Genomic DNA, 54,986 nt, shown 5'->3' with positions numbered 1-54,986 from the left:
GCGGCCCCGACCGGCGCGGCAGACGCGGCCGATGCCCCGGCATCCGCACCGGCCCAAGCCCCGGCCGGCGCCGCGGCCCCGACCGGCGCGGCAGACGCGGCCGATGCCCCGGCATCCGCACCGGCCCAAGCCCCGGCCGGCGCCGCGGCCCCGACCGGCGCGGCAGATGCGGCCGATGCCCCGGCATCCGCACCGGCCCACGCCCCGGCCGGCGCCGCGGAGACGGCGGATGCGGCAGACGCCCCGGCGTCCGCGACGCCGTCGGACACAGAAGTACCTACTACAGGAAGTGACACAGTTACCGTCCTGAAAGATCGCGAAGATGCGCGGCCGGTCCACGCACGGCCGCGCGAATGAAGGCTGGATCAGCAGGACGGACGACAGACGCAGCCCGCGTAGCGGACCAGGTCCAGATGGACCCTCCGCCAGAAACGCGTGCCGCTTTCAGTCACGTTTCGGAGTGAATCACGGCGGTACGGGCAGGTCAACGGTTGGCCGTAGCCTCACTCGCAGGCTTGGACACCGGCGCCGTGACGTCCCCGCCGCGCGCCGCGTCCGCGCACGCGTACAGCTCCGCGGGGCGCACGCCGGAGAGCGCCGCCACGAGATGCCCGTCCGGCCGCACCACCAGCACCGTGTGCGCCGCCGCCCCCGGGTACCCCTCGGTGACCAGCAGTTCGGCCCGTACCGGCAGCGCGGCGACCGCGGCCGCCAGCCGCGGCATCAGCCCGGCCCCCAGCCAGTGCCGCCGCTCCCACACCCCCGTGCCGGGCGCGACGAGTACGACCAGCAGGTCGCGCCCGAGCCGGTCCATGAGCCGGGCCGGGGAGCCGTCCGGCGCGGTCACCGGCACATCGGCGGCGGTCGCGCCGACGGCCGTGCCGACGGTCACGGAACCCGGCGGCGCGGTGGGGGGCGCCAGGGGCGTCCGGGCGTGCACCGGCGGCGCTCCCAGCGGGCCGCGCCCCAAGTGCCCGTCGGTGAGCAGCGCGTCGCGCCCCCGCCCGGAGCCCGGCACCACCGCGCGCCGTACCACCCGCCAGCCGCCGGAGCCCCGCAGCCCGGGCAGCGCCTGGTCGGCGGCGCGCAGCCGGCGGCCGACGGCGGTCCGCCGCTCCGTCTGGTAGCTGTCGAGCAGCACCTCCGACGCACCGTGGTGCAGGGCGACCCCCAGCTTCCAGGAGAGGTTGTCGACGTCCCGCAGCCCCTCCTCCACGCCCTGCGTGCCGAGCGCCCCGAGCAGGTGCGCGGCGTCGCCCGCGAGGAAGGCGCGGCCGGTCCGCCAGCGCCTCGCGAGCCGGTGGTGCACGGCGTGCACGCCGGTGTCCAGGAGCTCGTACGCCGGTATGTCCCCGCACCACCCCTCCAGCGAGTCCCGCACCCGGGAGATCAGGGCGTCCGGGGTGACCAGGTCGCGGCCGGGCGGCAGCAGCCAGTCCAGCCGCCACACCCCGGCGGGCAGCGGCCGGGCCGTGACCTCGCCGCCGTGCGGCGGCGAGCGGTGCAGCACGCCCTCCCCGGGCCAGGGCAGCTCGCAGCGCAGCGCGGCCACCGCGTGCCGCTCCACGGCCGTACGCCCCGGGAAGCGCACCCCCAGCAGCTTGCGGACGACGGAGCGGGCGCCGTCGCATCCGACGAGGTAACTCCCGCGCCACCAGGTGCCGTTGTCGCCTCGGGTGCGCACGGTGATGCCGTCGGCGTCCTGTTCGAGGCTGTCGACGCGGCTGCCCTGGACGAGCTGGACCAGCGGCTGCCCGGCGAGGGCCACGCGCAGGGACCGCGTCAGCACGTGCTGCGGGATGTGCAGCGGCGAGGGGCCGGCGGGCTCCGCCGCCGTCTCGCCGCCGTCGGCGTCCGCCTCGCCGGTCGTGTCGCCCGCGGCGGGCTCCGCGCCCTCCTCCCCGAAGGACAGCCGGTACACCACCCCTCGGCGGCGCAGCGTGCGCCATCCGCTCCACAGGGCGCCGCCCTCCAGCGGGCACCCAAGCCGGGCCAGCAGGGCGACGGTGTCCGGCCGCAGCAGGACCGTACGGGCGGCGCGCCGCTCCTCGGCCCCCGTGCCCTCGTCGAGGACGACGACCGGCACTTCGTGGCGCGCGAGCCCCAGGGCGAGGGCGAGACCGACCGGGCCGGCCCCGACGACGATCACCGGTTCCACGGAGCGGCCCCCTCGGCGCTGCGGGGCGCGCGGGCGGCGCCGCCGGATGCGCGGACCGGATGGGCCGGACGGGTCGGATGAGCCGTACGGGCCGCGGGGGAGCTGGCAGTTGAAGTCGGGGGCGCGATCACAGAACGTATGCAACCCACTGCGAGTGCTTGCGTCAAGTGACACCAGACTACTCGGCGGCGCACCGGAACGAGTGCGCCCCGTCGGCCGCGCGCGGCAGCCGACGGGGCGTCATCGAAACGTGTGTCAGGGGGCCTTGGGGCCCTCCGGGCCCGCCCCGGCGTCGCCCGGTCCGGGCGCGGCGCTGTGGCCGGGGTCGACCATGACGGTCGCGGCGGTGCCCTTGAGCGCGGGCGGGGTGCCCTTGCGGCTGCGCCGGCTGCGCCGCTCGACCCAGGTGGCGAGTGAGGAGAGGGCGAGGCAGAGCAGGATGTAGATGGAACCGAAGACGATCACCATCGGAATGAAGGCGTACACGCCGTTCACCGGCGGGGTCTGCTGGGCGAACGACTTGCCGACGAAGAGCAGCTCTTCGTAGAGGATGACGAAGCCGAGCGAGGTGTCCTTGAGGGTCACCACGAGCTGGCTGATGATCGACGGCAGCATCGAGCGGACCGCCTGGGGGACCAGGACGGTGGTCATCACCTGCGTCTTGCGCAGCCCGATGGCGTACGCGGCCTCGCTCTGGCCCTTGGGCACGGCGTTGATGCCGGACCGGAAGATCTCCGCCTGCACCGAGCCGTTGTAGAGCGTCAGGCCGATGACCAGCGCCCACATCGGTTCGGTGGTGAATACCGCCGCGAACAGCAGGAAGATCATGATCAGCAGCGGCATCGCGCGGAAGAACTCCACGACCACCGTCGCCGCCCACCGGACCGGCTTGTGGTCGGAGAGCCGCCCGGTCGCCAGCACCGCGCCGAGCACGACCGACAGGGCAGCGGCGATCGCGAAGGTCTTGAGCGTCGTCAGCAGGCCGTCGACGATGCGCTGCTGGGTGTCGGTGTACTCGTACGCCTCCCACAGCCCGGCCTGGAACTGCCCGGTGTCGTTGAACTTGTAGATGACGAAGGCGATCAGCCCGAGGATCGCGACCGTGGAGAGAAGGCCGTAGATCCGGTTGCGCACCCGGGATTTCGGCCCCGGTACGTCGTAGAGAACGCTGGAACTCATCGGGCCACCGCCAGCCGGTTCTCCAGCAGCCGGAAGAGGCCGCTGAGCGCGAAAGTGATGATCATGTAGCTGATCGCGATCCACACGAAGATCACGTAGATGTTGTAGCCGGCGGCCGAGTTCAGCGTCTGCTGCACCGAGCCCAGCTCGGTGACGTTGAAGCCGGAGGCGATCGCCGAGTTCTTGGTGAGGGCGATCAGCAGGCTGCCGATCGGCGGCAGCGCCGTGCGCCCCGCCTGCGGCAGCACGATCTGGCCGAGCGTCTGGCCGAAGGTCATCCCGATCGACCGGGCGGCCTCGGCCTGCCCCACCGGCACCGTGTTGATGCCGGAGCGGATGGCCTCGCAGATGAACGCGGAGGTGTAGAACCCCAGCGCCATCACGGCGAGCCAGAAGGAGTCCCACCCCTTGAGGCCCAGCGCGGGCAGGCCCAGGGTGACGACGAGGAAGAGGAGCACCAGCGGGGTGTTGCGCAGCAGCGTCACCCAGGCGGTGCCGAATACGCGCAGGGCGGGCACCGGAGAGACGCGGAACGCGGCCATGAGGGTGCCCAGCACCAGTGCGAGCAGTGAGCTGAGCACCGTCAGCTCGACGGTTCCGAAGAACCCTTCGCGAAACATCGCGAAGTTGTCCACCAAAACGTTCAAGTCAACTCTCCGGGGATCGCGTGGCGGACGCCCGCGGTCGCGGCGTCCGGTTCCCAGGAACCGGTGCCGCGTCCGCGGAACGAGCTGGCGTCAGCCGCCGCCGCTGGGCGGATCAGTAACGGTCGACCGAGGGGACGGCCGGGGCGGCGGCGCCGGAGAGGCCGAGCGTCGCGTCGTACGCCTTCTTCCAGTCGCCGTTGTCCTCATGCGCCTTGATCGCGTTGTTGACCGCGTCGCGCAGCGCCTTGTCGCCCTTCTTGAGGCCGACGCCGTAGGGCTCCTTGGAGAACGTCTTGCCGACGACCTTCAGGGCGCCCTTGTTCTGCGCGGCGTACCCCTTGAGGATCGAGTCGTCGGTCGTGACGGCGTCCACCGAGCCGTTGACGAGGTCCTGCACGCAGACCTGGTAGGTCTGCTGCGCCTTGACCTCCGCGACGCCGTACTTCGCCTCCTTGATCCGCTGGAGCGGGGTGGAGCCGGTCGCCGAGCAGACCTTCTTGCCCTTGAGGTCCTCCGGGCCCTTGATCTTGCTGTCGGACTTCACCAGCAGGTCCTGGCCGGCGATGTAGTACGGGCCGCCGAAGTCGATCTGCTTCTTGCGCTCGTCGTTGATCGTGTACGTGCCGACGTACAGGTCCACGCCGCCGCTGGCGATCTGGGTCTCGCGGGCCTCCGAGGGCACCGTCTTCCAGGTGATGTGGTCCTCGTCGAAGCCGAGGTCCGCGGCGATCATGCGGGCGATCTCGACGTCGAAGCCGGTCCGCTTCTTGGTGGTGGGGTTCTCGAAGCCGAGGCCGGGCTGGTCGGCCTTGGTGCCGATGGTGATCTTCTTGCCCTTGATCTTCGAGAAGACCGACGAATCCTTCACGTCCGCGGAGGTGTTCACCTTGTACGGCGGCAGGGCCGAGGCCGACTTGCCGCCGCCGGCCTTGTCGGAGTCGTCGTTGGGGCTGCCCGACTTGCCGCAGGCAGTCGCGGACAGCGCGAGCGCGACCACCGCGGCGGCCACGGATGCGGTCTTGCTGAGCTTCATGGTGAACATCCTTTACGTCGGAAGAAGTTGGCGTCGGGCGCGATCAGCGGGTGATCGGACGGCCGGCCGGTGGGCGGCCGAGGCGATCGGCGAGCGATCGGCTGCATCGATGCGGGTGCGGCGGGTGCGGCGGGTGCGGCGGGTGCGGCGTGCGCTGCTGTGCGGTCGTGCGGCGTGTGCGGTGCGCGAGAGGTGCGATCGGTGCGCGCGGGGCGTACGAGCCGGGGCGGGCCCGACGCGTGAGCGGGGCGTGAGCGGTGCCTGACCGGCGTGCGGCCGGGACACGTCGGCGCGCGGTCAGTGGTGCAGGATCTTCGACAGGAAGTCCTTCGCCCGGTCGCTGCGCGGGTTGCTGAAGAACTGGTCCGGCTGCGCCTCTTCGACGATGCGGCCGTCCGCCATGAAGACCACGCGATTCGCTGCGGAGCGCGCGAACCCCATCTCGTGCGTGACCACGATCATCGTCATGCCGTCCCGCGCGAGCTGCTGCATGACCTCCAGCACCTCATTGATCATCTCCGGGTCGAGCGCCGAGGTCGGCTCGTCGAAGAGCATCACCTTCGGGTCCATGGCGAGCGCCCGGGCGATCGCCACGCGCTGCTGCTGGCCGCCGGAGAGCTGGGCCGGGTACTTGTCCGCCTGCGCCCCCACGCCGACCCGGTCGAGCAGGGCGCGGGCCTTGTCCTCGGCGGCCTTCTTCTCGACCTTGCGGACCTTCGTCTGACCGAGCGTCACGTTCTCCAGCACGGTCTTGTGGGCGAAGAGGTTGAAGGACTGGAAGACCATGCCCACGTCCGCGCGGAGCCGGGCGAGCTCCTTGCCCTCCTGTGGCAGCGGCTTGCCGTCGATGCTGATCGCTCCGGAGTCGATGGTCTCCAGCCGGTTGATGGCCCGGCACAGGGTCGACTTGCCGGAACCGGACGGACCGATGACCACGACGACCTCGCCGCGCTCGATGGTCAGGTCGATGTCCTGGAGCACGTGCAGCGCGCCGAAGTGCTTGTTGACGTTCTCCAGCGCGACCAGGACGTCCGCCGCGGGTGCCGTGTCTTTGGTGCCCTTGGTCACCGGTACTTCGCTCATCGGCGTTCCTCGCTCCGTCCTCCGTGGTTGCAAGGACAGTAATGAGGGTCGTCGCACAGCGTCATTACATCTGAGCTGAAATTGAGCATAACGATCCGGCTGCAAAGCGACACTCCGCCGCAAGCCGGCGCACGGGCGTACCGGCTGCATAACAGAAGGCCACGGGGGCAACGGAACCCCTTGACGAGTACCGCTTCCATCAGCGTGGATTCGGTGTCGGCACATCGCGGAGCCGCCGGCGGGCCATGAACAGCCGGCGACGAACGGTGCGCGACGAAACACCGCGCGATGAACGAACAGGGGGCCGGGCGATGCGACTGCTGCTCGTGGAGGACGACGAGCGGGTTGCCGCGGCGCTCGCCGCCGTACTCGCCCGGCACGGCTTCGAGTGCGTGCACGCCCGCAGCGGTGAGGAAGCGCTGGCGGCCCTGCTGCCCGGCGCGGGCGCGCCCTTCGGCTGCGTGCTCCTCGACCTCGGCCTGCCGGACCAGGACGGTTTCGAGGTGTGCGGCAAGATCCGCAAACGCACCAGCACCCCCGTCATCATGGTCACCGCGCGAGCCGACACCAGGTCCAAGATCCACGGACTGAACCTCGGGGCCGACGACTACGTGGTCAAGCCGTACGACACCGGCGAACTGCTCGCCCGCATCCACGCCGTCGGCCGCCGCACCCCGCCCACCGGCGGCGCGGTCCGGCCGGGCCCCCGCGACGACGCCAAGCGCGCGCTGCGCATCGGGACGGTCACCATCGAGCTGCCCAACCGCCTGGTCAGGGTGGACGGCACGCCCGTACCCCTGACCCGCAAGGAATTCGACCTGCTCGCGCTGCTCGCCCAGCGCCCCGGCGTCGTCTTCCGCCGCGAACAGATCATCAGCGAGGTCTGGCGCACCAGCTGGGAGGGGACCGGGCGCACCCTGGAAGTGCACATCGCCTCCCTCCGCTCCAAACTGCGGATGCCCGCACTGATCGAGACGGTCCGCGGCGTCGGTTACAAGATCGTCGATCCGGTCGGCTGACGGCCGCGACGAGCCTGTGCGCACCCGACTCCTTCCCCTGCTCATCGTCCTGATGGCGGGGGTCCTGATCGCCCTCGGCCTGCCGCTCGCGGGCAGTCAGGCCGCCGCCGAGCAGCAGCGCGTCGTGGTCGACCGCATCGACGACACCGCGCGCTTCGCCTCCCTGGCCCAGTACGTCACCACCCGGCCGGCCCAGGGCGAGGAGGAGGAAGACGAGCGGCTCACCACCCTCACCGACGAACTCGCCCGGTACGAAAGCGTGTACGGCATTCATGCCGGTGTCTTCTACCGCGACGGTACGGCCATGGCCGCGGCCCCGGCCGGCTGGGCCGTACCGTCCAAGTCCGAGGGCGAGCGGGCATTCCAGGAAGCGCTCGCCGGCCGCCGCAGCCACGACCCCAGCCAGGTCTGGCCCTGGCAGCGGCACGCCCGCCTCTCCGTCGCCTCACCCGTCGTCCGGGACGGCGACGTCATCGCCGTCGTCGTCACGGACTCGCCGACCGGACAGCTCCGCTCCCGCGTCCTGCACGGCTGGCTGCTGCTCATCGCGGGCGAACTGGCGGCGATGCTGCTCGCCGTCGGGGCCGCGTTCCGGCTCACCAGCTGGGTGCTGCGGCCCGTACGGACCCTCGACGCGGCCGCGCACGGCATCGCCACCGGCCGGATGAAGTCCCGCGTCGCGCCTGGCGGGGGACCACCGGAACTGCGCCGCCTGGCCAGATCGTTCAACGAAATGGCCGACAACGTCGAGCATGTACTGGAACAGCAGCGTGCCTTCGTCGCCGACGCCTCGCACCAGTTGCGCAACCCGCTCGCCGCGCTGATGCTGCGCATCGAGCTCCTCGGCCTCGAACTCCCCGACGGCAACGAGGAGATCGCCTCCGTCAAGAGCGAGGGCAAACGGCTCGCCCAGGTCCTCGACGACCTCCTCGACCTGGCGCTGGCCGAACACGCTCCCGCCAACCTCCAGCTCACCGACATCGCGGAGCTCGCCGCCGGCCGCGTCGGCGCCTGGTCCCAGCTCGCCGCCCGCGAAGGCGTCGACCTCGCCTACCGGGGGTCCGCGGCCGCCACGGGCTGGGCCGACCCGATCGCCCTCTCCAGCGCCCTCGACGCGGTCCTGGACAACGCCCTGAAGTTCACGCCCGAGGGCGAACGGGTCCGCGTCGGCGTCCAGGCGGACGGCGGCAGCGTCACCCTCGTCGTCGCCGACGGCGGCCCCGGCCTCACCGACGAGGAGCTCGGCCGCGTCGGCGACCGCTTCTGGCGCAGCAACCGGCACCAGAACATCTCCGGCTCGGGGCTCGGGCTGTCCATATCCCGGGCCCTGCTCGCGGCGGGCGGCGCCGCCATCGCGTACGAGCCGAACGAGCCGAACGGCCTGCGGGTGACGATCACGGTGCCGCGCCACGGCGACGAATGAGCGCCGGTCACCGCCTCAGGGCTTGACCGAGAGGTAGTACCGGCGCGCCCCCTCGTGCAGCGGCAGCGGATCGGTGAACACGGCGGTCCGTAAATCGACCTTCTGCGCGGCGTGCACCTTCACGCCGATCCGGTCCCGGCTCCTGATCACCGTGCGCGTCACGCTCTCGGTGAGCGCCGTGTCCGTACGGTCCGTGGTGACCAGCAGGTTCGCGACCGCGATCGTCTTCACCGCGTGCTCCGCGTGCAGCTCCGGATAGGCGTCCACGGGCATCACGGCCGCCCGGTAGTAGCGCGCCTTCGCGCCGAGCCGGTGCAGCGGGCCGATCAGATCGCCGAGCTGCACGAGCCGGATCGGGTAGCGCAGCGCCAGGTTCTGCACCGCCGTGGTCGGCAGACCGCCGGACCAGAAGAACGCGTCGAGCTTCCCCTCCTCCAGCAGCCCCGGCATCTTGTCGATTCCGACCCGTACGGGCGTGATGTCCCGGTCGAAGTCCAGCCCCGCCGCCTCCATCAGCCGCCGGGTGATCAGCTGCACGCCGGAACCGTCCTCGCCGACCCCGACGCGCAGCTTCTTGAGGTCCCGCGCGGAGCCCACCGCCGAGCCCTTGGGCACGACGAGCTGTATGTAGTCGTCGTAGAGCCGGGCGGACGCGCGCAGCCGGTCGGCGTCCCGGCCGTGCCCGTCCAGATACGCGGAGACCGCGTCGGCCGTCGCGAACGTGAAGTTCGCCCGTCCCGCCGTGAGCTTGTTCAGATTGTCGATCGATCCCTGACTGCGCGTGAGCCGTACGTCCAGCGCGGGCGAGTCCTGGGCCAGGTCCTCCTTCAGCAGGTCCCCGTACCGTGCGTACACCCCCGACGGCACCCCCGTGGCCAGCACCACCTGCCCCTTGACCACCGGCGCGTCGTCGAACGGCAGCAGCCACCACCCCAGCAGCGCGAGCACGGCGGCGATCACGGCGGCGCCCGCCAGGGCGCGACGCCTGCCCAGGCGGGGAAGTGCGGTGACCATGGGCGGGATACTGCCAGTCACCCCCCTCCCTGGGGAGGGGCGTGGAGAGCATCGATCGGGTAACAGGTACGCAGGTCCGGGACCTACGGAGCGATCACCGTCCGTGACCGTACCGCCGGTCGGACGACCGGCTCCGGGGCCTTTACCCTGGACGGGTGAGCGGTGACGACGTGGTTGGCGGAGCAGTGGGCGGCTTGAAGACGTACGAGGTGCGCACCTACGGGTGCCAGATGAACGTCCACGATTCGGAGCGGCTGTCCGGCCTGCTGGAGGGCGCGGGCTATGTCCGCGCGCCCGAGGGGACCGCCGAGGGCGACGCCGACGTCGTCGTCTTCAACACCTGCGCGGTGCGGGAGAACGCCGACAACAAGTTGTACGGCAATCTCGGCAGGCTCGCTCCCATGAAGACGAAGCGGCCCGGCATGCAGATCGCCGTCGGCGGGTGCCTCGCGCAGAAGGACCGCGACACCATCGTCGAGCGGGCCCCCTGGGTCGACGTCGTCTTCGGCACGCACAACATCGGCAAGCTGCCGGTGCTCCTGGAGCGCGCCCGCGTCCAGGAGGAGGCACAGGTCGAGATCGCCGAGTCGCTGGAGGCGTTCCCCTCCACGCTGCCGACGCGGCGCGAGAGCGCGTACGCGGCCTGGGTGTCGATCTCCGTCGGCTGCAACAACACCTGCACCTTCTGCATCGTCCCGGCGCTGCGCGGCAAGGAGAAGGACCGCCGCCCCGGCGACATCCTCGCCGAGGTCGAGGCGCTGGTCGCCGAGGGCGTCAGCGAGATCACCCTGCTCGGCCAGAACGTCAACGCGTACGGCTCCGACATCGGCGACCGCGAGGCGTTCTCCAAGCTGCTGCGCGCCTGCGGCGCCGTCGAGGGCCTGGACCGGGTCCGTTTCACCTCGCCGCACCCGCGCGACTTCACCGACGACGTCATCGCCGCCATGGCCGAGACGCCGAACGTGATGCCGCAGCTGCACATGCCGCTCCAGTCCGGATCCGACACCGTCCTCAAGGCGATGCGCCGCTCGTACCGGCAGGACCGGTTCCTCGGCATCATCGAGAAGGTCCGCGCCGCCATGCCGGACGCCGCCCTCTCCACCGACATCATCGTGGGCTTCCCCGGCGAGACCGAGGAGGACTTCGAGCAGACCATGCACGTGGTGCGCGAGGCGCGCTTCGCCCAGGCCTTCACCTTCCAGTACTCCAAGCGCCCCGGCACCCCGGCCGCCGAGATGGCGGGGCAGATCCCCAAGGCCGTCGTGCAGGAGCGGTACGAGCGCCTGGTCGCCCTCCAGGAGGAGATCTCCTGGTCGGAGAATAAGAAGCAGGTCGGCCGCACCCTGGAGGTCATGGTCGCCGAGGGCGAGGGCCGCAAGGACGGCGCCACGAAGCGGCTGTCCGGCCGCGCCCCCGACAACCGCCTGGTGCACTTCGACGCGAACCTGCGGGGTGCCGTCGAGGGCGCGGCGCCCGAGGAGCCGGTGCGCCCCGGCGACGTGGTGACCGTCGAGATCACCTACGCCGCCCCGCACCACCTGCTCGCCGAAGGCCCCGCCAAGGCCGTCCGCCGCACCCGCGCGGGCGACGCCTGGCAGAAGCGCCAGGGCGCCCCGGCCGAGCCGCCCAAGGGCGTCATGCTGGGCCTGCCGGGCATCGGAGCGCCCGCCCCGAGCCCGGCGCCGGCCGCGGCGGGCTGCGGCTGCGACTGAGCGCGTCCGGACGGCCCGTACGGACGGCTCCGTACGGGCCTGTGCCGCGCGGGCTCGTACGGGCTTCGGGTGGACGGCAGCGGGCTGCGGACGGCGTGAACGGGGGAGCGGCGATGGCCACTTGGGGCCTGATCGTGGAGACGATGGACGGCCGGAGCGAGCGTGCGCGCTGGGTGGCCGGAGTGATGGGCAGCGTGGAAGGCACCCGCGAGGAGGCCATGGCGGCGCTGGAGACGCACGTACGGCGCCACCTGCCGACGCGTCCGCGCAACGCCCGGCGCACCCGGCTGTTCCGGGACGGTGACGGCCTGCTGATGGTCGTGGACACCTCCTGGCGGGACTTCTACAGCCGCTTCACCGTGGCCGAGATGATCTTCGACAGCGATGCCCCGCAGCCCCCGCCGCCGGAACCGCCGGAGCCGGCGGTATCGAAGACCGAAGAGCCGGAGAACAGCGCTCCGGACGTCGACCGGTACGCGGACGGCATACCGGTCAAACCGTCCTGGCTGGGCCGCGACGACCTGCCCTGAGACCGCGTGCGACGACGACGAGCACGTACGCGCGCGCGTGGCCGTACGGCGCCGCATCCCCTTGTTAGGGTGCGCCCATGCTCGTAGCCGCCGCTGTCTGCCCCTGTCCGCCGCTGCTCGTCCCGGAGGTCGCCGCCGGGGCCGCGCCCGAGCTGGCGGAGCTGCGGGACGCGTGTGTGGACGCCGTCGCCGTGCTTGCCGCCGCCCGTCCCGAACGGCTCGTCGTCATCGGCCCCGCGGAGCAGGCGGGACGCGGTCCGCACCCCCAGGGCGCGACCGGTTCGTTCCGCGGCTTCGGCGTGGACCTCGACGTACGGCTCGGGCCCGGCGAGGCGTCGGGGGAGCGGCGGTTGCCGCCCTCGCTGGCCGTCGGCGCCTGGCTGCTGGAGCGTACGGGCTGGGCCGCCGCGCCGGTGGAGGGGCTGGGCGTCGGCGAACCGCTGGCGGGCGACCGCTGCCGGGACGTGGGCCGCGAGACGGCCGCCTCGGCCGAGCGGGTCGCCTTCCTGGTGATGGGCGACGGCAGCGCCTGCCGCACCCTGAAGGCCCCCGGCTATCTCGACGAGCGCGCCCAGGGCTTCGACGCGGAAGTCGCGCGCGCCCTGGGCGCGGCCGACATCGACGCGCTGGCCGCGCTGGACGAGGAACTGGCCTACGAACTGAAGGCTTCCGGCCGGGCCCCCTGGCAAGTCCTCGCCGGCGCGGGTACGGGCGCGGGGCTCAGCGGAGCGCTGCTCTACGACGAGGCGCCGTACGGGGTGGGTTACTACGTCGCGGCCTGGTCGTAGCGCGGCCAGCGGAGGCGGAGGCGCGGCGTGGATGGTCGACCGTAGCGCTGAGGCGTAGCGCGGCGCCGGTGACGGGCGCAGGGCCGGGGCGTCGTAGCTCGACGCGGGCGGCGGTAGAAGCGCCGCGGCACAGCGCGACGCGGGCGCGGAGTCGTACCGCCCCGCGTCCGCGCCGCGGAGGGATCAGGAAGGCGCCGGGCCGCCGGAGCCCTTCCCGTCGCTCTCGTCCTTCCGGGCGAGGCGGTCGAGGGCTTCCTTGGCCTTGCCGGTTCCGGTCTCGATCTGGCTGCTGTACTTGCCCTTGGTCTTGGAGTCGACCGTCTGGGCCGCCTTCGCCAGACCCTGCTCGATCTTGCCCCCGTGCTGCTGCGCGAGGTCACCGGCCTTGTCCTTCACCGGTCCGAGCTTGGCCTTCAGATTGTCTAGCAGGCCCATGGGCCACCTTCCCTCTCGGAGGACTTAACTGCGGGCGCCCTCACCGGCCTCGCTGTCGGCCGCCGCCTGCGCGGACTGCTGCTTCGGAATCTCCACCGCCTCGGCCGGGGCCTTGGCGCCGCCCGACTCCTCGGGCCGCTCCGTGCCGCTGTCGGCGCTCGCCTCCGCGGCCTCGTCGGCAGCCGTGACCGCGTCCGCGGCTTCGGCGGGCTCCGCGGCTTCCGACTCCGCCGTCAGAGTGGCGGTGGCCGCCTCCTCGGTTGACGCCTCGGCCGACTTCCGGCGAAACCTTGAAAACACGCCCATATCTGCTCCATAACCTTACTCGTGTGGGCGAAATCCCGCGTGGCCCTGAGCGTCCCCTTACGACGTCACCGGGGCACCGGCCCGTAAACCGGCTGTCGGAACCTCGCAACAGGCAACGAACCCGACAGCACCGCGTCACGTCGCTCATTCGAGGAGTGCGTCCAAGGTTTGCGAGACTGACCCGGTGAACAGCGCAGTTTCCGCACCGCGGGTCATCGCAGTCGTCGGTCCCACCGCGGCGGGCAAGTCCGACTTGGGCGTAGCCATCGCCCGCCGGCTCGGCGGCGAGGTCGTCAACGCCGACTCCATGCAGCTCTACCGGGGCATGGACATCGGCACGGCCAAGCTGACGGTGGAGGAGCGCCAGGGGGTGGTCCACCGGCTCCTCGACATCTGGGACGTGAAGGAAGCGGCCAGCGTCGCCGAGTACCAGCGGCTGGCCCGCGCCGAGATCGACCGGCTGCTCGCCGAGGGCCGCACCCCGGTCCTCGTCGGCGGCTCCGGGCTCTACATCAAGGGTGCGATCGACGTGCTGGACTTCCCCGGCACCGACCCGTCGGTACGGGCTCGCCTGGAGGACGAACTGGAGCGGGACGGCTCCGGGGTGCTGCACGCCCGGCTGGCCGCCGCCGACCCCGCGGCCGCCCACGCCATCCTGCCCGGCAACGGACGGCGCATCGTGCGCGCCCTGGAGGTCATCGAGCTCACCGGCCGCCCCTTCACCGCGAACCTCCCCGGCCACGAGGCGGCGTACGAGACCCTCCAGATCGGCGTCGACGTGGAGCGGCCCGAGCTGGACGAGCGGATCGCCCTGCGCGTCGACCGCATGTGGGAGGCCGGGCTCGTGGACGAGGTGCGGGAGCTGGAGCGCGCCGGGCTGCGCGAGGGCCGCACCGCCTCCCGCGCCCTCGGCTACCAGCAGGTGCTCGCACACCTGGCGGGGGAGTGCACCGAGGAGGCGGCGCGCGTCGAGACCGTACGCGCCACCAAGCGCTTCGCGCGCCGCCAGGACTCGTGGTTCCGGCGTGATCCCCGGGTCCACTGGCTCAGCGGCGCGGCCGGTCGGCAGGCGGAACTGGAAGCGCACGCGTTGGCGTTGGTCGAACGGACGGTCACAGCCTGATCACGTGATGGCATCGGGACGCTCCGGGCGGCCTTGCGGCCTCCGTGAGCGTGCCATCATCGAGCTCCGATCGAGCTGTAACGAGCCGTGAAATCCGAGTTGGGAGGGCGTGTGGCGATGGAGGCCGGCCCTCGCGACAGACCGCAGCCGCAGCCGAGGAACGAGCCGGAACCGCTGACCCCGGACGGCCCCGGCGGTATCGCCGACGACGGGCCCGGAGCCGTGGCCGACGACGGCCCCGAGGAGGGGGCCGGCACCGCCCCGGAGGCGTTCCGCGACCTGCGCCCCCAGCGCCGGCTGCGGATCTGGCAGCTCGCGCCGATAGTCATGCTCGCGACCCTCGGCTCGCTGATGTTCGCCTTCCCGCTCGCCTTCGAGTTCGGCGACGGCGGCCGGGTGGTCGCCATGCTCGGGCTGCTCATCAGCTGCTGCGCGGCCGGCTGGGGCGTGATGGCGGCCCGCCGCGTCGGATACACCTGGCCGGGCCTGCCGCCCCGAGGCTCCGGACGCCGCCCCGACTGGCGGTACGTGGCGCTGTACGCGGCCGTCACCGTGGCACTGGTCTCGCTGGCCGTCTGGCGCGTCGCCCGACTGCGATAAAGGCCCCGGAGCCTTTACCATCGACGTGTGAGCACCACGCGGATCGCCTTCCTCAAGGGACACGGAACCGAGAACGACTTCGTGATCCTCCCCGACCCCGACGGACAGCTGGAACTGTCCCCGGCGGCCGTCGCCCGGCTGTGCGACCGGCGGGCCGGCATCGGCGCGGACGGCGTGCTCCGGGTCGTACGGTCCGCGGCGCACCCCGAGGCGCGGCCGATGGCGGACGCCGCCGAGTGGTTCATGGACTACCGCAACAGCGACGGCTCCGTCGCGGAGATGTGCGGCAACGGCGTCCGCGTCTTCGCGCGCTACCTCCAGCGCGCCGGCCTCGTCGAGGCCGGAGACCTCGCCATCGCCACGCGCGCGGGCGTGCGCCGGGTGCACATCGCCAAGGCCGACGCGGATGGCCCGGACGGCGCGTTCGGTGACGTCACCGTGGCGATGGGCGCCGCACGGCTCCCGGGGGGCGAGGTCACCGTGGCGGTCGGGGACCTCCGCTGGCCCGCCCGCAACGTGAACATGGGCAACCCGCACGCGATCTCCTTCATCGGCGATCTCGCCGAGGCGGGCGACCTGCTCAGCGCCCCCGTGGTCAGCCCGGCCGCCGCCTACCCGGACGGCGCCAACGTCGAGTTCGTCGTCGACCGCGGCCCGCGCCACGTCGCGATGCGCGTCCACGAGCGCGGCTCCGGCGAGACCCGCTCCTGCGGCACGGGCGCGTGCGCCGTCATGGTCGCCGCCGCCCGCCGCGACGGCGTCGACCCGGCCGTGACGGGCCTCCCCGTCACGTACACCGTGGACTTGCCGGGCGGCCGCCTGCTGATCGCCGAGAACCCGGACGGGACCGTCGAGATGACCGGCCCCGCCGTGATCGTCGCGGAGGGGTTCCTCGACCCGGCCTGGCTGGACTCGGCGCTCGCTTCCTGACGCCCTTTCTCCGCCCGTGCCGCACCGGATCGCGCCCGTGTGCGGGCGAACACCGCGGAGCGCTGCACTTGTTCGCTCGAATGGGTGATCCGTTTCACTCTGGGCGAGAGCCGGTGAGCGCTGCGTGATGGGGTCGGTAGCATCAATCACCGGCCCGGAGGCGCCAGCCGACCGCCGGTCGACGCTGCCGGAGGTGCGCATGGGCGCAGAGGCCACGAACCACGCCGCTCTGGGCCGCAGGCGCGGCCGCCCCCGCATCGATCTGAGACGGCTCGGGCGCGCGGCGCTCAGCGGACCCGGATCGCGCGACGGGCTGCCCGACGCCATCGACCACGTCGCGAAGGTGCACCGCGGCCACCACCCCGGCGCCGACCTCGACGTGCTGCGCCAGGCGTACGTGCTCGCCGAGACCTCGCACCGCGGCCAGACGCGCAAGAGCGGCGAGCCGTACATCACCCACCCGCTCGCCGTGACCCTCATCCTCGCCGAACTCGGCGCGGAGACCACCACCTTGACCGCCTCCCTGCTCCACGACACGGTCGAGGACACCGAGGTGACGCTCGATCAGGTGCGGGAGCAGTTCGGCGAGGAAGTGCGCTATCTGGTCGACGGCGTCACGAAACTGGAGAAGGTCGACTACGGCGCGGCGGCCGAGCCGGAGACGTTCCGCAAGATGCTCGTCGCCACCGGCAACGACGTCCGCGTGATGTCCATCAAGCTCGCCGACCGGCTGCACAACATGCGCACCCTCGGCGTGATGCGCCCCGAGAAGCAGGCCCGCATCGCCGGGGTCACCCGCGACGTCCTCATCCCGCTCGCCGAACGGCTCGGCGTGCAGGCGCTCAAGAGCGAGTTGGAGGACCTGGTCTTCGCGATCCTGCACCCCGAGGAGTACGCCCGCACCCGCGACCTGGTCACCGCCCACGCGGCCCGTGCCGACCCGCTGGAGGCCACCGCCGGCAGCCTGCGCACCGTGCTGCGCGAGGCGGGCATCGCGGCGGAAGTCGTCGTCCGGCCACGGCACTTCGTCTCCGTGCACCGCGTGCTGCTCGGTCGCGGCCAGCTGACCGGCGCCGACTTCGGGCGGGTGCTGGCCCTCGTGGCGGAGGACGCCGACTGCTACGCCGTGCTCGGCGAACTGCACACCTGCTTCACGCCGGTCATCTCGGAGTTCAAGGACTTCATCGCGGTACCGAAGTTCAACCTGTACCAGTCCCTGCACACCGCGGTCGCCGGACCCGGCGGCGAGGTCGCCGAAGTCCTCATCCGCACCCGCCAGATGCACCGGGTCGCCGAGGCCGGAGTGATCGCCCTCGGCAACCCCTACGCCGCCGCCGAAGGGCCCGCCCGCCCGGCGCCGGACGGCGAGCGCGAGGACCCCACCCGCCCCGGCTGGCTCTCCCGCCTCCTCGACTGGCAGCGCGCCACCCCCGACCCCGACACCTTCTGGACCTCGCTCCGCGCCGACCTCGCCCAGGACCGCGAGGTCACCGTCTTCCGCGCGGACGGCGGCACGCTCGGCCTGCCGGCCGGGGCCAGCTGCGTGGACGCCGCGTACGCGCAGCACGGCGAGGCCGCCCACGCCTGCATCGGCGCCCGCGTCAACGGCCGCCTGGCGACGCTCAGCACGGTCCTGCGCGACGGCGACACCCTGCACCTGCTGATGTCGCGGGACGCCGCCTCCGGGCCCTCCCCGGACTGGCTGCAGCACGCCCGTACGCCCGCCGCGCGGATCGCCATCGCGTGCTGGCTGGCCGCCCACCCGGCGCCGGACCCGGCCGCGCCGCGCGTGCCGTCCGTACGGCCCGGCGGCCGGCTGCCCAGGCCGGGCGCCGAGAGCGGGGACCGGCCCGCGGACGGGGAGCGGCGGCAGGCGGGCCACCCCGCCGCCGTCACCGCCGGGCGGGACGCGGCCGTGCGGCTCGCCGGGTGCTGCACGCCCGTACCGCCGGACGAGATCACCGGCTTCGCCGTCCGCGGCGGCGTCGTCACCGTGCACCGCGCCCACTGCCCGGCCGTCGGCCGCATGGCCGCCGCCGGGCGCGCCCCGGTCGGCGTGCGCTGGGCCGGAGCGCGGGACGAGGAGACCCACGGCTACCGCGTCACGCTCCTCGCCGAGTCCTTCAGCCGCCCGCATCTGCTCGCCGACCTCACCGAGGCCATCGCGGCGGCGGGCGCGGCCGTCGTCTCGGCCGCCGTCGAGGCGCCCCGCGAACAGCGGGTGCGCCATACCTACACGCTCCAACTGCCCGCCGCCGCGCAGCTCCCGGAGCTGATGCGGGCCATGCGCCGGGTGGCCGGGGTCTACGACGTGACGCGCGCGGTACGGCAGGTGGCGACGGCCCGCCCGTAGCGGCGGGGGTCCGTACGCGCCCGGCCCACGGCGGTGATGCGCTCGTACGGGTGGGATCGGGCCGCGCCGCCCACCGCCGCCGCCCGCGCGCTGGTACCGGTTGATCCATGCCGCACACCCCCGGGGGACACGCCCCGAAACCGCAGGGGGCACGCGCCCCGGCGCGCCGCACCGCCCGTACGCTCCTCACCGCGGCCGCCATGGCCGCCCTCGTCGCGGCCGCGACGCCGTCCTCCGAGACCCAGCGGGGGATCGGCGACCGGCTCTTCCCGGCGCTCGGCAACCCCGGTTACGACGTCGCCGCCTACGACATCGCCTTCGACTACCACGGCAACGACCGGCCGCTGGACGCCGTCACCACCATCGACGCCCGCGCCACCGACCGGCTGAGCACCGTCAACCTGGACTTCTCGCACGGCGCCGTGCGCTCCGTCGACGTCGACGGCAGCCCCGCCCGGTTCGCCTTCGTAGGCGAGGACCTCGTCGTGACCCCCGCCCAGCCGGTGCGGCCGGGCGAGCACCTGCGCATCACCGTCCGGCACACCAGCGACCCGCGCGGCGGCGCGGGCGGCGGCTGGGTCCGCACCCGCGACGGCCTGGCCATGGCCAACCAGGCCGACGTCGCCCACCAGGTCTTCCCCTGCGACGACCACCCCTCCGACAAGGCGCTCTTCACCTTCCACGTCACCGCGCCCAAGGCCCTCACGGTCGTCGCGAACGGGCTCCCGGCCGGCCGTACGAGCCGGGGCGCGGCCACCACCTGGACGTACACCTCGGCGCACCCCATCGCCACCGAGCTGACCCAGGTGTCCATCGGCCGGTCGGCCGTGCTGCACCGGACGGGGCCGCACGGGCTGCCCGTACGGGACGTGGTGCCCGCCGCCGACCGGGACCGGCTCGGGAAGCGGCTGGCGAGGACGACGGAGCAGCTCGCGTGGCTGGAGGGGAAAGTGGGGCGGTACCCCTTCGAGACGTACGGGCTGCTGATCGCCGACGCGACCACCGGCTTCGAGCTGGAGACGCAGACGCTGTCCCTCTTCGAACGGCGGCTGTTCACCGACGCCGCCTACCCCGCCTGGTACGTCGACTCGCTCATGGTCCACGAGCTGGCGCACCAGTGGTTCGGCGACAGCGTCAGCCCGCGCCGCTGGTCCGACGTCTGGCTCAACGAATCCCACGCCACCTGGTACGAGGCGCTCTACGCCCAGGAGAAGGCCAAGAAGCCGCTGACCGAGCGGATGCGCGCCGCGTACGCCAAGTCGGACGCCTGGCGCGCCGCGGGCGGCCCGCCCGCCGCCCCCAAGGCCGCAGACCCCGGCAAGAAGATCAGCATCTTCCGCCCGGTCGTCTACGACGGCAGCGCACTCGTCCTCTACGCGCTCCGCGAGGAGATCGGCGCGCCCGCCTTCGCCCGGCTGGAGCGGGCCTGGGTCGTGCTGCACCGCGACTCCGACGCCTCCACGGCCGACTTCACCGACCTCGCCTCCCAGGTCGCGGGGCGCGACCTCAGCGGATTCCTGCACCCCTGGCTGTACGGGCCGAAGACCCCGCCCATGCCCGGCCACCCGGACTGGAAGACCGCCCGTAAACCCGCGTGACGCCCCCGGCCCGGCATGGGACCATCGACGACGTCGACGAAGCGGCCGGTCCCGGGAATCCGCCGGGCCTCCCGCGCGTTGGACCAGTTGAGATTTCCCTACACGTAAAGGATCAAATGACCTCCTCTTCTTCCCTTCCGCAGGACCGGCAGGATCGGCAGGACGCGCACGACAGCCCGGACGAGCAGAGCCGGCAGAGCCTCCCGGAGAGCCTTCGGGCCGACGCCCTGATGGAAGAGGACGTCGCCTGGAGCCACGAGATCGACGGAGAGCGCGACGGCGACCAGTACGACCGCTCCGAGCGGGCCGCGCTGCGCCGCGTCGCCGGACTCTCCACCGAGCTGGAGGACGTCACCGAGGTCGAGTACCGGCAGCTGCGCCTGGAGCGCGTGGTGCTGGTCGGCGTCTGGACGTCGGGCACCGCACAGGACGCGGACAACTCCCTCGCGGAGCTGGCGGCCCTCGCCGAGACGGCGGGCGCGCTCGTGCTCGACGGCGTCGTACAGCGCCGCGACAAGCCGGACCCGGCCACGTACATCGGCTCGGGCAAGGCCCAGGAGCTGCGGGACATCGTGCTCGAAAGCGGGGCGGACACCGTCGTGTGCGACGGTGAGCTGAGCCCCGGCCAGCTCATCCACCTCGAAGACGTCGTCAAGGTCAAGGTGGTCGACCGCACCGCCCTGATCCTCGACATCTTCGCCCAGCACGCCAAGTCCCGAGAGGGCAAGGCGCAGGTCGCGCTGGCACAGATGCAGTACATGCTGCCCAGGCTGCGCGGCTGGGGCCAGTCGCTGTCCCGGCAGATGGGCGGCGGCGGCTCTTCGGGCTCCGGCGGCGGCATGGCCACCCGCGGCCCCGGTGAGACCAAGATCGAGACCGACCGGCGCCGCATCCGCGAGAAGATGGCGAAGATGCGCCGGGAGATCGCGGACATGAAGACCGGCCGCGACATCAAGCGGCAGGAGCGGCGGCGCCACAAGGTGCCGTCCGTCGCCATCGCCGGTTACACCAATGCGGGCAAGTCCTCGCTGCTCAACCGGCTGACCGGCGCGGGCGTCCTGGTGGAGAACGCGCTGTTCGCCACGTTGGACCCGACGGTGCGCCGGGCCGAGACGCCCAGCGGGCGGCTCTACACGCTGGCCGACACCGTCGGCTTCGTACGGCACCTGCCGCACCACCTCGTCGAGGCGTTCCGCTCCACGATGGAGGAGGTCGGCGACTCCGACCTCATCCTGCACGTGGTGGACGGCTCGCACCCCGCGCCGGACGAGCAGCTGGCCGCCGTGCGCGAGGTGATCCGCGACGTCGGCGCGGTGGACGTGCCCGAGATCGTGGTGATCAACAAGGCGGACGCGGCCGACCCGGTCGCCCTCCAGCGGCTGCTGCGCATCGAGAAGCACGCCATCGCGGTGTCGGCGCGCACGGGCGAGGGCATGGAGCGGCTGCTCGCGCTCATCGACGAGCAGCTGCCCCGGCCCGAGGTCGAGATCGAGGCGCTCGTGCCGTACACGCACGGGGCCCTGGTCGCGCGGGCGCACGCCGACGGCGAGGTCATCTCCGAGGAGCACACGGAGACGGGCACGCTGCTCAAGGCGCGGGTCCACGAGCAGCTGGCCGCCGAACTCCAGCCGTACGTGCCCGCTTCCGCGTAGCGGCGTCCGCTCGTACGCGCGAGGAGCCCGGTCCCAACACCGTTGGGACCGGGCTCCTTCGTCGTCGCGCAGCGTGCGCAACGGTCAGCGGTTCGCGAACTTCCTGCTGATCGCGTCGTAGATGCCCTTCGCCTCCGGGCCGAGGTGCGGACCCGCCAGCCAGGTGCTCGTGGCCGGGCCGATCGAGGTGTTGGAGACGAGCGCCAGCTTGCCGTCCGCGCCCTTCGCGAACCAGCCGCCGCCGGACGAGCCGCCCGTCATGGTGCAGCCGATGCGGTACATCGTCGGCTGCTGGGCCCGCAGGGCCAGCCGGCCCGGCTTGTCGAGGCAGTCGTACATCTTCTGGCCGTCGAACGGCGGCGCGGCCGGGTAGCCCCAGGCGCCCATGCTGGAGATCTCCGGCACCTTCGGGGCGTCGAAGTCCACCGGGAGCGCCGTGCCGACCGTCTCCTCCAGCGACTTGCCGCTGCCGTTCTCCTGCTTCACGTGCAGCACCGAGAAGTCGTACGGCGCGCCCGCGCCGCCGGACTCCGCGCCCTGCGAGATCCACTGCGAGGACGTCTGCGCCCAGTCGGCCCACCACACGCCGTACGGGGCGACGTCCTGCACCGGCGCGCCGTTCAGCTGCGAGGCCGGCAGGCCCTTGTTGTTGTACGCGGGGACGAAGGCGAGGTTGCGGTACCAGCCGCCCTTCTTGCCCGCGTGCACGCAGTGCCCCGCCGTCCACACCATGTTGGACTTGCCGGGGTGCGCCGGGTCCTTCACGACCGTCGCCGAGCAGACCATGTGGCCCTGGGGGCTGTCGAAGAAGACCTTGCCGACAGGGGCCGCGTTGCGGGTGTACGGCAGGCCGACGGGCTTGGCCTGAACCGGCTGGGGCTCGGCGTCGGTGACGCCCTGGTCGTCCGAGAAGTCCTTCGTGCCGAGCGTCTTGTCGCTCGTGTGCGCGTCCTTCATCGTCTCGGGCTTCCAGTGGCCCTTGATGATCGGGTTGACGAAGTCCCGCGCCTCACGCAGCCAGTCGTCCTTGCTCCAGTTCTTCCAGGCCCCGTTCTTCCACTTGTCCAGGTCCTTCAGGGACGTCGGCAGGTCCTTGGGCAGCTTGAAGCCGCCGTCGCCGGAGTCGTCTCCCTGGGCGGCCGACGCGGAGGCGCTGGCGCTGCCTGCCGCCTTGTCGTCGGACGGGCCGCAGGCGGTGGCGGTCAGCGCGAGTACGGCGGCCAGCGCTGCCGAGGCCAGCACTGGGCGGCGGATGGATGACATGGAGTGGGCTCCCCGTGTTGATCTGGTTGCTCTGTCGTGCTGCCGGTCTGGTCGGTCTTTGGTTCTGAGCGTGATGTGAACTTGTCATGCCTGCCGGCACGTCCGTCCCGGCATCGGGACAGAGGCCCCCACTATGCCGGTGCGGTGGGAGACGGCCGCGAGCGGGTCCACGGTTCCGCGCCGCCAAGGATCTTGCTCCGGGCCGTGATCCGTGGCCCGCGGCGTCGTTGGTACATACGGGGGACAGCCGACCGGCGTTCAACAGCAGGTTCAGCAGCAGGAGGACACAGAGTCGTGGCCTTGACCCAGCTCCCGGTGACGCAACCGTCCGCGGCTCAGACACCCGCGGCTCAGAAACTCGCGGCTCAGACACCCACGGCTCAGAAACTCGCGGCTCAGACACCCACGGCCAAGGAATCCGCCGTCCAAGAAGCAGCCCAGGAAGGCGCCCACGAATCCATCCTGCGGCGCCAGTCGGCACGGGAGTCCGCCGCGCGTACGTACGCCCGCTCGCTGCCCATCGTGCCGGTGCGCGCACGGGGCCTGACGATCGAGGGCGCGGACGGCCGCCGGTATCTCGACTGCCTCTCCGGCGCGGGATCGCTGGCCCTCGGCCACAACCACCCCGTGGTCCTGGAAGCCATCCGCGGCGTGCTCGACTCGGGGGCGCCCCTGCACGTACTGGACCTGGCCACCCCCGTGAAGGACGCCTTCACCAGCGAACTGTTCGCCACCCTGCCGCCCGGCCTGGCCGGCTCCGCGCGCATCCAGTTCTGCGGACCGGCCGGTACGGACGCGGTCGAGGCCGCGCTCAAGCTCGTACGGACCGCCACCGGGCGCGACGGACTGCTCGCCTTCTCCGGCGCGTACCACGGCATGACGGCCGGGGCGCTCGCCGTCTCCGGGGGAGCGCACAGCGCGCGAGTGACCCGGCTGCCCTATCCGCAGGACTACCGCTGCCCGTTCGGGACCGGCGGCGAGGAGGGCGCGCGACTGGCGGCGCGCTGGACCGAATCCCTCCTGGACGACCCCAAGAGCGGGGTACGCACCCCCGCCGGGATGATCGTCGAACCCGTGCAGGGCGAGGGCGGGGTGATCCCCGCCCCCGACAGCTGGCTGCGCCGGATGCGGGAGATCACCGCGGACCGGGACATCCCGCTCATCGCCGACGAGGTCCAGACGGGGGTCGGGCGCACCGGGGCCTTCTGGGCGGTCGAACACAGCGGCGTCGTACCCGACGTGATGGTCCTGTCCAAAGCCATCGGCGGCAGCCTTCCCCTCGCGGTCATCGTCTACCGCGAGGAGCTCGACGCCTGGCAGCCCGGCGCCCACGCCGGAACCTTCCGCGGCAACCAGCTCGCCATGGCGGCCGGCACGGCGACCCTGAAGTACGTGCGCGAGAACGGACTGGCCGAGCGCGCCGCCCTGCTCGGCGAGCGGATGACGGCCCGGCTGCGGCGGCTGGCCGAGGAGTACGAGCGGATCGGCGACGTCCGGGGCAGGGGGCTCATGATCGGCGTCGAATTCGTCGATCCGGGCGGGACCGCGACCCGGGGCGGGGCCGAGGACGGGGCGCGTCCCCACCCCGCCGATCCCGTGCTCGCCGCGGCGGTCCAGCGGGAGTGCCTGCGCCGCGGGCTCATCGTCGAACTCGGCGGCCGTCACTCCAGCGTGGTCCGCCTGCTGCCGCCGCTCACCATCAGCGACGAGCAGGCGGAGGCGGTTCTCGACCGGCTCGCCGACGCCGTCGCCGCCGCTCAACGCCCCGGGCGGAGCGTCCCGGCGCCGGGGGGCCCGCCCAGCGAGGACAGCGGACCTCTCCCGGGCTGACCGCCTCCCGGAACGCAGCTCTCCGGGATTCCGGGATGGCGCCTTCCGAAACCGGCCTTTCCCGGACCGACCGCTTCCGGGCCGTCGCGACACGACGGAGCGGCCGGCCGCAGCAGCACAACGGACCAGCAAGTCGCAGCAGCACCGCAGATCAGCAAGCCATAGCAGTACGACGCAGTCGCAAGACCTGACAGCACATCGTGACGACCAGACGTGACGACATGACGACATCGCGAGGCAGATCTCAGTGAACGCATCTCCCGGAAACGGTGCGTCCGCCGCCGTGGCCCCGTCGGTACCGCGACAGGGCCGCCGCTCCGAAGCGGCGGCCCCGGATCGCTGCCACACCGCATCGGCCGATCCGCTCGAACAACCCGACCCGTACGGCGCCGCCGACGCCGCCGCCGTAGAGAACCTCCTGCGCTGCTGGGTGCGTGAGAACGGCACCGCGTGCCCGGACCGCGACACGCTGGACCTGCCGCTCACCGCGAGCGGCACCGTGCTGCACGTACCCGTGCGGTACTGGTCGGCCACCGGCTGGCACCGCTTCGGACCGACCGTGCTCAAGGACAGCCCGGCGGGGGCCCCGGCCGTCGACGCGGTCACCGTCGCCGCGCTGCTCGGCCGCGAGGCCGCGCACCGCGCCGCGCTGGAGGGCCGCGCCCCCGCCACCGAGGGCGCCGAACTCGTCGGGCGCGTCGCCGACTCCACCCGCCGCACCGCGGAGTTCATCGCGGAGCGGCGCGCGGCCCCCGCCGACCCCGCGACGGGCGACCTCTTCCTCACCGCTGAGCAATCGCTTCTCCTCGGCCACCCCCTGCACCCGACCCCCAAGAGCCGCGAGGGCCTCTCCGACACCGAAGCCCGCCTCTACTCACCCGAACTGCGCGGCTCCTTCCCCCTGCACTGGCTGGCCGTCCACCGGTCCGTACTCGCCTCCGACTCCGCCTGGACCGAGCGCGGCCGGGCCGTCACCGCCGCCCGCCTCACCGCCCGGCTGGCCGGACCCGGACTCGCACTGCCCGCTGAGAGCGCCGCCCTGCCGCTCCACCCGTGGCAGGCCCGCGAGGTCCGCAACCGCCCCGCCGTCGCCGAACTCCTCGACGCGGGGCTGCTGCACGACCTCGGCCCGCTCGGCGACCCCTGGCACCCCACCTCGTCCGTGCGTACCGTGCACCGGCCCGGCGCCATCGCGATGCTGAAGCTCTCGCTCGGGCTGCGCATCACCAACTCCCGCCGGGAGAACCTCCGCAAGGAGCTGCGGCGCGGCGTCGAGGTCCACCGGCTGCTCCGCAGCGGCGTCGCGGCGCGGTGGCGGGCGGCCTGCCCCGCCGGGCCCGGCTTCGACATCGTCCGCGACCCCGCCTGGCTCGCGGTGGACTCGCCCGACGGCGAGCCGCTGCCCGGCCTCGACGCCGTGATCCGGCACAACCCCTTCGGGCCCGGCGACGACGTCGTGTGCGTGGCCGGACTCGCCTCGCCCCGGCCCTGGCCCGGCCTGCCGGACCCGTCGGCCATGCGCTCCCGGCTCGCGTTCATCGTCGCCCGGCTCGTCGCGCGCACCGGCAGACCAGCGGGCGCCGTCGCAGCCGAGTGGTTCCTGCGGTATCTGGAAACGGTCGTACGGCCGGTGCTCTGGCTCGACGGCGAGGCCGGGATCGCCCTGGAGGCGCACCAGCAGAACACCCTCGTGCTCCTCGACCGCGACGGCTGGCCGGCCGGCGGCCGCTACCGCGACAACCAGGGCTACTACTTCCGCGAGTCCCGCCGGGCGGAGCTGGAGCGCAGACTGCCCGGCATCGGAGGCCGGAGCGACACCTTCGTGGCCGACGACGTGGCCGACGAACGCTTCGCCTACTACCTCGGCATCAACAACGTCCTCGGCCTGATCGGCGCCTTCGGCGCACAGCGCCTTGCCGACGAGCAGATCCTGCTGGCCGGCTTCCGCCGCTTCCTGCGGGACGCGGCCGCCGGCCCCGCCGCCACCCGCTCGCCGCTGCCGGCCCTCCTCCTGGAGACCGCCGGCCTGCGCTGCAAGGCCAACCTGCTGACCCGGCTGCGCGGGCTCGACGAGCTGGTGGGCCCGGTCGACACTCAGTCCGTCTACGTCACCATCGCCAACCCCCTTGTCACATCCGCCACTTCAGCCGCACCGGTGGCCTCGGCCAAGCACCGCATCATTCCTGGCGGACCCGCGTCGCCCCCCTCACCCCCTGCCTCCTCCGTGTCCGCCGCCCCAACTGCCTCCTCTGACGCGTCCGGCTCCTCTACTCCGCCCGCCCCTTCTGATACGTCCACCACCTCCGCCACTTCTCCTACGTCGGCCAACCCCGCCACACCCAGCGCCCCCGTCCCGCCTGCCGCAGGCTGACCGCGAGCCCCTGAGCACCGGCCATGCCCTCCGACCCCTGCCCACCCCGAAAGGAGAGCGCCGCCGTGCAGCAGCCCATCGACTCAAGCACCGGCACCACTACCGACCCCGACGCCGACGACACCATCGACCTGAACCTGTCCGAGGAGCTCGCCGCGGCATTCATCGCCCCCGAGCGCCCCGACCCCGGCGAGCCCCCTCGGCCCCCGGGCCGCCCCGACCTGCTCGACGGGCTCGCCGCATGGGGGCCCGTCGGCACCGACGCGGGCCCCTTCCAGCTCGTCCCCGTACGCCTCGAACGCGATCTGCGCCTCCTGGCCGACTGGATGAACGATCCGGCCGTCGCCGCCTTCTGGGAGCTCGCGGGCCCCGCCGAGACCACCGCGGCCCACGTCCGCGCCCAACTCGACGGTGACGGGCGCAGCGTGCCCTGCCTCGGCGTGCTCGCCGGGGCGCCCATGAGCTACTGGGAGGTGTACCGCGCCGACCTCGACCCGGTCGCCCGCTACTACCCGGCCAGACCGCACGACACCGGCCTCCATCTGCTCATCGGCACGGTCGCCCAACGCGGCCGCGGACTGGGCACCACGCTGCTCCGGGCCGTGGCCGACCACGTCCTGGGCCACCGCCCCTCCTGCGCCCGCGTCATCGCCGAACCGGACCTCCGCAACACCCCCTCCGTAGCCGCCTTCCTCGGCGCGGGCTTCCGCTTCTCCGCCGAACTGGACCTCCCCGGCAAGCGCGCGGCCCTCATGATCCGCGACCGCTCCCTGCGTGACGTCCTGTGACCCCACACCCGGCCCCCATGTGGGCCCCGCGCCTCATATCCCCGCCTGGCACGTCCAGGTTCCGTACCCGAGGAGTCCCGTCATGCCTCCTTCGCCCCGCCCCTCGCAGTCAGCCTGGCACCACGCGTCCCGCAACCTCCTGGCCAAGCTCCTCGCCGAGCTGAGCTACGAAGGCGTACTCACCCCCGAGCCGGACGGCGAGCCCCATGACGGGGCGGCCGCCTACCGGCTCCCCGTGACCGAGCGGGTCACCTACCGCTTCCGCGCACGCCGCGGCGCGTACGGACACTGGCGCGTGGAGCCGGACTCGATCACCCCGCACGGCGACGTGCTCCGATTCCTCGCCGACGCCCACGACACCGTGCTCGACCTGACCGGGGACACCACCGGCCACCTCGTCCGCGAACTCACCGCGACCCTCGCCGCCGACGTCCGACTGCACACCACCGCCCTCTCCGCACGAGCCCTCGCCGATCTGGGCTACGCCGACCTCGAAGGCCACCAGACCGGCCACCCCTGGCTCATCGCCAACAAGGGACGCTTCGGCTTCTCGGACTCCGACGCCGCCCGCTGGACGCCGGAAGCCCGCGTGCCCCAACGCCTGCCATGGCTCGCCGTCCACCGCGACCTCGCCCGCTACCGAGGCGTCCCCGCCCTCGCCACCCCCGATCTCCTCTACCGCGAAGAACTCGAACCCGGTACCCGCGCCGCCTTCGCCCGCACCGTCTCCGACCAGGGCCGCGACCCCGCCGACTACCTCTGGCTCCCCGTCCACCCCTGGCAGTGGGACGAGACCATCGCGCCCCTCTTCGCACCGCATCTCGCCGACGCCACCATCATCCCCCTCCCCACTGACAACGACCTCCGGCTGCCTCAGCAGTCGATCCGCACCTTCCTCAACACCAGCCGCCCGCACGCCCGGACGGTCAAGCTCCCGCTGTCCATCCTGAACACCCTCGTGTGGCGCGGCCTGCCCACCGAACGCACCCTCGCCGCGCCCGCCGTGACCGCCTGGGTGCACTCCCTCCGCGACGCCGACGACTTCCTGCGCGACGAGACCCGAGTGATCCTCCTCGGCGAAACGGCCTCCGTCACCGTCGAACACCCCTTGTACGACCGGCTCCCCGGCGTCCCGTACCAGTACAAGGAACTGCTCGGCTGCATCTGGCGCGAACCCCTCATGCCGCAGCTCCTACCGGGCGAGCGGGCCCGCACCCTCGCGGCCCTGCTGCACACCGACGCCGCCGGACGCGCCGTCACCACCGAGCTGGTGCACCGCTCCGGGCTGCCCCCGGCCGTCTGGCTGCGCCGCCTCTTCGCCGCCCTGCTGCCGCCCTTGCTGCGGTTCCTCTACCGCTACGGCACGGTCTTCTCCCCGCACGGCGAGAACGCCATCGTCGTCTTCGACGACCACGACATCCCCGTCCGCCTCGCGGTCAAGGACTTCGTCGACGACGTCAACATCAGCGCCCGGCCGCTGCCCGAGCACGACAGCATGCCCGCCGACGTCCGCTCGGTACTGCTCACCGAACCCCCCGCCTTCCTCACCCAGTTCATCCACGCGGGCCTTTTCGTGGGCGTCTTCCGCTACCTCGCGCCGCTCTGCGCGGACCAGTTGGGCGTACCCGAAGCAGAGTTCTGGACGCTCGTACGGGCCGAGATCCTGCGCCACCACGAGCGCTTCCCCGAGGGCAAGGAGCGCTACGAGACCTTCGATCTGCTGACGCCCCGCATCGCCCGGCTCTGCCTCAACCGCAACCGGCTCCATCTCGACGGATACCGCGACCGCCCGAAACGCCCGCACGCGGCCGTGCACGGAACCGTCTCGAACCCCCTGCACGCACCGTGACCGCCGCCCCCGGTCCGAGGGCCGCGTGGACAGCGATGTCAGTGCCGCACCGTAGGGTGTCAGGGCTATGACGACGAAGCCCTCCCTCCCCGATCTGCTGCACGCCGCCGTCACCGCCGTGGGCGGTACGGAGCGCCCCGGCCAGGTCACCATGGCCGAAGCGGTCGCCGAGGCCGTGGACGACAACGCCCACCTGCTGGTGCAGGCGGGCACCGGCACCGGCAAGTCCCTCGGCTATCTGGTGCCGGCCCTCGCACACGGCGAACGCGTGGTGGTCGCCACCGCCACGCTCGCCCTCCAGCGGCAGCTCGTCGAGCGGGACCTGCCCCGCACGGTCGACGCGCTGCACCCGCTGCTGCGCCGCCGCCCCGAATTCGCGATGCTCAAGGGCCGCTCGAACTACATGTGCCTGCACCGGCTCCATGAGGGGGTGCCGCAGGAGGAGGAAGAGGTGCTCTTCGACCCGTTCGAGTCGGCCACCCCGACCAGCAAGCTCGGCAAGGACCTGCTGCGGCTGCGCGACTGGTCCTCGGACACCGAGACCGGCGACCGCGACGACCTGACCCCGGGCGTCTCCGACCGCGCCTGGTCCCAGGTCTCCGTCACCTCCCGCGAGTGCCTCGGCGCGAGCAAGTGCGCGTACGGCGCGGAGTGCTTCGCCGAGGCCGCCCGGGAGCGCGCCAAGCTCGCCGACGTCGTCGTCACCAACCACGCGCTCCTCGCCATCGACGCCATCGAGGGGGCGCCGGTGCTGCCCAGCCACGAGGTGCTGATCGTCGACGAGGCCCACGAGCTGGTCTCCCGTGTCACCGGCGTCGCCACCGGCGAGCTCACCCCGGGCCAGGTCAACCGGGCCGTCCGGCGCGCCGCCAAGCTCGTCAACGAGAAGGCCGCCGACGCTCTGCAGACCGCCGCGGAGACCTTCGAGGGCCTCATGGAGCTCGCTCTGCCGGGCCGCCTGGAAGAGATCCCCGAGGACCTGGGCTACGCCCTGATGTCGCTGCGTGACGCCGCGCGCACGGTGATCTCGGCGATGGGCGCCACGAGGGACAAGTCGGTCCAGGACGAGGACGCCGTCCGCAAGCAGGCGCTCGCCGCCGTGGAGAACGTCCACGGGGTCGCCGAGCGGATCGTGGAGGGCTCCGAGTACGACGTCGTCTGGTACGAGCGCCACGACCGGTTCGGGGCCTCCCTGCGGGTGGCTCCGCTCTCGGTCTCCGGGCTGCTGCGGGAGAAGCTCTTCAGCGAGCGCTCCGTGGTGCTCACCTCGGCGACGCTCAAGCTCGGCGGCGACTTCAACGGGGTCGGCGCGTCTCTGGGGCTAGCCCCGGAGGGCACCGGGGGCGACGACGTGCCGCAGTGGAAGGGCATCGACGTCGGGTCGCCGTTCGACTACCCCAAGCAGGGCATCCTCTACGTCGCCCGGCACCTCTCCCAGCCCGGCCGGGAGGGCAGCCGCACCGACATGCTCGACGAGCTGGCGGAGCTGGTGGAGGCCGCCGGCGGCCGGACGCTGGGGCTGTTCTCCTCGATGCGGGCCGCCCAGGGCGCGGCGGAGGCGATGCGCGGCAGGCTCGACGTGCCGATCCTGCTCCAGGGCGAGGAGACGCTGGGCGAGCTGATCCGCACCTTCGCCACGGACGCCCGTACGTGCCTGTTCGGCACCCTGTCGCTCTGGCAGGGCGTCGACGTCCCCGGAGTGAACTGCCAGCTGGTCGTCATGGACCGGGTGCCCTTCCCGCGCCCCGACGACCCGCTGATGAGCGCCCGGCAGAAGGCGGTGGAGGAGGCGGGCGGCAACGGTTTCATGGCGGTCGCCGCGACCCACGCGGCGCTGCTGATGGCGCAGGGGGCCGGCCGGCTCGTACGGGCCTCCGGGGACCGGGGCGTGGTGGCGGTGCTCGACCCGCGGCTGGCCACGGCCCGCTACGGCAGCTTCCTGCGGGCTTCGATGCCGGACTTCTGGTACACGACGGACCGCAATCAGGCGCGCCGCTCACTGGCCGCCATCGATGCCGCCGCGAAGGCGGCGGACGTGTCGCAGGCGGCGGGGGAGTAGTCCGCTACGGGCCCGCCGCCCGCGCGGCGGTGGGCTGGGACAGGCCTGGCCCCGTCAGCTCAACACAGGGCCCCGGAACCGGCGCAGTGGTTCCGGGGCCGGTCTCTCGGTGCGTCCTCACACACGCCGCAGCACCGCGACCACCTTGCCCAGGATGGTCGCCTCATCACCGGGGATGGGCTGATAGGCGGCGTTGTGCGGGAGCAGCCACACGTGGTTGTCCTCGCGCTTGAAGCGCTTGACCGTGGCCTCGCCGTCCAGCATGGCGGCCACGATGTCGCCGTTCTCCGCGACCGGCTGCCGGCGCACCGTCACCCAGTCGCCGTCGCAGATCGCGGCCTCGACCATGGAGTCGCCGACGACCTTGAGGACGAACAGCTCGCCGTCGCCCACCAGTTGGCGGGGGAGCGGGAAGACGTCCTCGACGGACTCCTCGGCCAGGATCGGGCCGCCCGCCGCGATCCGGCCGACCAGCGGCACGTACGACGCGGCCGGCTTGCCGGTGGTGTCGGTGGGCTGGCTGCTCGGCTGGTCCGAGCCGCGCACCTCGTACGCCCGCGGCCGGTGCGGGTCGCGGCGCAGGAAGCCCTTGCGCTCCAGCGCCATGAGCTGGTGCGCGACGGAAGAGGTGCTCGACAGCCCGACCGCCTGGCCGATCTCGCGCATGGACGGTGGGTAGCCGCGGCGCTGGACGGAGTCCCGAATGACCTCGATCACGCGGCGCTGCCGGTCCGTGAGTCCCGAACTGTCGGCCCGGATTCCGGGAGGCCGGCCGGGTAGCGAGCGGGTGGGCTTCTGCCCCTCGGGATTCATGTTCCCCTCGTTGAGCGGATACGCCGTATCGAGTCGGCTCTGGGAGCGGTCCTGGGCGGTGATGGTCGCGCTGCCTGCGGTGGTGGTCACGTCGGCCCCTCTCGAAATGTTCTCCCTAGTTGGACAACGGTAGTTGCTTTCGAAAGGTTGCGCCAAACACACGTTCGAGTGAAATTTGGCAAATTGGCTGACGTGATCACGGGAATGGGTGTACGGCCGTGTGGTAATTCACCCCAAGGCGGCACTCTCCGCCGCGAAGCTCATAACCTGGGGCGGAAGCCGTCAGTCCGGACGTCCGAACCGGCGGTCCGCGAGCGGCGGGCGAGTCCCGTCGCGTCGGGCCCCAGTGTGGCACCCTCGCCCCCGTGGAGCCGTGACCGGGTTGCTTCCCGTACTCTCTTGGATGCCGCCGAGGCGCGACACGCGCCGGGCGCGGTTGACTGCCAGACACCAGATCTAGTGGTTTGATGGGCGTCAGCCACCTACAAGTTGTGGTCCCCGGTCAATCTTGGTCGAGGGCATCGCCTATGCTTGGGGCTGCTTCGGGGGATCCGTAAGGACCCGCCGGAGCCCTTGGTCGTGCACCGATTTTCGAGGGTGAGGAGGGTAGAGAGCCATGCACTGCCCCTTCTGCAGGCACCCCGACAGCCGCGTCGTCGACAGTCGGACCACGGATGACGGCTGCTCGATCCGCAGGCGTCGTCAGTGCCCGGACTGCTCCCGCAGGTTTACGACCGTGGAGACCGCGTCACTGATGGTGATCAAGCGGAGCGGGGTCACCGAGCCGTTCAGTCGCAACAAGGTCATCTCCGGAGTACGCAAGGCGTGCCAGGGCCGGCCGGTCACCGAGGACGCCCTGGCCCAGCTCGGCCAGCGGGTCGAAGAGGCGGTCCGCGCCACCGGCAGCGCGGAGCTGTCCACCCACGACGTGGGACTCGCCATACTCGGCCCGCTCAAGGACCTCGACCTCGTCGCGTACCTTCGGTTCGCGTCCGTGTATCAGGCGTTCGACTCGCTTGAGGACTTCGAGTCCGCGGTCACCGAGCTCCGTGAGCAGCGGTCCACCACGGACGCGGGCGGGCCCGCAGGGGACCTGGAAGTCCCCGCGCCCGCCGCGGCCGCCGACTGAGCGGCCACCAAACAGACCTGTCCGGGGCGCGCCGCGCACCCGGGCGAAAGACAGACACCGCGCCACGGAAGAAATGGGCGCATTAGGGCGTTTTGCCCGTACAGGGAGGCGGAATGACAGAGACGGCGAGTGGCCCGGCACGTGGCTCCCGTTCGAAGGGAACCAAGGCGAGCAAGGGTCTGCGTATCGAGCGCATCCACACCACCCCCGGCGTGCATCCGTACGACGAGGTGGTCTGGGAGCGCCGTGACGTCGTCATGACCAACTGGCGCGACGGCTCGATCAACTTCGAGCAGCGTGGCGTCGAGTTCCCCGACTCCTGGTCGGTGAACGCGGTCAACATCGTCACCAGCAAGTACTTCCGCGGCGCGGTCGGCTCTCCCGACCGCGAGGCCAGCCTGAAGCAGCTCATCGACCGTGTGGTGCGCACGTACCGCGAGGCCGGCGAGCGGCACGGCTACTTCGCCTCCCCGGCGGACGCCGAGATCTTCGACCACGAGCTGACCTATGCGCTGCTGCACCAGGTCTTCAGCTTCAACTCGCCGGTCTGGTTCAACGTTGGCACCAAGCAGCCGCAGCAGGTCTCCGCCTGCTTCATCCTCTCCGTCGACGACTCCATGGACTCGATCCTGGACTGGTACAAGGAAGAGGGGATGATCTTCAAGGGCGGCTCCGGCGCCGGCCTGAACCTCTCCCGCATCCGCTCCTCCAAGGAGCTGCTCTCCTCCGGCGGCAACGCCTCCGGCCCGGTCTCCTTCATGCGCGGCGCCGACGCCTCCGCAGGAACGATCAAGTCGGGCGGCGCCACCCGCCGCGCGGCCAAGATGGTCGTGCTCGACGTCGACCACCCCGACGTCGAGGCCTTCATCGAGACCAAGGTGAAGGAAGAGGAGAAGGTCCGCGCGCTGCGCGACGCCGGCTTCGACATGGACCTGGGCGGCGACGACATCACGTCCGTCCAGTACCAGAACGCCAACAACTCGGTCCGCGTGAACGACGAGTTCATGAAGGCCGTGGAGACCGGCTCGAAGTTCGGCCTGCGGGGCCGTATGGACAACGAGGTCATCGAGGAGGTCGACGCCAAGTCGCTCTTCCGCAAGATGGCCGAGGCCGCCTGGGCCTGCGCCGACCCGGGCATCCAGTACGACGACACCATCAACCACTGGCACACCTCGCCGGAGTCGGGCCGCATCACCGCGTCCAACCCCTGCAGCGAGTACATGCACCTGGACAACTCCTCGTGCAACCTCGCCTCGCTCAACCTCATGAAGTTCCTGCGCGACGACGACCAGGGCAACCAGTCGTTCGACGCCGAGCGCTTCGCCAAGGTCGTCGAGCTGGTCATCACCGCGATGGACATCTCCATCTGCTTCGCCGACTTCCCGACCGAGAAGATCGGCGAGACCACCCGCGCCTTCCGCCAGCTGGGCATCGGCTACGCCAACCTCGGCGCCCTGCTCATGGCCACCGGCCACGCGTACGACTCCGACGGCGGCCGCGCCCTGGCCGGTGCCATCACCTCGCTGATGACCGGCACTTCGTACCGGCGCTCCGCCGAGCTCGCCTCGGTCGTCGGCCCGTACGACGGCTACGCCCGCAACGCCGACGCCCACAAGCGCGTCATGAAGCAGCACGCGGACGCCAACGGCACCGCCAAGCGCGTGGACGACCTGGACACCCCGGTATGGGCCGCGGCCACCGAGGCGTGGCAGGACGTCATCCGGCTCGGCGAGAAGAACGGCTTCCGCAATGCGCAGGCATCCGTGCTCGCGCCGACCGGCACCATCGGCCTGATGATGGACTGCGACACCACGGGCGTCGAGCCGGACCTGGCCCTGGTCAAGTTCAAGAAGCTCGTCGGCGGCGGCTCCATGCAGATCGTGAACAACACGGTCCCCAAGGCGCTCAAGCGGCTCGGCTACGCGCCGGAGCAGGTCGAGGCGATCGTCGCCCACATCGCCGAGAACGGCAATGTCGTCGACGCCCCCGGCCTCGACCCGGCCCACTACGAGGTCTTCGACTGCGCCATGGGCGACCGGTCGATCTCCGCCATGGGCCACGTGCGGATGATGGCGGCGGCGCAGCCGTTCCTGTCCGGCGCGATCTCCAAGACCGTCAACGTCCCCGAGGCGGCCACCGTCGAGGAGATCGAAGAGGTCTACTACGAGGGCTGGAAGCTCGGCCTCAAGGCCCTGGCGATCTACCGCGACAACTGCAAGGTCGGCCAGCCGCTCTCCGCCAAGAAGAAGGAGGCGGCCAAGGCCGAGGAGCCCGTTACGGAGAAGGTGGTCGAGTACCGCCCGGTCCGCAAGCGCCTCCCCAAGGGCCGTCCCGGCATCACCACCTCCTTCACGGTGGGCGGCGCCGAGGGCTACATGACCGCCAATTCCTACCCGGACGACGGGCTGGGCGAGGTCTTCCTGAAGATGTCCAAGCAGGGCTCGACCCTGGCGGGCATGATGGACGCCTTCTCGATCGCCGTCTCGGTGGGCCTGCAATACGGCGTGCCGCTGGAGACCTACGTCTCCAAGTTCACCAACATGCGCTTCGAGCCGGCCGGCATGACGGACGACCCGGACGTGCGGATGGCGCAGTCGATCGTCGACTACATCTTCCGCCGCCTGGCGCTGGACTTCCTGCCCTTCGAGACGCGCTCCGCGCTCGGCATCCACTCCGCGGGCGAGCGCCAGCGCCACCTGGAGACGGGTTCGTACGAGCCGAACGACGACGAGGTGGACGTGGAGAGCCTGGCCCAGTCCGCGCCCCGCCACGTCGAGGCGCCCAAGGACGCGACGTCCGCGTCCGAGGTGGTCGAGGTCACCGCGGCCCCGGCCCCGAAGCAGGCGCACAACAGCACCGAACTGGTGGAGATGCAGCTCGGCCTCAACGCCGACGCTCCGCTCTGCTTCTCCTGCGGCACCAAGATGCGCCGCGCGGGCAGCTGCTACCTGTGCGAGGGCTGCGGTTCGACCAGCGGTTGCAGCTGATTCGCAGCCGCGTCGGGCGGCACACCGCCCGATGTGACGTGTGATGGGTAAGGGGCGTCGGCCAATGGCCGACGCCCCTTACCCATGGCCGATCGCATGGCTGCTGGCGCCGCTTACACTCCTGCGATGACTACCGAACGGATCAGCCCGCCCCTGACCGGCGGCGAGCGGGAGACGCTGCGCGCCTATCTCGACTTCCACCGCGCGACCCTCGCCATGAAGTGTGACGGCCTCGGCGACGAGGAACTGCGCCGTCAGTCGATGCCCCCCTCGACGCTCTCACCGCTCGGGCTGGTGCGGAACATGGCCGAGGTGGAGCGCGTGTGGTTCCGCCGGGTGATCAACAAAGAGGATATCCCCTGCGTATGGTCCGCCGAGGGCGACTTCCAGGAGGCCTACGACGCGAGCGGAGCCACGCGGTCGGTAGCGTTCGACGCCTGGCAGACGGAGGTCGAGCACGCGCGGCGGATCGAGCGGGAGGCGGAATCCCTCGACATCACCGGCTATCAGCCACGGTGGGACGAGCATGTGTCGCTGCGACTGGTAATGCTGCATCTGATACACGAGTACGCCCGGCACAATGGTCACGCCGACTTCTTGAGGGAGGGAGTCGACGGGACTGTGGGTGCTTAAGTCTTCAAGCGCTGAAGGCTGAAGGGCTTTGAAGATCCGGGGCCCGGTAAGGGTGAGGAGGCCCAGAGATCGGAAAATCGAGGGCAATGCTGTCGACGGGGTGGCCGGATTGAGCGGACCGGCCACCACATCGTTACGTCTTCCCAGGTCAGCGCCGCGTTAGAGGTTACTGCCGCCCATCGTCGCAGCGAAAGAGGTCGGGTCGGCGTCGAACCCTCGGGCGGACTCGTGGAATTTCCATTTTCCCGAAGCGTCCCGGGTGAATTCGGCAACCGTGGAAGCGGTCGATTCGGGTACTGCGGAGAAATCGTTTTCCGACAATACCGTATACCCCTCAAGGATTTCTATTCCGGTGTTCGTGACGTCGCCGAACGTCTTCCGGCCCTCGCGCTGCTGAATGGCCACGCCCACGACCACTCGCGTATATACGGGCGCCAGCCGGTCGAGCTCCAGCGTCATCACCTCATCCGACCCGAAGCCCTGGCCGGTCCGGCTGTCCCGGTTGAGGGTGATCGTGCCGTCCGGCGACCGGCTGTCGAAGTGCACGAGGTACGCGGGCTTGCCGTGCGGGGTGTCCGCGGAGTAGGTCGCGGCGATGATGTCGAGGTCGTTGGCGGGTGAGCCGGAGGGGCTCGGGTCCCATTTCAGCGTCACCTTGACCTTCTCGATGCCTTTGTTGAGGCCGCTCATTGGACGTCCCTTCCTCGTAACTGCCCAGGACCCAGCGCTGGTTGACCATGTTGCCACTCCTGTCGCGGCGGGGAGCCCGGACGGCTTCGGCGCCCCAAGGCGTGATACGGGCCACTGCCAGCGCCGTACGATGGCGCCGTGCTGGTCAAGTGGATTCGCTGCACCGTGGTGGACCGCCGCGGTTTCGAGCGAGGGCAGCGGAAATGGGCGGGATTGCTAGGGGAACCGGGGTTCCGGGGTCAGGGCGGAGGTTGGAGCAGGGGGCGCCCGCACGTGGCGCATCTCTTCGCGTTCTGGGAGAGCCGGTCGTTCTACGACTCGTTCATGGCGCGTTCGCACGACAGGCTGGCGGCCGCGCAAGCAGGCACGTACAAAGACCTGCAAGTCCGGCTTTTCGAGCACCAAATCGATGTGAAAGTCGGGTTCCGGCCGCACTTCGCGGACGCGGACGTGGTGCGCGTCGCGCACTGCCGGGTCCACGAGGAACGGGTGGAGCACTTCACCCTGATGCAGGAAAAGGTGTGGAACCCGGCGATGGCCGGCTCCCCGGGCATGCTGCGGGGATCGTTCGGCCAGGCCCCCGGCGGCGAGTTCCTGGTGCTGTCGATGTGGGACTCCCAGGCCGAACACGGCAAATACCGCACGGACCGGGTCGAGCGGCTGGCGTCGAGGACGCAGATCGAAGCGGACATGACGGCGATAGCCGGGGACGTCGTCACCATCGAGCCCTCCTGGACCGTCTGACGCCTCCCGCCCCTGTGGCACCCGTCCGCGGGCTGTATGAGGCAGGCCGCCGCCACTCGATCTAGGCTGGAGTGCATGGCACGGCCCCGGCGCATAGTCCTCATCCGGCACGGAGAATCGGAGGGGAATGTCGACGACACGGTGTACGAACGAGAACCCGATCACGCTCTGAGCCTGACGGAGGCCGGGCGCAAGCAGGCCGAGGAGGCCGGCACGGAGCTCCGCGCGACTTTCGGCGACGAGCGCGTGTCCGCGTACGTCTCGCCCTACCGGCGCACTCACCAGACCTTCCAGTCGTTCCACCTCGACGCCTCCCGGGTCCGGGTCCGCGAAGAGCCGCGGCTGCGCGAGCAGGACTGGGGAAACTGGCAGGACCGCGACGACGTGCGCAAGCAGAAGGCGTACCGCGACGCGTACGGGCACTTCTTCTACCGCTTCGCCCAGGGCGAGTCCGGGGCCGACGTGTACGACCGGGTCGGAGCCTTCCTGGAAAGCCTGTGGCGCAGCTTCGAGGACCCCTCCCACCCGCCGAACGTCCTGCTCGTCACCCACGGGCTGACCATGCGACTCTTCTGCATGAGGTGGCTCCACTGGAGCGTCGCGGAATTCGAGTCCCTGTCGAACCCCGGCAACGCCGAGTCCCGCGTCCTGCTCCTCGGCGACGACGGCCGCTACCACCTTGACCGCCCCTTCGAGCACTGGTGCACCCCGGAGCCGTACGGCATCGCGGGTTAGAGTCGCTGCGATGACCGCTGACCGTTCCTCCCGCTCCCGCGCGAGCCTCCGCGGGCTGACCCTGGGCGACGCCCTCGGCTCCCAGTTCTTCGTGCCCGCCAACTACCCGTCCCTCAAGCGCCGCGAACTGCCGCCCGCCCCCTGGCAGTGGACCGACGACACCGAAATGGCCTGCTCAGTGGTGGCAGTCCTGTTCGAGTACGGACGCGTCGACCAGGATGCCCTGGCCCGCTCCTTCGCCGTCCACCACGACTTCGACCGCGGTTACGGCCCCGCGGTGAACCGGATGCTGCGTCTGGTCCGCGAAGGCGGCGACTGGCGCGAACTCGCCTCCGGCCTCTTCCAGGGCCAGGGCTCCTGGGGCAACGGCGCGGCCATGCGGATCGCCCCGCTGGGCGCCTGGTACGCGGATGATCCGGAACAGGCCACGCATCAAGCGGAAATCTCGGCCTACACCACGCACCAGCACCGCGAGGCCGTGGCCGGGGCGATGGCCGTGGCCGCCGCGGCCTCCCTGGCCGCCGCCCCCGAGCCGCCGAGCCCGGGCGACCTGCTGGACTCCGTGGTCGATCTCGTACCGCGCAGCGCCGTCCAGGCCGGACTGCGCCGGGCCCGCGGCATGCTCGACTACGACGACGCACACACCGTGGCCGCGGTCCTCGGCTGCGGCCGCCGCACCAGTGCCCACGACACCGTGCCCTTCGCCCTGTGGGCCGCCGCCCGCAACCTCGATTCCTTCGAGACGGCGTTCTGGACCACCGCCCAGGTGGGCGGGGACGTGGACACCACCTGCGCCATCGTCGGCGGGGTGGTCGCGGCAGGGGAGCGGGGCGCCCCGCCGGCCGGGTGGCTGGAGCGCGTGGAACCGCTGCCCGACTGGCTCCCGACCGCGGAAAACTGACCGCCCGAGCCCGCGAACGCGTCGATCAGGTCACGTTCCCGCCCCCGGGGCCGGATCAGACCGGTACCGGGGGCGGACACCACGGCTCAAGGGGCGTACGCTTGCTCGCGCCATGCCGTACGAACCGCCCACCCACAGCGTCGAGCGCTCGCTCCGTGCCACCACCGGAGCCAAGACCGTCGCCGGAGTCGACGAAGTCGGACGCGGCGCCTGGGCCGGCCCCGTCACCGTGTGCGCCGCCGTCACCGGACTGCGCCGCGCCCCGGCCGGACTCACCGACTCCAAGCTGCTGACCCCCAAGCGCCGCACAGCGCTCGCCACGGAGCTGCGGACCTGGGTCACCGCGCACGCGCTCGGCCACTCCTCTCCGCAGGAGATCGACGAGTTGGGCATGACGGCCGCCCTAAGGCTGGCCGCCGCGCGAGCCCTGGAGGCGCTGCCCGTACGGCCCGACGCGGTGATCCTCGACGGCAAGCACGACTACCTCGGAGCACCCTGGCGCGTGCGTACGGTCATCAAGGGCGACCAGTCCTGCATCGCCGTGGCCGCGGCCTCCGTCATCGCCAAGGTCACGCGGGACGCGATGATGGCCGAACTCGGCGTCGACCACGCGGATTTCGCCTTCGTCGACAACGCCGGATACCCCTCGCCGGTGCACCAGGCCGCCTTGGCCGAGCTGGGCCCGACCCCGTACCACCGATTGTCCTGGTCGTATCTGGACGCGCTGCCCCGATGGCGGCACCTAAAGCGGGCCCGCAGCGCCCCGGAAACTGCTGCTCTGGAGGCCAGTGGCCAGCTCGGTTTCGATTTCTGAGCGGCCCGACCGCCACCCGCCGACGCGACCCGCACCGGCGTTTGATTAACATCAGCCCATGCCTCTCATCCCCGAGGAGCCTCAGATTCACGAGAGTGTCCCGGGTCCCCGCGTTACTCCGGCCGCCGGCCGCACCGCGCCGACCCCCCGTCCTGTCCCTGGTCCTGGCCCCCGTCCGGCCCCGAAGCGGCCCGGTGTTCCGGGCCCGAGCCGGAGTTCGGCCACGGCCCCGTCCCAGCGCACCCCGCGCGATGCGGCGGTGAACGCTCCGGCCGCCGAAGCCGCCACCGCCTCCCAGGCCGCCACGACCGCTGTGGCCGACGCGGCCGCCCCGGCCGCTTCCGCGGCACCGCAGATCCAGCTGATCCCCGCCTCCGTGGAGGGAGCGCTGGACGCGGCCGACGAAGCCGTCGACCTGCTGCTGGACTCCGGTCGGGCACCCGGCGAGATCCTGGTGCTCACCACCGGAGACCCGCACCCGTGGGCGGCGCACGAGCTGTCCTTCGGCGAGGCGTCCTACTGGGCGCAGCACGACGCCGGTGACGATGTCTTCTACGCGGTCGCCGCCGCCGAGCGGGCCACGACCCGCCCGGTCGTGGTGGTCGCCGTCAACGGCGGTGCGGACGAAGTCGTGTCCGGCGCGCTGCCGACCGCGATGGCTCGCGCCGGTGTGCTGCTGATCATCTGCGGCGACCCGCAGCGCATCAACGCCGTGATCTCCACGAGCGTCTAGTACGCGGCAACCCGTATCAGCGGATCGTCGGTCGGCCGTCCCCGAACCAGGAGGCGGCCGGCCGATGCTTTCGTATACGGACCACGGCCCCCATACCGCTGCTCAGCGGACGGCCGTACCGCGCAGCGCCTCCGGAACTCCACTCCCAGAGGCCACCGGCTCGCTCAGGTCCTCTGCATCCTCCCCTTCGCTGCCTTCGTCGCCCCAGTCCCTCCCGTCCCCGCGGGATCCGTCCTGACTCGCGGTGGAGTGGGAGTGCGGCCGCTTACCGCCCCGCCCCTCGCCCAGAACCTGCCACCCGGTCCTGGTGAGCGTGATGTACGCGCCGCAGCGCAGCCCGTGCAGCGTGCAGGCGTCCCGCAGCCCCCACAACCACGCACCGTCCTCCTCCGTCCAACGGGCCTCGCCCTCGCGGCAGTAGAGCAACACGGCGGTGCGGACTGGAGCTCGTAGCCGCAGATCGTGCGGGATGATCCTCCGCAGCTGAGTGAGGAGCGCGTTGCGGAACTCCCAGCCGTCCGCCTCGGCGGCCCGCCGGGCGAACGACGCGCTGGCCGCCAGGTGCTGCTCCGGGTCGAGGACCGCGACGACTGCCGTGCGCGGGATGGGCAGATGACGCGAGTGGAGGCTGGTGACGAGTTCGCGGGGATTGCGCAGCAGGGGTATGCCTGCCGCCGCCCACTCGGCGGGTTCGAGCATCCTGCCCAGCCGGGACGAGGAAGCGGCGGACGGGGGCGGAGCGAAGCCGAAGGTCACCTTCCTCCCTTCGTCTGTGCGCACACGGTCCGGATGAGGCGTCCGGCACGGGCACGCGCCGCCCCGCGGCTCCAGCGGGTTGTGAATGGGCAGGGGCGGGGAACGGGGTCAATTCTCGCGGCCGTGTCGGCGGGCGGCAACGAGCAATCCGCGCCTGTGCCCGGTATTTGACGCCGCGCTCCCTACACTCCTTCCCGAACCGCGGGCCCGCCACGCGCGTTCACCCCTGTACCGCGAGGACCAGGGGGAAGACCCCTGGGGCCCCGGCCCGGCGCAGCAGCCGAGCGGCCACCGCGAGCGTCCACCCTGTATCGGACAGATCGTCCACGAGCAGGACCGGGCCCCCGGCCCCGGCCAGCGCCTCGGCGAGCGCGGGCGGCACGGTCAGCGCGCCGTCCAGCGCCCGCAACCGCTGGGCGCTGTTGGTGCGCGGCACATGGGTGTCCGCTTCCGTGTCGCGGTACACGACGCTGCCGAGCAGCGGCATCCTGCCGATCGTCGCGATGCGCTCGCCGAGTGTCCGGATCAGTTCGGGCCGGGTGCGCGAGGCCATGGTGACGACGCCCACCGGCCGGTCCGGCGCGTCCGGTGCGCCGGACGCCCAGCCACCCGGGCCCTTGGCCCAGTCGGCGAGCACGGTGACCACCGCGTCGGCCACGTCGTCGGGGACCGGGCAGTCCGGGGCCTGGGGAGCGAGCAGCGGCCGCAACCGATTGCCCCATCCGATGTCGGAGAGACGCCCGAGCGCCCGCCCGGTGGCGGCCTGTTCGCCGGCCGGAATGCGGCCCTTGAGTTCGATGCCGACCGCAGGCATCCCCGTCGGCCACATTCGCCGGGGTTCGAGCTCGGCACCGGGCCGTCCGAGTTCGCCCCGCGACGCGTCCAGCGAGGCGTCGGAGACATCGGTGGCGAACCGTGCCCCCGCGCAGTTGTCGCACCGGCCGCACGGCGCCGCCTGCTCATCGTCCAACTGCCGCCGCAGGAACTCCATTCGGCAGGCCGTCGTCGCGGCGTACTCGCGCATCGCCTGCTGCTCGGCCTCGCGCTGCCGCGCCACCCACGCGTACCGCTCGGCGTCGTAGGTCCAGGGCCGGCCGGTGGCGGTCCAGCCGCCGCGCACCCGGTGGACCGCGCCGTCCACGTCGAGGACCTTGAGCATGGTCTCCAGGCGCGACCGCCGCAGGTCGACGCGTGGTTCGAGAGCGGGCAGGGACACCGGCCGGTCCGATGCCGCGAGCACGTCGAGCGTGCGACGCACCTGCTCTTCGGAGGGGAAGGCCAGCGAGGCGAAGTACTTCCAGATGGCCTCGTCCTCCCGGCCGGGCAGCAGCAGCACCTCGGCGTGCTCGACCCCGCGACCGGCGCGGCCGACCTGCTGGTAGTAGGCGATGGGGGAGGAAGGCGAGCCGAGGTGCACCACGAAGCCGAGGTCCGGCTTGTCGAACCCCATGCCCAGGGCGGAGGTGGCGACCAGGGCTTTGACGCGGTTCGCGAGCAGATCCTCCTCGGCCTGGACCCGGTCCGCGTTCTCGGTCTTTCCCGTGTACGAGGCCACGGTGTGACCTCGGCGGCGGAGGAACACCGTCACCTCCTCGGCGGCGGCGACCGTGAGGGTGTAGATGATCCCGGAGCCCGGCAGCTCGTCGAGGTGGTCGGCGAGCCAGCCCAACCGGTGTGCGGCGTCGGGCAGTTGCAGAACGCCCAGGCTCAGGCTCTCCCGGTCCAGCGGTCCGCGCAGCACGAGGGCTTCGGCGGCCCCCTCGCCCGTGCCGAGCTGTTCGGCGACATCGGCTGTGACGCGCGCGTTGGCGGTGGCGGTCGTGGCCAGGACGGGGACGCCGGGCGGCAGCTCGGCGAGCATGGTGCGCAGCCGGCGGTAGTCGGGCCGGAAGTCGTGGCCCCAGTCGGAGATGCAGTGCGCCTCGTCGACGACCAGCATCCCGGTGGCCGCGGCGAGCTTTGGCAGGACCTGGTCGCGGAAATCGGGGTTGTTCAGCCGCTCCGGGCTCACCAGCAGGACGTCCACCTCACCCGCGGCGACCTCCGCCTGGACGGTGTCCCACTCCTCGGTATTGGCCGAATTGATCGTGCGCGCGCGAATCCCCGCGCGCTCGGCCGCCTCCACCTGGTTGCGCATGAGCGCGAGGAGCGGTGAGACGATCACCGTCGGTCCGCTGCCGCGCCGTCGCAGCAGCGCGGTCGCGACGAAGTACACCGCGGACTTGCCCCAGCCGGTGCGCTGCACGACCAGCGCCCGGCGATGGTCCGCGACCAGCGCTTCGATCGCCCGCCACTGGTCTTCGCGCAGCTTCGCCCGGCCTGTCGTGTCTCCGACGAGACGGGACAGGACGGTGTCGGCTGCGGCGCGGAGGTCTTCGTTGCTCATGCCCCCATGCAACACGAGGCCACCGACAATGCGCGAACGAGTCGCGAGACCTGTGGATAACTTTCATCCACAGAATAAGTAAGACAATCTGCGACTTATCCACAGGGCTGGCGAGGCTTGACAAATGTGCGGGACGGTCTGGCCATGACGAAGCGCAACGAATCAACTCGCCGTTCCGCCGCGCCGACCGAGCAGCAGATCACGCTCCGCAGCGCCGCCGAACTCGCCGACGCCCTGCCGTTTTTGGTGGGTTTTCACCCGGATGACAGCGTGGTGATGGCCGCACTGCACGGTGAGCGCGGCCGCCTCGGCGGCCGGCTCAGGCTCGGCCTCCCCCGTACCCGCGAGGAGTGGCCGGACGTGTGCGACCAACTCGCCGAGACCCTCGTGACCAACTGCGAAAAGCGCGGAACCCGACCCGACGGCATCGTCCTGTTCTTCTGCCAGGACCCCGCGCCAGGGGAGTCCGGAAGGGCCGTGATGGAGCGGCTGCGCCCGCTCGCCCAGCGCTTGCGCATCGCGTGCGGCGAGCTTGAGGTGCCCGTGTACGAGGCACTGTGCATCTCGGACGGCCGCTTCTGGTCCTACTGCTGCCCCGACAGCCGCTGCTGCCCGCCGGAAGGAGTACCGATGGCACTGCCCGGCACCTCGGCGATGGCCGCCACCGCCGCCTATGTCGGCATGCGGGTGCGCGGCACACTCAAGGAAATGGAGGCGCGACTCGCACCGATGACCGGGGAATCCGTACCCCAGCAGGAACGCGCGCTGGACGCCGCGGGAGGCCGGCTCCTACCGCGGATCCTCGACGGCGGGGGCTGTGAAGCGGTGCGAGAGGAGACGCTGGACGTCCTGCGTCTGGTCCTGGGCCGATTCCGGGACACACCGCCTCTCGCGCACCCCATGAAGTCCGACGCGCACGACGACACGCTACTCAGCCACGACGAAGCCGCCACGATCATCATCGGGCTGCAGGACAGGACTACGCGGGACCAGGCGGCGGAATGGATGGAAGGACCGGACGGCCAAGCCGCGCTGCGAGTCTGGCGCGCCCTCGCCCGCCGCTGTGTGGGTTCCTACACCGAGTACGGCGCGGCACCGCTCGCGCTCGCGGGCTGGGTCGCGTGGTCGGTCGGCGAAGGGCCGGAGGCGAGGGTGGCGTTCAGCCGAGCCCTGCGTATCGACCCCGACTATCTCTTCGCGCATCTCCTCTTCCAGGCGTGCAATGACGGGCTGGACCCCGAGACGCTGCGAAACTGCCTGCGCAAGGAGCGCGCCGACCGCGCGGTGCACACGGCGGTCCACGCCGAGCTGGAGCGTGCGGCCACCGCTGACGAAGCCTCCGCGAACGGGCGTCGTCGTCGGCCGCGGCCCAAGGGCGGGCCTGCGACCTCCGCTCGTACGGCCGTTCCCCGTGCGACGGCTGCTCGTACGACTGGGCCCGCCCGCACGACGGCCGTCGGCCGAGCGGTCGGAGCGGCTCGTGCGGCTGGGTCCGGTGGTACGACCGGGCCTGCCGGGCCCACCGGACCCGGGAAAACCGCCGGGGCCGCCGGCAAGCCGCGTGTACGAGGCAAGGATGGACAGCGCGGCGCCCGCAGCGCCCAGTAACACCTCACAGATCCGTCCACCGTGTCCTGCGCGACGACCGCGCCGTTCATATCAGTGGCCGCGATCCTCATCAGGTCCGACACGTCCCCAGGGAGCGCACCCAGTGCAAGGCATGGTCCCCATCGGTCAGCCGGCCCGCCGTCCCACCGCACCGGCTCGGCCCGGCGCGAGTCGCGCGGAACCACAACCCGTACACACGGCGCTGATCTGTGTGGCCATGCCGTCCCTGGCCATCTCCGCCGAACACGGCCAGCTCTCCGGCCAAGGACTCCACGGCTTCTACCGTTCGGGCCGAAGGGTCCTGGCCCGGTGTCGTCTGCGTGTCGCGGGAGCGGAGCCGCTGCCCGTGCAGGCGCGGCTCCTCGGCTCGGACCAAGTCCGATTCGTGGGCACGGTGCGCACGATGGCCGATTCAGGACCGGACCCGTCCGTCACCGTGGAACGGCTGCGCCACGCCGACGGCACCGAACGCATCACGGTGCACAGCACCGCCGGCCGCGTTCTCAGGCTCCCGATCGAGGTCTCCCTGGGCACCGACCTGGCCGAGCTCGGCGCGGCCGCCGCCGGGCATACCGGGCCCGAACTCCCCGCCTGCGTACACGACAGCGGCATGCGCTGGTCCACGCCGGGCCTGCACGCGGTCGTCACGGCCGAACCTGCGCCCAAGGACACGCTGGCATCGGCGGGACTGCTCTGCTGGGAGCTGGAAGTGCCGCCCGGCGGATCGCGGAGCATCCAACTCCAGGTACGGCTGGAGTGGTCCGATCAGACGCGGATCGGGCCGCCGCGGGGGCCTGCTGCCGGGGCCGCCCCACGAGGACGCGGCGGCGCTCCGCTCTGGGGGCCTACGCGAGTCACGGGCGACGACACAAGGGTTGAGACTCTGCTCCGCATCGCCGTGGACGATCTCGGGGCGCTGCTCTTGCGCGACCCCCGCCGGCCAGGCGACGCCTACCCCGCGGCGGGTGTTCCCTGGCGCTGCGGCCTCGCCCCCGCAGAAGCGCTATGGGCGGCCCGTATGACACTGCCGCTGGGGGTGCGCCTCGCCGCCGGGACACTGCGCACCCTGGCCCGTACGCAATTGGGAGGGCGGGGGCCGGAGGGCGGCCGCATCCCCGGTGCGATGCGGCATGCCGGGCCACATCTGCCACCCAGTTGCACGGGTGTCGAGGCCACCCTGCTGTTCCCCACGGTCCTGGCCGAGGCCCGCCGGTGGGGCCTGCCCGACAAGGACGCCGAACCACTGCTGTCGGTGGCCGAACGCTGCCTGCTGTGGCTGCGCAACGCGGTGGGGGACCGCGGTTACCTCGCGGACCCGTCGCCCGGCGGTCCGTACCGCTGCGAGGCACAGGCGCACGCGCACCGGGCGGCGCTGCTCGGTGCGGACCTCCTGGACGCGTACGGCCGTCCAGGAGCATCGGGCTGGCGGGAATGGGCGGCGGATCTGCGCCGCCGCTTCCGCGAGGAGTTCTGGGTCGAGGACCGGGGTGGCGGGCGGCCGGCAGCGGTTCGGATGCCCAACGGCAGCGCGATGACGCGACTGGGGGCGACGGCCTCCCACCTCCTCGACACGGGCCTGCTGGGCGAGGGCGCCTACGCGGTGGGGCTGCTCGACAAGGTCCAGACGGGGCAATTGGCCCGGCTCCTCGGCGGCCCGGCCCTCGACTCCGGGTGGGGGCTGCGCACCCTCGCCGCCAGGGAGCCCGGATACAACCCGTTCGGCCATCGGAGCGGTGCCGTGCGCGTCCATGAGACGGCCGTGGCCGTCGCCGGGCTGGCCGCCGCCGGATACGAGAAGGAAGCGGGCTCCTTGCTGTGCGGAGTCCTCAACGCCGCCGCCACCTTTGCCCATCGGCTCCCCGAGATGTACGCGGGCGAACAGCGCACCTCGGGGAGCGCCCCACTGCCGCACCCGGCCGCGTGCCGTCCGGCCGCGGTCGCCTCGGCGGCGGCAGTACGGCTGCTCACGACGCCCGCGGGGGTGCTCCCGGACGTACCGGCCGGGACCGTGGCGGTCCGTCCGATGCACACCGCTCCACTCGGTGCGTTGCAGTTCACGGGGTTGCGCGTGGCAGAGCAGCCCTTCGCCGTACGCATCAGCAGGCTCGGCCTGGGCATGGTCGAGGAAGCCGCCGACGGTCTGCAATTGGGGGGCTGAACGGTATGCGCCTCGTACAGTCCGATCAGCCGCCAGAGGACGACGCTCAGGGGCCTGTTTATCGTCAAGCAGACGACTATGATCGCGTCATGCCCTACGACCCGTCGGCCTTCCCGCCCTTCGCTGTAACTGTCGACCTGGTCGTGCTCACCGTGCGCCGGCACGCACTGTGTTCCCTGGCTGTCCGCCGTGGTGAGCCGCCCTACCAAGGACGCTGGGCCCTTCCGGGCGGCTTCGTGCGCGTCGACGAGGACCTGGGTGCCGCCGCCGCGAGAGAGCTGGCCGAGGAGACCGGGCTGCTCGCGCAGGATCCCGCGGGCACCGTGCCCGCCAATGCCGCGCACCTCGAACAACTGGGGACCTATGGCGACCCCAAGCGCGACCCCCGGATGCGGGTGGTGAGCGTCGCCCACCTGGCGCTCGCCCCGGACCTTCCCGCGCCCCGGGCCGGGGGAGACGCGCGCAGTGTGCGCTGGGCGCCGGTGGACGATCTGCTCGATCAGGAGAGCGGATTCGGCCGGGACGGGGAGCAGGCGGCCCCGCTCGCGTTCGACCACGCCCGCATCCTGGCGGATGGTGTGGAGCGGGCCCGGTCCAAGATCGAGTACTCGTCGCTGGCCACTGCTTTCTGCCCGCAGGAGTTCACGGTGGGAGAACTGCGCCGGGTCTACGAGGCGGTGTGGGGCGTCGCGCTGGACCCTCGCAACTTCCATCGCAAGGTGACCGGCACGCCGGGCTTCCTGGTGCCGACGGGCGGGACGACGACACGTCAGGGCGGTCGGCCGGCGCAGCTTTTCCGGGCGGGAGGTGCGCCCCTGCTGAATCCTCCGATGCTGCGGCCTGACGCCTGACGCCCCGATGGCGGGCCTGAGGGGTGCCGGCCGGAGGTGAGGCGGTGCAGCCGGTGCGGCGGAGAGGTTGCGCGGGGCTCCCGGGGTGGGGCGGGAGTGGGCGGTGCGGGTGGGGGATCGGACACGGGTAGCGCCGGGAGGCGCTGACTACGCAACAAATGGGGCATAACGGGTTACCGTGCCGGGGTATGTACCCCCGCCCTTCCGTATGCGCCGCCAAGCGGTCTCACGCCCCGCGAGAGAAGCCATGATCCAGGCCATCGGGCTGACCAGTGTCCCCCGCCGCAACCAGTCACCAGCCGTCGACGACCTCACCTTCGAGGCGCACTCCGGACGCGTCACCGTGCTGCTCGGGTCGGACGGGGCCGGCAAGACCAGCGCGCTGCGTCTGCTGCTCCGCCTCGACCCGGGGCGCGGCGTCGCCCTCTTCAGAGGGCGCCCGCTGCACATGATCCCGCACCCTGCCCGCGAGATCGGTGTGCTCCTCGGCGACAGTCCCGGCCACCCCGGCCGGACGGCCCGTGGTCATCTGCGGATGCTGAGCGCGGCCGTCGGGGTGCCCGGCGACCGGGCCGACGACGTCCTCGAAGTCGTCGGACTCAGCGGCCTGGCCGATCAGCGGCTCGGCGACTTCTCGCTCGGTATGGACCGGCGTCTCGGCCTCGCCGCGGCGCTGCTCGGCGACCCGCACACCCTGGTGCTCGACGAGCCCGCGCAGGGGCTCTCGCCGCGCGAAACCGCCTGGTTGCACGGTCTGTTGCGGGGTTACGCGGACCAGGGCGGCGTCGTGCTGATCACTTCTCGTGAGCCGAAGGAGGCCGCGCGGATCGCGGACCGGGTGGTCACCGTCGAGGCCGGTTGTCTGCTGGCGGATCAGGAGGCCGCGGACTTCGCCCGGACCCGGCTGAGGCCCCGGGTCGCCGTGCGGTCACCGCTCGCGGGGCGGCTCGCCGCACTCCTCACAGATGAGTCGCACGGCTCGGACCGGCCCATCGAGGTAGTGCGCGAGGGCGGGAGCCGCATCTCTGTGTACGGCAGTACGTGCGCGGCTGTGGGGGAGGCCGCGTACCGGAACGGCATCGTGGTGCACCGACTCGCCGAGGAGAGCGGTGACACCGCCCCGGCGGCCCCTCTCCAGCGGGCCGACGGCCGCCGTGCGGGCTGGGGCGAGGCGCCCGCAGCGGCATCAGCGGCGAGTGCGGAAGAGGAAGGGGGAGAGGCGGGGGACGTTTCGGTACCGGTCGGTGCGGGTGGCGGTGCCGAGCGGCCTGGAGGGGTGGGCGTGGAGTCCGTACCGGCGGCGCCTGCGTTCGGTCGGCTGCCGCCTCCGGGGCCTGTGCAACCGTTCCGCTACGAGCTGCTCCGGGCTGTCGGAGCACGCCCTGGCTGGGTGGTCGCGGCGCTCTCACTGACTGCCTCGCTCCTCATCTCCGTGCTGATCGCCCGTAACGGGCGCCCTTCGGAGCTTCCCCTGCTCACTGGCTGGCCGGCCGTCTTTCCGCTGCCGCCGGCCGCGGTGGGAGCCGGGCTGCTCGGCGCCTTCGCCTTTGGCCAGGAGTTCCGTTACCCCGCGCTCTCCCCGGACCAGGGCGCTCTCCCGCGCCGCCTTGGCCTGCTGGGCGCCAAGCTCGTGGTCAGCGCCGTCACCGCACTGCTGCTCGCGTTCGCTGTCCTCGTGCTCGACGGGTTCGCGCTGCGTTTCCTCTACGGGGCTGACGGCGCTGCGCTTCCCGCTGACTGGCCCGCGCTCATCGCGGGTTGGGCCGGGCTCGTTGTGGGGTGCGCCTGGGCCGGCCTGTTGGCCGCGGGCGTCTTCCGGTCCGCGTTGATGGGGCTGGCCGCCGTTCTGGCGGTGCCGGTGGTGATGGTGCCAGTGGTGCGTCAGGTGCTGGGCAGCCCGTCGGCCCGATCGATCATCGGGCTGCCGGACCGGCTCCGGTCGGTGACCATGATGCAGTGGCCGACCGGTGTCGATCATGGAGTGTCGGCCGCCTTGCGACTGCTCGCCCGCCCCGTGGGCTGGGCGCTGGCGCTCTCGCTCGCCGTGCTGCTCTGCGCATATGCGCTGACCACGCTCCGGGGCCGACCGCAACGATGGCGCGGCGGGGGGCGGTCACATGATCGACCGGCCATCCCGGAGGGGCGCCCGATTGTGTCCGATAAGGCGTCAATTATGAGGTAATGCGCGATCACCCTTTCGTGTGCTTTTCACCAAAGAACTCAAGGGTTTCCGGGGCGTCGCCGACAAAGGATGCGTGAGTACCCTTGCGCACACCATGATGACCGCGGCTCGCCCTGCCGACACCGGCCTCGCAGCTCCGGGCGAGCTTGACCGCTACTCCTACGCGGGCGGCCCCGGCGCCGACCGCGCCGGCGCACCGTCCTGGGACGGGGGCGACGCGGAACTGGGCCGGGGCGGCCGCAGGGCCGCCGGCAGCCGGGGCCGCGGGCTGCACGGCCAACTCGTCCAGCAACTCGGCCAGATGATCGTCTCCGGGGACCTGGGTGCCGACCGTCCGCTGGTCCCCGAGGAGATCGGCCAGCGCTTCGAGGTGTCCCGTACCGTCGTTCGCGAGTCGTTGCGCGTTCTTGAGGCCAAGGGGCTGGTCAGCGCCCGGCCCAATGTCGGCACCCGGGTCCGGCCCGTCAGCGACTGGAACCTCCTCGACCCGGACATCATCGAGTGGCGGGCCTTCGGGCCGCAGCGCGAGGACCAGCGCCGCGAGCTGTGCGAGCTGCGCTGGACCATCGAGCCGCTCGCGGCCCGGCTCGCGGCGGGCCACGGACGTGAGGACCTCCAGCAGCGCCTCGCCGACATGGCCGAGATCATGGGCCACGCGCTGACCCAGAACGACTCGCTCACCTTCTCCCGCGCGGACACCGAGTTCCACTCGCTGCTGCTGCAGGTCGCGGGCAACCGCATGCTGGAGCACCTCTCCGGCATCGTCTCCTCCGCCCTGCACGTCTCGGGTGGTCCGGTCGTGGGCTGCGATCGCCCCAGCGAGGCCGGGGTCGGCCACCATCTGCGGATCGTCGAGGCGATCGGCGCGGGGGACCCCGCCGGCGCCGAGGCCGCGATGCGCCAACTGCTCACCGTTCACCCCGAGGTCGAGCGCGTGGTGCCGGCGCCGCGCGAGCACTGACCGTACGGGCTCCATGAGCGGTACCGGCGCCGCCGGACCCTGGCCCGGGTCCGGCGGCGGGGAGCGAACTGTCCTCGTATGAGACGTCCCGTCCTGATGTGCGGTGTGACTCGGGCCACGATGATTGGGCGTAACGCTCTTTGAGGCAGTGCGATGACTAAAGAGGTGGCAGCAGAGGAGGGAATACGGCTCTCGTCCGAGACGCTGTACAACTCCGCACTCCCGCCCGCGCCGTCGGTTCATCCTTGCCGTCGGTCGTCGGCTCCCATCCATTGTGGACGGGGCCGGAAGCCATTTCCATCGTTCCGAGAGGTTGTTCGTGTCGGCCAGCACATCCCGTACGCTCCCCACGGAGATCGCCGAATCCGAGTCTCTGTTGGCGCTCATCGAGCGGGGAAAGGCTGAGGGGCAGATCGCCGGCGATGACGTGCGTCGGGCCTTCGAGGCTGACCAGATTCCGTCGACCCAGTGGAAGAACGTTCTGCGCAGCCTCAACCAGGTCCTCGACGAGGAGGGTGTGACGCTGATGGTCAGTGCCGCAGAGGCGCCCAAGCGCACCCGCAAGAGCGTCGCAGCGAAGAGCCCGGCGAAGCGCACTGCCACCAAGACGGTGGCCGCCAAGACGGTCACGGCCAAGAAGGCCACCACAGCCGCCACCTCGTCCGCCGCCGCGGACGAGGTCGCGGTCGGCGAGACCGACGACGCCATGGCATCGCCCGCGAAGAAGGCCGCCGCCAAGAAGGCCGTGGCGAAGAAGACGGTGGCGAAGAAGGCCACCGCGAAGAAGACGGCCGCGAAGAAGACCGCCGGCAAGAAGGACGTCGACGAGATCCTCGACGACGAGGTCGAAGAGGTGCCGACGCCCGGCAAGCCCGAGGAAGAGGAAGAGGGCGGCGAGAACAAGGGCTTCGTCCTCTCCGACGACGACGAGGACGACGCCCCGGCCCAGCAGGTCGCCGTGGCCGGCGCCACCGCCGACCCGGTCAAGGACTACCTCAAGCAGATCGGCAAGGTCCCGCTCCTCAACGCGGAGCAGGAGGTCGAGCTCGCGAAGCGCATCGAGGCGGGGCTCTTCGCCGAGGACAAGCTGGCCAACTCCGACAAGCTCGCGCCGAAACTCAAGCGCGAGCTGGAGATCATCGCCGAGGACGGCCGCCGCGCCAAGAACCACCTCCTGGAGGCCAACCTCCGTCTGGTGGTCTCCCTGGCCAAGCGCTACACCGGCCGCGGCATGCTCTTCCTGGACCTCATCCAGGAGGGCAACCTCGGTCTGATCCGCGCGGTCGAGAAGTTCGACTACACCAAGGGCTACAAGTTCTCGACGTACGCGACCTGGTGGATCCGCCAGGCGATCACGCGCGCCATGGCCGACCAGGCCCGCACCATCCGTATCCCGGTGCACATGGTCGAGGTCATCAACAAGCTCGCGCGCGTCCAGCGCCAGATGCTCCAGGACCTGGGCCGTGAGCCCACCCCGGAGGAGCTGGCCAAGGAGCTCGACATGACCCCCGAGAAGGTCATCGAGGTCCAGAAGTACGGCCGTGAGCCCATTTCGCTGCACACTCCGCTGGGTGAGGACGGCGACAGCGAGTTCGGCGACCTCATCGAGGACTCCGAAGCGGTCGTGCCGGCCGACGCGGTCAGCTTCACACTCCTCCAGGAGCAGCTGCACTCCGTGCTCGACACGCTCAGCGAGCGCGAGGCCGGTGTGGTGTCCATGCGGTTCGGTCTCACCGACGGCCAGCCGAAGACCCTCGACGAGATCGGCAAGGTCTACGGGGTGACGCGCGAGCGCATCCGCCAGATCGAGTCGAAGACCATGTCGAAGCTGCGCCACCCGTCGCGCTCCCAGGTGCTCCGCGACTACCTGGACTGAGCCTGACGTCGCGAAGCGCCCCTGATCGCCGAGTTCCATGATCAGGGGCGCTTCGCTGTGCCGCTGGGCCCTGCGGTGTCGGGATGCGACGGCGGCCGTACGGAGTGACGCTGGGTACGCACTACACTCCGCACGGTCAGGAGGTCGTATGCGTTCTCTCATTTCTGCGCTGCTTGGTGCCCTCGCGCTGGTGGTGGCGGTTCCGAGTCCGGCGTTGGCGGACCGGATAGTCGTCGGGGGGCAGCAGGTGCAGGTCGCGGACGCCCCCTGGGTGGTTGCTCTGGCC

45 protein-coding genes (1 of these 45 cut by a window edge) are annotated in these 54,986 nt (G+C 71.8%); 31 read left to right on the top strand and 14 right to left on the bottom strand.

Annotated features, from left to right (window positions below):
• Positions 1-365 precede the first annotated feature (365 nt).
• The 6 genes from AB0I22_RS14760 to AB0I22_RS14735 form a co-directional block, all read right to left on the bottom strand.
• Positions 366-452 (bottom strand): putative leader peptide, encoded by an 87-nt coding sequence (locus AB0I22_RS14760; RefSeq protein WP_342668371.1) that lies wholly within the window; start codon positions 450-452, stop codon positions 366-368.
• 32 nt (positions 453-484) lie between these two features.
• Positions 485-2,158, bottom strand: coding sequence for an FAD-dependent monooxygenase (locus AB0I22_RS14755; RefSeq protein WP_363131119.1), 1,674 nt, complete (start codon positions 2,156-2,158; stop codon positions 485-487).
• Positions 2,159-2,413: 255 nt separating this feature from the next.
• Positions 2,414-3,337, bottom strand: a complete 924-nt coding sequence (locus tag AB0I22_RS14750; RefSeq protein WP_363131118.1) for an amino acid ABC transporter permease — start codon at positions 3,335-3,337, stop codon at positions 2,414-2,416.
• The gene (locus tag AB0I22_RS14745) at positions 3,334-3,984 is read right to left on the bottom strand and encodes an amino acid ABC transporter permease (RefSeq protein ID WP_363131117.1); all 651 of its coding nucleotides are present in this window, start codon (positions 3,982-3,984) and stop codon (positions 3,334-3,336) included. Before AB0I22_RS14745 ends, AB0I22_RS14750 begins: the two co-directional genes overlap by 4 nt.
• A gap of 112 nt (positions 3,985-4,096) precedes the next feature.
• Positions 4,097-5,017, bottom strand: a complete 921-nt coding sequence (locus tag AB0I22_RS14740) for a glutamate ABC transporter substrate-binding protein (RefSeq protein ID WP_363131116.1) — start codon at positions 5,015-5,017, stop codon at positions 4,097-4,099.
• Positions 5,018-5,314: 297 nt separating this feature from the next.
• A complete protein-coding gene (locus AB0I22_RS14735) occupies positions 5,315-6,100 on the bottom strand; it encodes an amino acid ABC transporter ATP-binding protein (protein WP_363131115.1) in 786 nt (261 codons plus the stop codon).
• Between the two features lie 311 nt (positions 6,101-6,411).
• Here AB0I22_RS14735 and AB0I22_RS14730 point away from each other — a divergent pair, with 311 nt between their 5' ends.
• Together AB0I22_RS14730 and AB0I22_RS14725 are read left to right on the top strand one after the other, a co-directional pair.
• Complete coding sequence (locus tag AB0I22_RS14730) at positions 6,412-7,119, top strand: response regulator transcription factor (RefSeq protein ID WP_363131114.1); 708 nt, start codon at positions 6,412-6,414, stop codon at positions 7,117-7,119.
• A 16-nt stretch (positions 7,120-7,135) separates the two neighbouring features.
• Entirely contained in the window at positions 7,136-8,542 is a 1,407-nt protein-coding gene (locus tag AB0I22_RS14725) for a HAMP domain-containing sensor histidine kinase (protein WP_363131113.1), read from the top strand.
• A 15-nt stretch (positions 8,543-8,557) separates the two neighbouring features.
• Here AB0I22_RS14725 and AB0I22_RS14720 read toward each other — a convergent pair whose 3' ends face one another.
• Entirely contained in the window at positions 8,558-9,556 is a 999-nt protein-coding gene (locus AB0I22_RS14720; RefSeq protein ID WP_363131112.1) for a TAXI family TRAP transporter solute-binding subunit, read from the bottom strand.
• Between the two features lie 185 nt (positions 9,557-9,741).
• On the opposite strand from AB0I22_RS14720, the gene miaB reads away from it, so the two are divergent.
• The 3 genes from miaB (at position 9,742) to AB0I22_RS14705 (ending at position 12,586) form a co-directional block, all read left to right on the top strand.
• Positions 9,742-11,268, top strand: a complete 1,527-nt coding sequence (gene miaB, locus AB0I22_RS14715) for a tRNA (N6-isopentenyl adenosine(37)-C2)-methylthiotransferase MiaB (RefSeq protein WP_363131137.1) — start codon at positions 9,742-9,744, stop codon at positions 11,266-11,268.
• A 113-nt stretch (positions 11,269-11,381) separates the two neighbouring features.
• Positions 11,382-11,798 carry a hypothetical protein gene (locus tag AB0I22_RS14710; RefSeq protein WP_363131111.1) on the top strand — a complete coding sequence of 139 codons (417 nt, stop codon included), beginning with the start codon at positions 11,382-11,384 and terminating at the stop codon, positions 11,796-11,798.
• A gap of 77 nt (positions 11,799-11,875) precedes the next feature.
• The gene (locus AB0I22_RS14705; protein ID WP_363131110.1) at positions 11,876-12,586 is read left to right on the top strand and encodes a class III extradiol dioxygenase subunit B-like domain-containing protein; all 711 of its coding nucleotides are present in this window, start codon (positions 11,876-11,878) and stop codon (positions 12,584-12,586) included.
• A 183-nt stretch (positions 12,587-12,769) separates the two neighbouring features.
• On the opposite strand, the gene AB0I22_RS14700 is transcribed toward AB0I22_RS14705, so the two are convergent.
• Entirely contained in the window at positions 12,770-13,021 is a 252-nt protein-coding gene (locus tag AB0I22_RS14700; protein ID WP_363131109.1) for an antitoxin, read from the bottom strand.
• A 24-nt stretch (positions 13,022-13,045) separates the two neighbouring features.
• On the bottom strand, positions 13,046-13,327 hold the full coding sequence (locus tag AB0I22_RS14695) for a hypothetical protein (RefSeq protein ID WP_363131108.1): 282 nt from the start codon (positions 13,325-13,327) through the stop codon (positions 13,046-13,048).
• 184 nt (positions 13,328-13,511) lie between these two features.
• Between AB0I22_RS14695 and miaA the strand changes: the two genes are divergently transcribed.
• From miaA to hflX, 6 genes are all read left to right on the top strand, one after another.
• The gene (gene miaA / locus AB0I22_RS14690; RefSeq protein ID WP_363131107.1) at positions 13,512-14,450 is read left to right on the top strand and encodes a tRNA (adenosine(37)-N6)-dimethylallyltransferase MiaA; all 939 of its coding nucleotides are present in this window, start codon (positions 13,512-13,514) and stop codon (positions 14,448-14,450) included.
• A 117-nt stretch (positions 14,451-14,567) separates the two neighbouring features.
• Positions 14,568-15,050 (top strand): hypothetical protein, encoded by a 483-nt coding sequence (locus AB0I22_RS14685; protein ID WP_363131106.1) that lies wholly within the window; start codon positions 14,568-14,570, stop codon positions 15,048-15,050.
• A gap of 27 nt (positions 15,051-15,077) precedes the next feature.
• Positions 15,078-15,980: a diaminopimelate epimerase gene (gene dapF, locus AB0I22_RS14680; RefSeq protein ID WP_363131105.1), complete on the top strand. Its 903-nt coding sequence runs from the start codon at positions 15,078-15,080 to the stop codon at positions 15,978-15,980.
• Positions 15,981-16,179: 199 nt separating this feature from the next.
• Entirely contained in the window at positions 16,180-18,333 is a 2,154-nt protein-coding gene (locus tag AB0I22_RS14675; protein ID WP_363131104.1) for an HD domain-containing protein, read from the top strand.
• 200 nt (positions 18,334-18,533) lie between these two features.
• Positions 18,534-19,931, top strand: coding sequence for a M1 family metallopeptidase (locus tag AB0I22_RS14670; protein ID WP_363131136.1), 1,398 nt, complete (start codon positions 18,534-18,536; stop codon positions 19,929-19,931).
• Between the two features lie 116 nt (positions 19,932-20,047).
• Positions 20,048-21,583 carry a GTPase HflX gene (gene hflX / locus AB0I22_RS14665; protein WP_363131103.1) on the top strand — a complete coding sequence of 512 codons (1,536 nt, stop codon included), beginning with the start codon at positions 20,048-20,050 and terminating at the stop codon, positions 21,581-21,583.
• A gap of 84 nt (positions 21,584-21,667) precedes the next feature.
• On the opposite strand, the gene AB0I22_RS14660 is transcribed toward hflX, so the two are convergent.
• Positions 21,668-22,846, bottom strand: a complete 1,179-nt coding sequence (locus tag AB0I22_RS14660) for a hypothetical protein (protein ID WP_363131102.1) — start codon at positions 22,844-22,846, stop codon at positions 21,668-21,670.
• Between the two features lie 459 nt (positions 22,847-23,305).
• On the opposite strand from AB0I22_RS14660, the gene AB0I22_RS14655 reads away from it, so the two are divergent.
• From AB0I22_RS14655 to AB0I22_RS14635, 5 genes are all read left to right on the top strand, one after another.
• Positions 23,306-24,676 carry a diaminobutyrate--2-oxoglutarate transaminase family protein gene (locus AB0I22_RS14655; protein WP_363131135.1) on the top strand — a complete coding sequence of 457 codons (1,371 nt, stop codon included), beginning with the start codon at positions 23,306-23,308 and terminating at the stop codon, positions 24,674-24,676.
• 247 nt (positions 24,677-24,923) lie between these two features.
• A complete protein-coding gene (locus AB0I22_RS14650; protein ID WP_363131101.1) occupies positions 24,924-27,047 on the top strand; it encodes an IucA/IucC family protein in 2,124 nt (707 codons plus the stop codon).
• A 65-nt stretch (positions 27,048-27,112) separates the two neighbouring features.
• Entirely contained in the window at positions 27,113-27,835 is a 723-nt protein-coding gene (locus tag AB0I22_RS14645) for a GNAT family N-acetyltransferase (RefSeq protein ID WP_363131100.1), read from the top strand.
• A gap of 82 nt (positions 27,836-27,917) precedes the next feature.
• On the top strand, positions 27,918-29,684 hold the full coding sequence (locus AB0I22_RS14640) for an IucA/IucC family siderophore biosynthesis protein (RefSeq protein ID WP_363131099.1): 1,767 nt from the start codon (positions 27,918-27,920) through the stop codon (positions 29,682-29,684).
• A gap of 67 nt (positions 29,685-29,751) precedes the next feature.
• Entirely contained in the window at positions 29,752-31,743 is a 1,992-nt protein-coding gene (locus tag AB0I22_RS14635; RefSeq protein ID WP_363131098.1) for an ATP-dependent DNA helicase, read from the top strand.
• 117 nt (positions 31,744-31,860) lie between these two features.
• On the opposite strand, the gene lexA is transcribed toward AB0I22_RS14635, so the two are convergent.
• Entirely contained in the window at positions 31,861-32,646 is a 786-nt protein-coding gene (lexA, locus tag AB0I22_RS14630; RefSeq protein ID WP_363131097.1) for a transcriptional repressor LexA, read from the bottom strand.
• Positions 32,647-33,172: 526 nt separating this feature from the next.
• Here lexA and nrdR point away from each other — a divergent pair.
• The 3 genes from nrdR (at position 33,173) to AB0I22_RS14615 (ending at position 37,305) form a co-directional block, all read left to right on the top strand.
• Complete coding sequence (gene nrdR, locus AB0I22_RS14625; RefSeq protein WP_363131096.1) at positions 33,173-33,685, top strand: transcriptional regulator NrdR; 513 nt, start codon at positions 33,173-33,175, stop codon at positions 33,683-33,685.
• Positions 33,686-33,798: 113 nt separating this feature from the next.
• Positions 33,799-36,672, top strand: coding sequence for a vitamin B12-dependent ribonucleotide reductase (locus AB0I22_RS14620; protein WP_363131095.1), 2,874 nt, complete (start codon positions 33,799-33,801; stop codon positions 36,670-36,672).
• A 126-nt stretch (positions 36,673-36,798) separates the two neighbouring features.
• Entirely contained in the window at positions 36,799-37,305 is a 507-nt protein-coding gene (locus AB0I22_RS14615) for a DinB family protein (protein WP_363131094.1), read from the top strand.
• 159 nt (positions 37,306-37,464) lie between these two features.
• On the opposite strand, the gene AB0I22_RS14610 is transcribed toward AB0I22_RS14615, so the two are convergent.
• On the bottom strand, positions 37,465-37,995 hold the full coding sequence (locus tag AB0I22_RS14610) for a TerD family protein (protein WP_363131093.1): 531 nt from the start codon (positions 37,993-37,995) through the stop codon (positions 37,465-37,467).
• A 138-nt stretch (positions 37,996-38,133) separates the two neighbouring features.
• Between AB0I22_RS14610 and AB0I22_RS14605 the strand changes: the two genes are divergently transcribed.
• The 5 genes from AB0I22_RS14605 (at position 38,134) to AB0I22_RS14585 (ending at position 41,922) form a co-directional block, all read left to right on the top strand.
• Positions 38,134-38,739 carry a YdbC family protein gene (locus tag AB0I22_RS14605; protein ID WP_363131092.1) on the top strand — a complete coding sequence of 202 codons (606 nt, stop codon included), beginning with the start codon at positions 38,134-38,136 and terminating at the stop codon, positions 38,737-38,739.
• 75 nt (positions 38,740-38,814) lie between these two features.
• Positions 38,815-39,474, top strand: coding sequence for a histidine phosphatase family protein (locus tag AB0I22_RS14600; protein ID WP_363131091.1), 660 nt, complete (start codon positions 38,815-38,817; stop codon positions 39,472-39,474).
• Positions 39,475-39,484: 10 nt separating this feature from the next.
• Positions 39,485-40,375, top strand: a complete 891-nt coding sequence (locus AB0I22_RS14595) for an ADP-ribosylglycohydrolase family protein (RefSeq protein ID WP_363131090.1) — start codon at positions 39,485-39,487, stop codon at positions 40,373-40,375.
• Positions 40,376-40,487: 112 nt separating this feature from the next.
• Positions 40,488-41,189, top strand: coding sequence for a ribonuclease HII (locus AB0I22_RS14590; RefSeq protein WP_363131089.1), 702 nt, complete (start codon positions 40,488-40,490; stop codon positions 41,187-41,189).
• A 58-nt stretch (positions 41,190-41,247) separates the two neighbouring features.
• On the top strand, positions 41,248-41,922 hold the full coding sequence (locus tag AB0I22_RS14585) for a hypothetical protein (protein ID WP_363131088.1): 675 nt from the start codon (positions 41,248-41,250) through the stop codon (positions 41,920-41,922).
• 102 nt (positions 41,923-42,024) lie between these two features.
• Here the strand turns inward: AB0I22_RS14585 and AB0I22_RS14580 are convergent, their stop codons facing one another.
• Together AB0I22_RS14580 and AB0I22_RS14575 are read right to left on the bottom strand one after the other, a co-directional pair.
• The gene (locus AB0I22_RS14580; RefSeq protein WP_363131087.1) at positions 42,025-42,678 is read right to left on the bottom strand and encodes a hypothetical protein; all 654 of its coding nucleotides are present in this window, start codon (positions 42,676-42,678) and stop codon (positions 42,025-42,027) included.
• A gap of 220 nt (positions 42,679-42,898) precedes the next feature.
• Positions 42,899-45,064, bottom strand: coding sequence for a RecQ family ATP-dependent DNA helicase (locus AB0I22_RS14575; RefSeq protein WP_363131086.1), 2,166 nt, complete (start codon positions 45,062-45,064; stop codon positions 42,899-42,901).
• A gap of 144 nt (positions 45,065-45,208) precedes the next feature.
• Here AB0I22_RS14575 and AB0I22_RS14570 point away from each other — a divergent pair, with 144 nt between their 5' ends.
• From AB0I22_RS14570 to AB0I22_RS14540, 7 genes are all read left to right on the top strand, one after another.
• Positions 45,209-46,672, top strand: coding sequence for a DUF4192 domain-containing protein (locus AB0I22_RS14570; protein WP_363131085.1), 1,464 nt, complete (start codon positions 45,209-45,211; stop codon positions 46,670-46,672).
• Positions 46,673-46,889: 217 nt separating this feature from the next.
• Positions 46,890-48,830 (top strand): glycogen debranching N-terminal domain-containing protein, encoded by a 1,941-nt coding sequence (locus AB0I22_RS14565; protein WP_363131134.1) that lies wholly within the window; start codon positions 46,890-46,892, stop codon positions 48,828-48,830.
• Between the two features lie 89 nt (positions 48,831-48,919).
• Positions 48,920-49,681: an NUDIX domain-containing protein gene (locus AB0I22_RS14560; RefSeq protein ID WP_363131084.1), complete on the top strand. Its 762-nt coding sequence runs from the start codon at positions 48,920-48,922 to the stop codon at positions 49,679-49,681.
• 247 nt (positions 49,682-49,928) lie between these two features.
• Positions 49,929-51,863 (top strand): ATP-binding cassette domain-containing protein, encoded by a 1,935-nt coding sequence (locus AB0I22_RS14555; RefSeq protein ID WP_363131083.1) that lies wholly within the window; start codon positions 49,929-49,931, stop codon positions 51,861-51,863.
• Between the two features lie 19 nt (positions 51,864-51,882).
• The gene (locus AB0I22_RS14550; RefSeq protein WP_363131082.1) at positions 51,883-52,824 is read left to right on the top strand and encodes a FadR/GntR family transcriptional regulator; all 942 of its coding nucleotides are present in this window, start codon (positions 51,883-51,885) and stop codon (positions 52,822-52,824) included.
• Between the two features lie 319 nt (positions 52,825-53,143).
• The gene (locus tag AB0I22_RS14545; RefSeq protein ID WP_363131081.1) at positions 53,144-54,700 is read left to right on the top strand and encodes an RNA polymerase sigma factor; all 1,557 of its coding nucleotides are present in this window, start codon (positions 53,144-53,146) and stop codon (positions 54,698-54,700) included.
• A 148-nt stretch (positions 54,701-54,848) separates the two neighbouring features.
• Positions 54,849-54,986, top strand: the start of a protein-coding gene (locus AB0I22_RS14540; protein WP_363131080.1) for a serine protease. It continues 669 nt past the right edge of the window; 138 of the gene's 807 nt are visible here — the first part of the coding sequence; the start codon lies at positions 54,849-54,851; its stop codon lies beyond the right edge, outside the window.

The organism is Streptomyces sp. NPDC050610 (assembly GCF_040654875.1).
Classification (GTDB): Bacteria; Actinomycetota; Actinomycetes; order Streptomycetales; family Streptomycetaceae; genus Streptomyces.
This window is presented reverse-complemented; position numbering and strand designations above follow the sequence as displayed.

Bases quoted from the DNA above. Each gene is read 5' to 3' on its own strand.
- AB0I22_RS14750 (WP_363131118.1), bottom strand. From the start codon at position 3,337: ATGAGTTCCAGCGTTCTCTACGACGTACCGGGGCCGAAATCCCGGGTG.
- AB0I22_RS14740 (WP_363131116.1), bottom strand. From the start codon at position 5,017: ATGAAGCTCAGCAAGACCGCATCCGTGGCCGCCGCGGTGGTCGCGCTC.
- AB0I22_RS14735 (WP_363131115.1), bottom strand. From the start codon at position 6,100: ATGAGCGAAGTACCGGTGACCAAGGGCACCAAAGACACGGCACCCGCG.
- AB0I22_RS14730 (WP_363131114.1), top strand. From the start codon at position 6,412: ATGCGACTGCTGCTCGTGGAGGACGACGAGCGGGTTGCCGCGGCGCTC.
- AB0I22_RS14720 (WP_363131112.1), bottom strand. From the start codon at position 9,556: ATGGTCACCGCACTTCCCCGCCTGGGCAGGCGTCGCGCCCTGGCGGGC.
- AB0I22_RS14710 (WP_363131111.1), top strand. From the start codon at position 11,382: ATGGCCACTTGGGGCCTGATCGTGGAGACGATGGACGGCCGGAGCGAG.
- AB0I22_RS14705 (WP_363131110.1), top strand. From the start codon at position 11,876: ATGCTCGTAGCCGCCGCTGTCTGCCCCTGTCCGCCGCTGCTCGTCCCG.
- AB0I22_RS14700 (WP_363131109.1), bottom strand. From the start codon at position 13,021: ATGGGCCTGCTAGACAATCTGAAGGCCAAGCTCGGACCGGTGAAGGAC.
- AB0I22_RS14695 (WP_363131108.1), bottom strand. From the start codon at position 13,327: ATGGGCGTGTTTTCAAGGTTTCGCCGGAAGTCGGCCGAGGCGTCAACC.
- AB0I22_RS14685 (WP_363131106.1), top strand. From the start codon at position 14,568: ATGGAGGCCGGCCCTCGCGACAGACCGCAGCCGCAGCCGAGGAACGAG.
- AB0I22_RS14675 (WP_363131104.1), top strand. From the start codon at position 16,180: ATGGGCGCAGAGGCCACGAACCACGCCGCTCTGGGCCGCAGGCGCGGC.
- AB0I22_RS14670 (WP_363131136.1), top strand. From the start codon at position 18,534: ATGGCCGCCCTCGTCGCGGCCGCGACGCCGTCCTCCGAGACCCAGCGG.
- hflX (WP_363131103.1), top strand. From the start codon at position 20,048: ATGACCTCCTCTTCTTCCCTTCCGCAGGACCGGCAGGATCGGCAGGAC.
- AB0I22_RS14660 (WP_363131102.1), bottom strand. From the start codon at position 22,846: ATGTCATCCATCCGCCGCCCAGTGCTGGCCTCGGCAGCGCTGGCCGCC.
- AB0I22_RS14640 (WP_363131099.1), top strand. From the start codon at position 27,918: ATGCCTCCTTCGCCCCGCCCCTCGCAGTCAGCCTGGCACCACGCGTCC.
- AB0I22_RS14635 (WP_363131098.1), top strand. From the start codon at position 29,752: ATGACGACGAAGCCCTCCCTCCCCGATCTGCTGCACGCCGCCGTCACC.
- nrdR (WP_363131096.1), top strand. From the start codon at position 33,173: ATGCACTGCCCCTTCTGCAGGCACCCCGACAGCCGCGTCGTCGACAGT.
- AB0I22_RS14620 (WP_363131095.1), top strand. From the start codon at position 33,799: ATGACAGAGACGGCGAGTGGCCCGGCACGTGGCTCCCGTTCGAAGGGA.
- AB0I22_RS14615 (WP_363131094.1), top strand. From the start codon at position 36,799: ATGACTACCGAACGGATCAGCCCGCCCCTGACCGGCGGCGAGCGGGAG.
- AB0I22_RS14610 (WP_363131093.1), bottom strand. From the start codon at position 37,995: ATGAGCGGCCTCAACAAAGGCATCGAGAAGGTCAAGGTGACGCTGAAA.
- AB0I22_RS14600 (WP_363131091.1), top strand. From the start codon at position 38,815: ATGGCACGGCCCCGGCGCATAGTCCTCATCCGGCACGGAGAATCGGAG.
- AB0I22_RS14595 (WP_363131090.1), top strand. From the start codon at position 39,485: ATGACCGCTGACCGTTCCTCCCGCTCCCGCGCGAGCCTCCGCGGGCTG.
- AB0I22_RS14590 (WP_363131089.1), top strand. From the start codon at position 40,488: ATGCCGTACGAACCGCCCACCCACAGCGTCGAGCGCTCGCTCCGTGCC.
- AB0I22_RS14585 (WP_363131088.1), top strand. From the start codon at position 41,248: ATGCCTCTCATCCCCGAGGAGCCTCAGATTCACGAGAGTGTCCCGGGT.
- AB0I22_RS14575 (WP_363131086.1), bottom strand. From the start codon at position 45,064: ATGAGCAACGAAGACCTCCGCGCCGCAGCCGACACCGTCCTGTCCCGT.
- AB0I22_RS14570 (WP_363131085.1), top strand. From the start codon at position 45,209: ATGACGAAGCGCAACGAATCAACTCGCCGTTCCGCCGCGCCGACCGAG.
- AB0I22_RS14565 (WP_363131134.1), top strand. From the start codon at position 46,890: ATGCCGTCCCTGGCCATCTCCGCCGAACACGGCCAGCTCTCCGGCCAA.
- AB0I22_RS14560 (WP_363131084.1), top strand. From the start codon at position 48,920: ATGCCCTACGACCCGTCGGCCTTCCCGCCCTTCGCTGTAACTGTCGAC.
- AB0I22_RS14555 (WP_363131083.1), top strand. From the start codon at position 49,929: ATGATCCAGGCCATCGGGCTGACCAGTGTCCCCCGCCGCAACCAGTCA.